We start from the raw sequence: 57,671 nt of genomic DNA, 5'->3' as shown, positions 1-57,671 counted from the left end.
CACCAAATCAATCTCCTCATCCTTGAGCTCTTTCCCCCAGTCGCTATTGGTATCAAGAGCTATATCAGCGCCCAGTGATTCAGATTGCTTACGTTTGTTTTCATTACGTGAAGTAACTATAACTTTAGCACCAACATTTTTGGCAAATTGGATTAAATAAGTGGCAACTCCACTTCCTGCCCCGGGTATAAACACTGTTTCTCCCCGTTTAATCTGACCCTTGGTAAACAATGCACGATAACCTGTCAAAGCAGACAACGCCAGCACTCCGGCTTCATCCCATGATAAATGCTTTGGTTTATGTTCCACCTGCTCAGCCGATATAACGATTTTTTCTGCGAACGTCCCATGGTCTGGCATTCCCAGGATATCAAAGCCTTCAGGAGGTGCATCGCTATTATCATACCAACGCAGCGCGGGATTTATGATAACCTCATCACCCTTAGAGAAATGGGATACTCCCTCTCCTGCCGATTCGATAACACCAGCGGCATCAGACCCAAGGATTAATGGCTCAGGATTTTCCCCTCGACGATTGGGAATATAAAGATCCCTGCGATTAAGGCCTGCAGACTTGATTGCGACTATCACCTCTCCTTTGCCTGCTTTAGGTTCCTCCATTTCTTTAATTTTGAGTTCAGTTCCTTCATGTACGAGTGCCTTCATCTGGTTCATCCTTCCGTAAAATAATCACTGAATTGTTTCAGCAGCCCTTTGCTAGTTATATCACTTGAAAATAACGGCACTTTAATAAGCTGCTGACCAGTAAAGTTCGAATTAATCATTTTGAGATATTGTTGTTCATGTTCTTTTCGCTGCCCTAGAAACTCCCCATCTGCTTCAGCTGGAAGAATTTTATTTATAATTAATGTTTTCACATGAAGATGGTATTTATCAAGTAATTCGATTGCTTTCTTCGTCTCCAGTATCGGCAGACGTTCTGGATTCATAACAAATATAAATCCTGTTATTCCTCCATCGAGCAGTACTTCTCTTGCCTTGGAAAAACGTTCCTGCCTTTTTTTGAGAACTTCGTAAATTGGATCTTCAATAGGTTCTCCATCATTTAACAGCTGGGTATAATTTTCATTTGTTTTTTGACGTTTCTGCAGCATTCCTTCTATCCAGACTCCCATCAGTTCAGGAAGTGAAAGGAGTCTAATAGTATGACCTGTCGGCGCTGTATCGAAAATCAGCCTGTCATACCGTTCGCTCTCCTCTAAAATAATAGAAATCAGTTTATCAAATAACGCTGCCTCATCTGCACCCGGTGAGGCTTTAGCGGTATCCAGCTGCCTGTGCACCTCCTCCACCATCCCGGAATGCACTACACCTTTTATGTTTTCCTTGACACCTTTAATATAATTTTCAGTTTCAATCTCCGGATCTATCTCTAGAGCAGAAAGATTATCTGCAACCCTTGTAATTCTGCCACCGATTGACTGATTGAAAATATCTCCTAAGTTGTGTGCAGGATCGGTGGAGATCAGAAGGGTATTATGCCCTTCGTCTGCAGCTTTCCATGCGATAGCGGCAGCCGAGGTGGATTTTCCGACACCACCCTTCCCACCGACAAATATAATTTTTTTCTCAAGAACCTGCATAGTAAGACTCCTCTTTTTTAATGTTTACCATCATAACTTCTTCTGCTTAACAGCAACGAATACCAGTCATTGGTGACTTGTCCATCCCCATCCGAAGATGCCAATCATGAAAACTTTCAATCATATACGGATACAGTTCAAGTGTGTAGTAATAAACTGGGTTGGGGATTCCAATCATCTCCGAGTAAAGCATGAGAAGAAAAAGATCATCCTGATCACGGAGTTCCCGGGCAATTTCCTGACGGTGCGGCATATTCAATACTTCTTCGTAAAATTTTATAAGCATCTTTAATTTGTCAATAAGTGGAATTGAAACCACCCCCATATTAAAATGAGAAAAGGGACCATGGTATATGATCCCTCTTTTCATCCTACTTGATATTTTCCTCCACATCAATTGGCTTGCTGTCATCACTTGTCAAAGCTTTTACTGCTGTTAGGATAATCCAGACCGCAAACACAAAAATGATTGCTCCAAACACAAACAACAGGGTACTAGAACTTGAACCGAACCATGACCATTCAAAGATTACCTGCTGGAACATTGCATATAGGGTCATGAACATCAGGAATATCATCGGCAGTAAGGTTATCAAATAGTTCCTTCCCTGCCGTTTAAGCCAGATGGAAATCAGCAATAAACTGATACCGGCCAACAACTGGTTTGATGTCCCAAACAGCGGCCATAACAGATAACCACCTGAACCGAATCCTTTTGGTCCCTGAGGCAGCAGTACAAGTGCAGCACTGGATACAACTGCAAGTGTAGTTGCCACATGAGTCTTGGATAAAGACGGCATATTGTACTCAATGCCAAGTTCAGCAATTATATAGCGCATGAGTCGTACGGAAGTATCCAGAGTAGTTGCAGCAAAACTCACTACGATAACGGATACAATTGTCGCTGCCACATCCGGCGGAATTGCAAGACCTGTTGCAAGTTGTGCTGCTCCATCAACGAACACACCCAGTCCTGCACTACCAGCAGCAGAAAAACTATTATATGTTGCCAGGAATGCCTCTTGGCTCGGGAAAAAGGTGATTACGGCAATAATCGCAATCAAAGCCAGTGCACCCTCACCAATTGCCCCGAGATATCCTACCATACGTGCATCCGTTTCCTTATTAAGCTGTTTAGAAGATGTCCCGGAAGAAACCAGGCCATGGAACCCGGAAATAGCACCACAGGCAATAGTTATAAACAGCAACGGGAACCAGGAAATGTCAGTGTCAACATTTGTAACTGGTGCGCTTATCGCCGGCGCAGAGAACAGTAGACCCAAATATAATATACCAAGGCCGACTACTAATTGATGCGAGTTGATAAAGTCACGCGGCTGTAATAACTTCCATACTGGAAGCGTGGATGCAATATAAACATATACCATCAAAATAATAATCCAGATGAAGAATGCAGTAGAAACAGCTCCAAGTCCGAACAGTCCTCCGCCACCTTCTCCACCCATATACTGAACAAGGTCAATTTGCATCCATTCTGTTCGGCTTGCAATTACAGCTGTTATATACATGACAGCCAAAGCGAGAATCGATGGTACTAGCATTTTCTGTTTACGTTTATACACTGCGTATCCAATCCAGATTGCTAGTGGTATCTGGATAAACACAGGTATAACACTTGCAGGGAAAGAAATAAACAAATTAGCAATTACCCAAGCAAACACAGCATTTACCATTAATACTAGAATAAGAATAATGAATAAGAACAATATTTTTGCCCGCTGTCCAATCAGTTTATTTGCAAGTGTTCCGACTGATTGTCCTTTGTTACGTACAGACAGCACCAATGTTCCAAAGTCATGGACTCCCGCGGCAAACACCGATCCTAAAATAACCCATAAAAATGCTGGAAGCCAGCCCCAATACACGGCTATTGCTGGACCTACAATCGGTGCCGCACCTGCCACTGAAGTGAAATGGTGCCCCCAGAGCACAAATTTGTTCGTCGGTACAAAGTCGACCCCATCTTCATATTTATGTGCAGGGGTAACATAATTGGGATCCAGCCGGAAAATCTTCTCCGCCACAAATTTGGAATAATAGCGGTAACCCAATGTAAAGACCAGTATACCGATGATTGCAACCCAAATACTGTTCACTTTCTCTACCTCCTCCTGTAATAGTAGTCTCTTTGTCCTGAGACCTGTCACTTACAATCTATGTGTAAGCGTTTGCTGATAGTACAACTTCATTTTAGTTGACCTTTATTAACAAATGCAAATATTTTAACTTTTTAAATACCGTTTTTTTCTACTGTTTTTAATCACTACAAAAAAATGCTCTGAAAACTGCAGCAGTAGTCTTCAGAACAATACATTAAATTCTTATTCTCTTCCCATCCCACGCAGAAAGTTTAGAAGCATGGTGATACTTCGGTTAATCTCAGGATCTTTGAGTGCTTTTAATAAATCCATATAAGAAGTTGATTCCTGTTCGGAACTCTCATCGGCCTTTTCGAGACCCCGGTTCAGCTTTTCAGAGAAATTCTGCAATTCATCCACGTTCAGTTCCCCGACAAGGATGAACATTTTTACCAGGTTCTCGACTGCTGCTGAGTATTGCGGTCTGTTTAACTGTTTGAAAACATTGGCCATTGCTTCATCTTTATGCTTAATAAGTGCATTGGTCATATCGAGGTACCCGCTGTCATTTAACATGGACAAAAAATCAATTCCTTTTAAAATTGCCTCTTTGTTCTCGCTGACTGCCTTGGTAACCTCGTCTAAATTATGCTCCCGCACTGTCTCTTCCGGTATCTTCATCCGCTTAATGTTTGAAATCTGATCAGCCATCACGCTTCACCTGACTTCCCGGGAAAGTATAGTCTTCTCGATCCCATTTCCGCTCCACATTCACACTGATTTGCGGTTGCGGGTTACCACGACGGAAGTTATTCCGCTTCAATGGGCTCTTACCTCTTTTCTCCAGGATATCCATTTTCACCGCGATTTCCTTATATGCAGGTGTATTGGAATCCTTGTCAACACTGTTATCGGTCAAGTAGTTTACAGCCGATTTCCCATTATCATTTAGTGGCATATACAGTTCCTTTCCGCGTACACGGTCTGTGATATGGACTACTCCTGTTGCCTCGCCTGCATCCGAAGTTAATCTGATTTTAGCGCCTTCTTCAATCCCCCGCTCTTTAGCAAGTTCGGGTGAAACCTCAATAAACGCATTCGGCATCTTGTGATTTATAGCTGGTGACTTGTAGGTCATATTACCTTCATGGAAATGCTCAAGTACCCGGCCATTATTTACATGCAGATCAAATTTTTCTGTCGTATCATACTCAAGTTCATAATCAAGCGGGAACAGTTTAGCCTTACCGTCATCAAATGGAAATTTATCTTTATAAAGTAATGGTGTGTCGGTACCATCCTCATCAACCGGCCATTGCAGGCTATCATAGTTCTCAAGCCTGTCATAACTTACGCCGGCAAATAATGGAGCAAGCGCAGAAGACTCATCCATGATATCGGAAGGGCTGTCATAATCCCATTCATACCCCAGTTTAGCTGCCAAATCAGTTATGATCTGCCAATCAGGACGAGAATCTCCAACAGGGTCAAGTGCTTTATACATACGCTGAATCCTGCGTTCTGTATTAGTGAATGTTCCTTCTTTCTCCAGACTCGGTGCTGCCGGCAATATAACATCCGCATACTTTGCGGTCTCCGTCAGGAACAGGTCCTGTACCACGAAAAAGTCCAGCTTTTTAAATGCATCTGTAACATAATTGATGTTAGCATCAACAATTCCGGTATCTTCACCAATTACATACAGTGATTTAAGATTTCCTTCATGGATTGCTTCAACCATCATATGGTTATCTTTTCCAGGTTCACTAGGAATTTCACAATCCCATGCCTCTTCATAACGTTTTCGGACGTCATCATCAGAAACCTTTTCATAACCCGGGAAAAAGTTCGGCATACTTCCATAGTCACTACAGCCTTGGACATTATTATGTCCTCTAAGCGGATAGGCTCCGGTGCCATTACGCATATAATTGCCGGTTACGAGCAACAAATTGGATATTGCTGTACTCGTGTCACTTCCAAGCTGGTGCTGTGTAACACCCATCGCCCAGCAGATAGCCAATTTATCAACACTCACGATTTGTTTGGCAATATCAATCAGGTTATCTTTTGAGAGACCTGTGATTTCCTCTGCATACTCCAATGTGAACTTATTCAGAGATTCTTTATATTCCTCAAAATCGTTGACCCACTTGTTAATAAATTCCTTGTTTTCCCATCCTTGGTCAATTATATATTTAGTAACAGCTGACAGCCAGACAAGGTCAGTTCCGCTTTTCGGCTGGAAAAAGCGGTCCGCCCGCTGTCCCATTTCATGCTTACGTAAATCAAATACATATAATTTCTGGCCAAACAATTTCTGTGACCGTTTGATCCGCGATGCGAGGACAGGATGTGACTCAGCGGTATTAGATCCGATCGTGATCACCATTTCCGCTTCGGCTATATCGTCGATTGAACCAGAGTCCCCTCCATGCCCTACTGTTCGGAATAATCCCTTTGTTGCAGGTGACTGACAATACCGTGAACAGTTATCCACGTTGTTCGTACCAAACACCTGACGGGACAGTTTCTGCATGAGGTAAGATTCCTCATTTGTTGCTTTGGATGATGCGATGAATCCCAGTGAATCCGCACCTTCTCTATCCTTAATTTCCGTGAATCGTTTAGCAACATAATTTAAGGCGTCATCCCACTCCACTTCCACAAAAGAATCGTCTTTACGGATAAGCGGTTTAGTTATGCGCTCTTCAGAATTTACGTAATCCCAGCCGAACTTCCCTTTTATACAGGTAGAAATACCGTTTGCTGGTGATTCCTGTTGCGGTTCAACTTTCAGTATTTTGCGGTCTTTGGTCCATACATCAAATGTACAACCAACGCCGCAGTATGTACAAACGGTCTTAGTCTTTTCAATTCTTTCTTCACGCATAGAGGCTTCGGTATCGGATACAGCGAATAACGGACCATAACCCGGTTCTGCTTTCTTGGTTAAATCAATCATCGAACGTAGGAGTCCTGGACTGTGATCGGTCATATATCCTGCTTCACCAACCATATCATTTTCCATTAGAGCATTACATGGACATACAGTCACACACTGTCCGCAGCTAACACAGGATGATTGATCAATTGGTACATCATTGTCCCAAACAACACGCGGCTGCTCACGTTCCCAATCAATTAATAGCGTTTCATTAACCTGGACATCCTGACAGACCTCCACACATCGTCCGCACAAAATGCATTGGTCCGGGTCATAACGATAAAACGGGCTTGAATCGTCCACATTATACGGCTTTTCCTGAAACGGCCGGGACTGATGTTCCAACCCGAATTCAGCAACCGTATTGTGAATTTCGCAATCGCCGTTATTGTAGTCACACACTGTACAATACAATTCATGCTTCTCCAGTATCCTGTCCAACGACTCTTTTTGTGCAGCATTTACTGTCTCCAGATTAGTGTTCACCTTCATACCTGGTCTGACGGAAGTTCCGCATGCCCGCACCATTTCCCCATTAACTTCCACTACGCAAGTATCACATGTCTGCACCGGTCCAAGCGATTCGTTGTAGCAAATCTGCGGGACATAATTGTCTGTTGTGTTGATTAAATCCAGTAGATTCTGATCAGGATCTGCCAAATATTCTTTCCCGTTAATCGTCACTACAGTATGTTGTTGTTCAAGCACTAAATCTCCTCCCTACTTTACTGAATAAATATCCTGCTCTGTCCCTCCATGGATTCGCTCCTGATGGGTATATACATTCAGACTGCTGCCACGGACAAAACCGACTGCAGTAATATTAAGGTCGTTGGCAAGTTTGAGTGCCAGGTCTGTTGGTGCCGACTTTGCCACTAGTATTCCTGCACCGATTTTGGAAACTTTTAAGATGACTTCGGATGAAATTCTTCCACTGAATAATATGCATTTGTCTTTCAATAGAATCCTGTTGAGGAGGATATGTCCGTACAGTTTATCGAGGGCGTTATGGCGGCCGATATCAATATAGGAGGTTAAAAATTCATCTTGGGATGCCAAGGCTGCCTGGTGAACACCCTCCGGTTCTGCCAAACACATCTGCATTATCATCAAATTCTTTCATCAATCGATAAATTCTGCTAGTGGACAGCTGAATTCCAGAATAGACGGTCTTAGCCGTCTTCACATCCTGTGTAAGGTAAAATTCTCGGCTTTTCCCGCAACAAGAACCAATCCACCGTTCAGTTCGTTCGGAAACTTCCACCTTAGTCGACAAATCAAGGTAGACAAATCCTTTTGCTTTATCAATTGTCAAACTTTTAACCTGATCTGGTGAACGGATAATCCCTTCCGAAGCAAGAAAACCATATGCCATTTCCGCGATACTCTCCAGCGTACAGACAATTGTTGCATACTGCTCGCCATTGATCATGATGGTAATTGCAGATTCTCTGGCAACCTCATCATCTTCCGTCATCTTTAAGTGATGATGATATTTTGCCGTTTGCCAAAATGACAAGCTGTCTCTTTTCATCGAAGTCCCCCTTTCCATAAATACTCATATTCTTTGTTTCCCGCTAACTAACTATTTAAAACATTGTATCTTTTACCGTATATTATAATTTTATTTTTAAAAAAAGAAGGTATTCCGTTTATTCTGCGGAATACCTTCTTTTACTATATTAGTAGAGTTTACCTTGTCTGTATAAGATGTCTGATATTTTCATTACTGCATGGATATAACAGTTCTGCCGTAATGGGAACGGATCCCCGAAAAATTGAGGCAGGATTGTATCAAAGGTGTACTTCATTTTGTCAAATAACCGCTTATAGATTTCCTCCTCGCTGTGGAACTGCGTCTCCCTTCCCTGCAGCCACTCAAAGTAGGAGACAATTACACCACCTGCGTTAGCAAGGATATCCGGAATGATAATGACACCTTTTTCACTAAGATACTTATCTGCATCACCAGTTACTGGCGCATTGGCACCCTCTACAATAATTTGTGCCTTGATTTCTTTCATGTTGTCTTTATGAAGCTGATCTTCAAGAGCCGCAAGGATAAGAACATCCACATCAAGTGTCAAGACATCGTCACGGTTTTTTATTTCTGCCTGTACTTCTGCTTGCTTTAATTGTTTTTCATCAGTTGGGAGATCACCATTATTTTTGGAAGTGTATTTAATCAGATTTGGAATATCCAGTCCGTCAGAATTATAAAGTGCTACATTCCGGTCACTGACTGCTACAACTTTATTATTCAAGTAATTACACTGATAAGCCTCCTGTGCAGCAACGGAACCTACATTACCAAATCCCTGGATTGCCATAGTAATCGTTTTGTCTTTATGGGCAAGTGCCGTCTTGGCAAAAATATTATCCAGATTAGAAAGCCACTTCCCTTGATCGTTCAGGAAGTTATGAAGCATATAACGGAATGTGAAATATACACCTTTACCTGTTGCTTCCCTACGGCCAAGTGACCCGCCATTCTCTACACTTTTACCAGTAAAGCTGCCACGGTATGGAACTCCTGGTCTGATACTCTTGTATTCTCCCATCATCCAGTCCATTTCGCGGGCGCTGGTTCCTACATCCGGCGCCGGGATATCTTTATCAGGGCCTAGGATTTCACTGAAATACTGCACATATTTTTTACACATCATGTAAAGCTCTTTAGAACTGTATTCCCGTGGATTAATCACAACCCCACCTTTTCCGCCGCCAAACGGCACTTCATGCAGCGCATTTTTCAGGGTCATGAGTGCTGCAAGATTCATAACTTCTTCTTCATTTACTGATTCGTGAAAACGGATACCACCTTTATACGGGCCAAGCACATTATTATGCTGTACCCGGAAGGCTGGTACACGGATTACTTTTCCATTATCGAGCGGGATCCGTAGAAAAGATTTATTTACATGATTTGGGGTCGAAAGAATGGATGCCAGTGAAGTGAACGCCTTTTTACGTTCATCTCCTGTACAATCAGGCATAAATGTTTCATCCTCCATTAACGCATCCAGAGAATCCTGAACTATTTGACCGGTACTCTTTGCCATAAACTAAAACCTCCATCTTCTGATATGTTTTCTGCTGAATTTATAAAAACTCTCTGCTAGTACCTATAACCGTTTTGGATAGAGGATTAACATTATTTCCGGGAAGCATTACAAGAAAATCACCGCAAACACGGTCGATATAATAAGCCCAATTATCACAGGTATAAAGTTTTTCCGAACCAATTCCATGACGGATACACCGCAGAATCCGGCAATCGCTATTACGGACGACCAGGCTACAATCGTTCCACCGCCGGTCCAGATAGAACCCATCTGTCCGATTGCTGCAAGTGTTCCCGCATCTATTGAGCCATTCTGTAAGGAAGCAGCAAGTGCACCAGTAAGTGGCAGTCCGGAGAACCCTGAGCCATCAAGCCCCGTGATAATCCCGATGATCAGCACACTGAACCCTGCAAGAAAGGCACTTTGCGGAAGAAACTCCTGAGTAGACTGTACAAGGTCAAACAATAATGCTGGTGAGTTTTCCCCAACGCCTAGGATACTCCCCGAAAAGTCAGAACTTCCAAGAAAAAAGAATCCAGCAATCGGGATAACCGGTCCCATGGCTTTAAACGCGAATACAAACCCATCGGTAATATGGTTGCTGATATAATCGAGCGCTTTTTCCCGTCCGAAGGCAACCGAAGATAATAACAGAAGAATTACTGCTACTCCACCAATAAATGCAGCTCCGTCACCACCTTCAAAACCGCTCATTCGCCCTGATAAAAGCTTGGTGTACATCATATATACCACGACAGCCAACAGTGAAATTGGTACTAATATGGCAAATACTTTGCTCCACAGCGGTAGATTAGTGCCAACCGATTTATTTTTTGACTGATCTGCCGCCTGCATAGCCTGTAGTTCAATTTCATTAAGTTCACTGTCCTTTGACCGGATGGACTTGCGGTAAAATAAATATGCTAGACCAATAGCAGTTACACCGGTTATAACTGAAAGAATCAGTGCCTTATCCGTAACCATGCCAACGTCAATTCCGGCTGATTTTGCCGATAGACTAGGTGCCACCTGAACAATATAATCAGATGACAGTGCCATACCCTGACCAGCCAACGCCACCGCTACTGCAGCTGTAAGCGCCGGCAGTCCAGACCTGATTGCTGCGGGGACCAAAAGAGCACATATTAATGGAACCGCGGGGGTAGGCCAGAAAAACAGTGAGATTACATACGTAACTGCCACCAGCACAAAGAACGAAACATGACCGTTGACCATAATTTTCTGGATTGGCTGAATCATTCTGCGGTCGGCTCCCAAGTCACGTAAGGAATGAAGTAATGCCATCATAAATGTGATAATCAAAAAGATACTGAATAATTCTTTTGCAGCTACGAGGTTAGCATTGAATATTGCAGTAAAACCGTCAATCAAGCTTCCCTTGAATACCCAAGCTATTACAAAAGTCCCGAGCAAGGATGGAAGCACAACCCCTTTTCTGAAAATCATAGTTAATATAATAATCAGTGTAAATAAACCATACAACCAGTGCGATACAGTAAGCTCCACTGTTTAACACTTCCTTTCCAGCGTGTGCTATAGCCTATGCACAGGGAAAAGAAGCGGTGCTATACTCCTATATCGCTTAAAATAATTTTTATCTTAGTTAGTTACTACCTGTATCCCGATTATCACTACATTCATTGCACAGCAGTTTACCATCTATTTGATCCCCGTCAAAAAAACCGTCTTTACAATAGATAGGCTTACCGCATGAACCGCATTCCCCGATAAGCTCCCTCACTTATAACCCTCCCCTTCTAAACATTCGAAATATTATAGTACTATTTTATCATATAAGTTGTCACTTAATCTTTGTGGCTTACCTAGCAATTGATATAAACTGCGACATAACAGCCGTACCTACCGCTACGTCAGAATCCTTCGCTTTCCGGGGGCACGGCCTCAGCCTCCTCGCGGAAAGAACGTCGCTGCGGGGTCTTCGGACTCGTGCTGTTCCCCCAGGAGTCTACGCATTCTGCCTGCGCTAATAGGCGTTTGGCGTTGATATAAGTATAAATCAATTTCAATCCAGCGACGGAAATACATGGAGACTCCAGCGGGAAAAGCAACAGCTGAAAATCCCGCAGGAAGTGGTCTTCTTCCGAGGAAGTTGAAGCGTTGCCCGCGGAAAGCGTAGTGTATTTCCGGAGCGAAGTCTCGCTGTTATGTCACAGTTTATATTAACTGCTCAATAAGGCTTCAATAAAACAGAAAAAAAAACAGCCCTCGTTATAAGCAGGGCTGTTCTCTGTGAGCGGAGTCCATATTCAATTATGCAGCCTGTAGTAACGTTCTTGGCTGTTTGTAAAATAACAGAAATACGAGTATTGCACTTAAAATAAATGAAGGCAACATATATGATCCGCTGTACAACAGTGAGTACAACCAAACCGGCTGTCCTTCAGGTGCATAGTGTCCGAAAAAGGCAATACCCGCAATAAAGTGCGCCAAAAATCTTAGCCCGGAACCAATGAATACACCCATTGTAATATAACTGAAACTTTGCAGCGGTTTACTATTCTTTATTGCTTTTTGAACTGGCTTAGCAAACACTCCAGCCGTACCTATAACAGTAAATGCTACGATATAGTCGAGGAATCCCTGGACAGGAGTTAAAATGATCGGTCCGGACATCACAACCTGCAACATTCCGAACAGAAAACCAGCTGTAAGTCCCCCTTTTAATCCCCAACGGAACGCAACAATAAATATGGGAATCATTGCAAAGGATACTGAACCACCTTGTGGCCAAATTGCAAACTTCAGAAATGGTATAATATCGAGCAATAGTGCCATAGCAGCAAAAATAGCCACCTCAATCAAAAATAACGTACGTTTGGAACGCATATAAACCTCTCCCCCTTTGCCGGCAGACCACCCTGCCGTGCGGAATTTTTTTGATCACAAAAAAAGCAATGCCAAGGGGAAGCTTCCTGATGGGGAAATCCGCTCACATTGCCTAAAAAAATCCATCAAAAAAGCCACCATCCCTACGTTAGTACTAACTAACAGGTTCAAAGGGTAAGAACAAATAACTATGTTCACTCTCAGCCAAATGGCTCCCCCTGTAGGCTTCTACTATTCTGCTTTTTTCGCTATACTAATTATAACGTACCATTCTGAATATAACAACAGTACTGAAGTTTATTTTACAGTGCCATAAATTCCTCTACATCCCGAACACAAAGCTGAATTGCATTCTCCCAGAATTCCGGTTGAGTCAAATCAACATTCAAATGTTTTTTCGCCAGACTCTCCACCGTCATACGGCCGGTGTCGCGGAGAAGTGCAATATAGTCATCCTCAAATCCTCCGCCCAATTCTTGTGCATGTGCATAGATACCAAGGCTGAATAAATATCCGAATGTATATGGAAAGTTATAAAACGGAACCCCGGTAATATGGAAATGCAATTTGGATGCCCAGAAATGCGGGTCATATTCATCAAGCGAATCACAGTAGGCTTCTTTCTGTGCTTCGACCATCAGTTCATTCATCCGGTCAACCGATACCATTCCCTGTTTCCGTTCCTCATAAAAGCGCTGTTCAAATATAAATCTTGCATGGATATTCATAAAAAATGCAACACTACGCTGGATCTTATCCTCAAGCAATGCCAGTTTTTCTTCTTTATTCTTTGCGTTTCTTACAGACGCATCCGCAACAATCATCTCAGCAAAGGTCGATGCTGTTTCTGCCACGTTCATCGCGTACCCCTGATTAAGTCCATTTAAATCATTCATTACATACTGGTGAAAACCATGTCCCAGTTCATGCGCGAGTGTTGCTATATTAGATGAGGTTCCTGAATAGGTCATGAAAATCCGAGTCTGTTCACTTTGAGGGAAACTTGTACAAAAACCACCTGGACGCTTTCCTGCCCGGTCTTCCGCCTCAATCCAGCGGTTTTCAAATGCAATGCGCGCAAAATCGGCCATTTTGGGACTGAATTCACCAAACTGATCAACGATAAAATTCGCCCCCTCTGTGTAACTTGAGGTTTTCACTGACTTGGATACAGGTGCCCCAATATCGTATATACTCAACTTTTCCAATCCCAGTAAATCCGCCTTTTTCTGCAAAAACTTAACAAAGTGATGCTTGTTTTTATTGATAGCTTCCCACATTGCATCAAGTGTCTCTTTTTTCATCCGGTTAATGGCCAGTGGTTCCTTTAATACATGCTGCCAGTTACGATGTTTATATTTCTGCAGTCTGAACCCTGCCAAGTGATTCAATGTCTGACCAAACAAATCAGCATTGCTGCCCCATGCTTGGTTTAATTGTTCGAACACATGCTTACGAACAGAGCGATCAGGGCTGCTCATTTTATTTGACGCTTGACCAACTGAATATGATTTCTGCTCGCCATTTTCATCGATTTCCACTTCCATATTCCCAACTATCGTGTCATACATCTGACTCCATCCATGATAGCCATCAACCGCCAGATCATTGATCAGCATCTCCTGTTCGGACGGCAAAAGTTCTTTTGCTTTTTCTCTATATTCATTAAGAACAAATTCCAATTCCTTTAAAGCAGGGTTTCGGAGAAGTTCTTTCCATGTCGAATCGTTAATTATGCTAATCTTTTGATCCAGTAGTGTTTTAACAGCATTCATTTCTGCTGATATTTCACTTCTTTTCCCAACAAGTAAGCTTGCTTCCTTATCTTTTACATCCTGGGCGCTAAGACAGCTGATAAATGCAGAAGCCTCCCGCATCTTTTTCCTTACATCCTCAAACTGTTCCACAATCGATACCAGCTTATCAGCATCAACTTTTCCTGTATCTGGCTGGAAACTTTCAATTAACTTTTTTAGACTCCTGGTTTCTTCCTGAACATTTACTAAATATGTACGAAATTCTTTTGAACCGCTTCCCCCTGGAAAAATAACTTCTAAATCCCATGTTGGATTATACGTGGACTTACTCATCCAATCTCCCCCTTAAACTTTTGGTTGGTATTTACTGAACTATTTATTTAGTATACCGAAATAGATTAATAATTTCAGCCGAAGTATATCAATTTTCTTAATCTTTTTGGAACTCGTCCAGGATTGACCCGGACGAGAAATAGTTATCTTCCTGTTATGGATGCACCTGTGTCCGGATGGCCGTATATTTGAACCCTGCCAAAATCTCTTGTTTCTATCAAATAGACATGGGGCTGTGTAGTGCCTTGAATCGCATATGCCAATCCACTGAACTTAGAAGGTGTTAAGAATCCTTTCTCGTTACCTTTCACCGGTACTGCACCAGGTGAATAAATCCGCCATGATTCTGCACTGGCCGGCAGGTTGATGTATCTCTGTTTTTGTCCAATCGCTCTATATGTTTGCGGGGGCTCGTACGGATGTTGGATAAACAAGCAGAAAGCCCGGACAACAGCCTCGGCGTATAACTGCCAATTTCCCCTTAGTTGGGCTATATCGTCCTGAACAGAGTCGGCAAACCCATATTCAACAATAATTGTGTTCACCCTACCGGTATTACGGTTCATAAAATAATAATCACGCCGGGCGTTTTTAGGAAGTGGTTTGGAAAAAACCCGGCGCACGTTTTGTCCAGAAGACTTTAATTCTTTTGCAACCTTTTCCGCCATTCGCCTGCTACTATAAATGGAGTGGATTACTTCAGCACCGTCTCCTCCCCCGGCATTAATATGATTGGAATGGCAATATTCTGCTCCGCTCTCTCGGACGACTTTTGCCCGTTCATATGGGGCTAGTGTAATGTCAGTGTTTCGGGTAAGGGCCACAGGGATTCCCAGCTCAAGATACCTGTTAAACTGATAAAGTGAGATAGAAAGATTCAAATCTTTCTCGGTCCAATAACGATTGGATCCACCACCCGGGTCTGTCCCTCCATGCCCAGGGTCAATTATCAGTTTTGGTTTCATTTACTGATTCCCCTTCTTTCTGCGACAATTTTACCTCTAGTAATGTTTCTCGCTGTCTTCTACCGCTTCGTGTAATATAGTTATTTTTATACCAGGCAACAATAGATGTGGTAAAGGTAAACAGATAGGATATAGATTCTTCTAGCATTTCACTGCTAATTGGCAGAGGTGACTTGCCAAACATGACAAGAAACTGGTTAACTAATGCAAGGAGCAATGCTCCTGTTCGTATAATGGTACCTTTGTCCACTTTTTCTCCCTCCTTTATTTGTTAATACTGTATTGTGTTCATTTGCTGGCAAATACGGCACGGCGGATTACAGAAGATGCAATTTAACTGTTCTACTCCAATAATCGCACCTCACAATAAAAAGGAGGCAAAAGAAAGAAATAAACTGATACTCATTCAAGTTGATCATCATCCCTTAAGCGTTGAGAGGTCGAAGGAAGCAGAATTTCCCTCCAAATGCCGCTCACCACTTAAACAGCAAATTTCTGTAATATACAAAAAAACTGTACAGCCTATTAAGCTATACAGCGGAATTAATCTACTTCTTCTCATGTATTGGTTCGCCTGATTTGATTGACTGGTTCAATGCCTGCAAAATATACCCTATCCCCTTATATCTTGTCAGCGGATATGTTCGAGGTAAATCGTCAATAAAGGTACCATTGATAACAGGCTTGTACTTTTTCCCGGTTAGAACTACAAGGTTATCGTACTGGTCCAGCCCCTTCTCTTTAATTTGTTCTCTGAGTTTGGCAAAAGAGATAATTTCATTACTTTTTTGTCCAAATGTCACATCATACTGCCCCTCAACCAAGTCGTCTTCCGATAAGAATCCATGTTTTGCGGACAGAATGACCCAGTCATCAGTATACTTCTCTGCGTATTTTCGGCATAAAGTATGCAGCGTTCCGGTGTACGCATTGCCTGCCGGAACAGGACCCAGATCCGGATATTTATCCCATATTTTTTTTCTTCCACATGGTATGATACTTAACTCTCTCATTTACATTACCTCTTATAGCAGTTTTCTCTAGTATACCATCAATGAGAGTTGATTGAGAGTTGATAGAGAGTTAACCTTTAGACTTTGAATAAAATTATCCTGAATTCAAACTTTCTCATTGACATTCGGTATTTATCAATATATACTAAGTTACATAAAGTAAGTAATGATATAATTTTTGGAGGGATTTACATGGCAAAGACAGTTTGGAATGTAGACGCAGTTCACAGTGAAGTTGGTTTTACAGTAAAACATATGATGATTTCAAAAGCGAAAGGAACTTTTGACAAATTCGATGCAGTAATCGAAGCAGATGTGGAAGATCTGACAGATTCAAAAGTTGAAGTTACAATTGATGCAGCAAGTATTAATACGCGTAATAAAGACCGCGATGACCATTTGCGTTCAGCAGATTTCTTTGATGTTGAAAATCACCCTAATATCACATTTGTGGCAACTGATATTAGTAAAGAATCTGCCAGCCAGTATAAAGTAACTGGTGACTTAACAGTCAAAGGCACAACTAAGCCTGTAACAGTGGATGTTGAGTATGTTGGTCAAAGCAAAGACCCTATGAGCGGTAACATAGTAGCCGGGTTCAACGGTGAAACTAAAATCAACCGCAAAGAATTTGGACTTACCTGGAATGCTGCAGTCGAAACCGGTGGCGTACTGGTTGGCGACGAAGTAAAAATACACTTTGAAATCGAAGCACACAAAGCTGAGTAATTAAATAAGATACCTGTTCTTAGAAAAACTCGATATTCGTATCGTTTATAACGAGTATCGAAGTTTTTCTTATACTATCTTCCGTAGAAACTTATGAATTCTGATAGTATAAATGAAAACTGTCGTCCCCAAGGGCGACAGTTTTTTTGTGCAGATGTCTCTTTAGTCTTTCATCTCTGGTTCTTGTTTCACACCTTCTTTATTGAGGTAAACACTACTAGATACCAAAAATTCGATAAAGGAGGAAATTTTGTGGAATTAAATGTTGCTCAGAAGCTAATAAAAGACCATCTCGTCTCCGGTGAGATGAAGCCTGGGGCTGAAATCGGCCTAAAAGTTGACCAGACCCTTACCCAGGATGCAACTGGTACAATGGTAATGCTCGAACTGGAAGCGATGGGACTGGATTATCCAAAGACGGAAGCATCTGCACAATATGTGGACCATAATCTCATTCAAGTGGATAGCAAAAATCCTGATGATCATTTATTTCTCGAAAGTGCTGCCCATAAATTCGGATTATACTACAGCAGGCCTGGTAACGGTGTAAGCCATCCAGTTCATATGCAACGGCTTGCGGCACCAGGGAAAACATTGCTAGGTTCCGATAGCCATACCTGTGCTAATGGATGCATGGGAATGCTGGCAATGGGTGCTGGTGGAATTGACGTGGCTATGGCCATTACGGGAGAGCCTGTTTACATTACGATGCCTGAAGTTATGGGGGTCAAGTTGACAGGAAACCTGCCGGACTGGGTGAGCGCTAAAGATGTGATCCTCGAAATGCTTCGCCGTTATGATGTAAAAGGCGGAGTTGGTAAAATTATAGAATACTACGGCCCTGGATTAGATAACCTGTCTGCAATGGATCGCCACGTGATTGCCAATATGGGAGCAGAGCTGGGTGCTACGGCAACCGTCTTTCCATCTGATGAAGAGGTAAAATCATTTCTCTCCCAGCAGAACCGTGAAGAGGATTGGGTTGAACTAAAAGCTGACGATGGGGCTACGTATGATATTAATGATGAGATTAATTTATCCGAACTTGAACCGCTTATCGCAAAACCTTCCAGTCCAGGCAATGTTGTTCCGGTGAGCGAAATTGCAGGAACTCCAATTTATCAGTCCTACATCGGTTCATCGGCAAATCCTGGTTACCGGGATTTCGCAATTGCTGCTGAAATTGTTAAAGGTCGCCGGATTGCACATGGTATGTCATTTGATATAAATCCTACATCCAGACAAATGCTAACAAACCTGGTTAAAGATATGCATATTGCAAGTCTGCTTCAGGCGGGTGCACGATTACATCAGGCAGGATGTAACGGATGTATCGGAATGGGACAAGCGCCCGCATCAGGTCGCAATAGTTTGCGTACCACACCACGAAACTTCCCGGGGAGGTCTGGAACCCGTGAAGACAGTGTTTACTTATGCAGTCCCGAAACAGCCGCTGCTTCCGCATTAAAAGGTGAAATAACCGATCCGAGAACACTCGAATTCCCATATCCAAAAGTAACTGGGCCGAGTGAACAGAATGTGGAGGATGACCTGCTGGAAAACCCTCTGCCACAAGAGGAAGCGCGCAATGTAGATCTTGTGAAGGGGCCAAACATCGTTTCTATTCCAGAGATGGATAAACTACCGGATACGCTTGAAATTCCAGTACTGTTAAAAGTCGGCGACAACATTTCCACCGATGAAATACTTGCGGGTGGGGCACGTGTCCTTCCATACCGAAGCAACCTTCCAGAAATAAGCAAGTTTACGTTTGAGGCAATTGACTCCACTTATGTAGATCGCGCCATCGACACGAAGAAACTTAGCGGCCATGCGATTGTAGGCGGCTATAACTATGGTCAAGGATCAAGTCGTGAGCATGCTGCACTTGCACCACGTTATCTGGGACTGCGTGTTGCTCTGGCAAAGGATTTCGCCCGCATTCACTGGCAAAACCTTGTTAACTTTGGAGTGATTCCGCTAACCTTCACCAACGAAAAGGATTACGAAGAGCTAGAAGATGGTGAAGTTCTGAAATTCACCGACCTGAGGGCTCAATTAAAAGAAGGAAACGAACTGACAATCGAACTTGCAGGATCTGGTGGCACGATTAATGCTGCCCATTCCCTGTCAAAACGCCAAAAAGAAATTATTCTTGAAGGCGGCCTAATTAACTGGATTAAAGATAAACAGCATAGCTAACTGATGGCCAACTTATCCACAAATAACCAATGTTTATGAAGCAAAACTTAATACTCGCTATTAAAAAAGTGTGAATCACAACCAGGATTCACACTTTTACTTTTACGCCCCTTTCTTCATAAGCCAAAGAAAGTATGGCGCTCCTATAATAGCAACCAATATTCCTGATGGAATCTCATTAGGTGCAAGAAGAGTACGACTGAATAAATCGGCTATCACCAATAGCGCCCCACCAATCATTATTGTAACTGGCAGCAGACGTTGATTGGAAGGACCCACGAGGAGCCGTGCCGCATGAGGTGCAATCAGTCCTACAAAGCCAATCGCTCCTACTGCTGCAACACTAAAAGCAGCAAGTAAAGTTGCTATCAGAGCAAGTTGGAAACGGGCAGACATTACATTTAACCCGAGTCCCTTCGCTGTGTCATCACCCAGAGATAATGTATCCAAAACACGGATTCGCAAGAGTAATAACGGGAACAAAATCACAACCGGCCAGATGAGGAAATTAAGAAGCTCCGACCAGCCCTTGGCATATGTAGTTCCCGAAAGCCATGTCAATGCAGAAGCGACACCCATGTCCGCCTGTACGACTAATATCTGAATGATTGCTGAGCCAAAAGCAGAGATACCTATACCAAGCAACGCAAGAATCGTCGGCTGAAACTGCGCACGAATTGCAAGCGCCATTACAGCTATGAAGAAAACAAACGAACCAATCATCGCACCAATCGGTATCCATATTGTAGAGACACCGAACACATACATTGTGAGAAGCGCCCCCACACCTGCACCGGAAGTTATTCCAATAACCGATGGGTCCGCAAGCGGGTTCCTCAGCACTCCTTGAAAAATCAATCCACTGACCGCAAGCACCATGCCACTGAATAATGCAACTAGGACACGGGGAAGTCGAAGATCCATAATCAGTCCAAGCATAAAATCATTCGATTCGCCGAAAAGTGTATTCCAGAGCAGCAGGGGTTCGAAGCCATAGTTTCCTGATGCAAGGCTTACAAATATTGTTACTGCAATTAACCCTGCAAGTGCCGGTATTGCAACTTTGGCAGACATATTAAGATTTGATTTACCAGCCATAACCGCAGCGTTTTCTGAGCCATAGCCCGATCGTTTCATACGTAAAACAAGGTAGATAAGCCAAGGAGCACCAATTAATGCTGTAATTGCACCCACAGGCAACTCTGCAAACGATGGATCAATAATCCGGGCCAATATATCTGCGAGCAGAAGCACATTTCCACCCCATATAAATGAAGCTATTACTAAGGGCAAATGTTTCCTGTAACCAATAAGTTTAATAATGTGCGGAGCAACAAGTCCTACGAATCCTATCGGGCCAACCACACTTACCGTCGTCGAAGTAAGAAGTACAGCAGCTGTAGTGGTAACAAATTTAACATTGCTTACCTTTTGTCCAAGTGCAGTGGCAACATCATCTCCTAGTGTTAAGGTATCAAGTCTTAAACTGAAGAAAAAAATAACCAAGCATCCCACAAGAACAAATGGCCAGGTAAACTGCACTCCGCTCCAATCATTTTGAATCAAGGTTCCGGAGCCCCATAGAAATAATCCAGCCGTTTCATTCTCATAAAAAATCTGCAGAACGCTTGTCAGCGAGGAAAATAAAAAGGTCATAATCATTCCAGCGAGCACCATTCGTACAGGTGTCGCATTGTTTCCTCCTGATAAAATAAAAACAAATAAAAAGGTAAAAAGCCCTCCTAAAAAAGCGATGAAAATACCGTTTCCCACAAGTGCAACCGGGAAAAATACTGTACAGAAAACAACTGCAAAATACGTACCGGAATGAATGCCAAGCGTACTTGCTGAGGAAAGCGGGTTTTTCGTTACTGTCTGCAAAACCACTCCAGCAACAGCAAGCGCGCCCCCTGCGATAATCCCCATAACCGCGCGGGGCATTCGTAGGGATCTGACCGTGTGATGCTGAAGATTGTCTTCCGGTGATAAAATAGCATCAATAATTGTCCCCATTGGAATGGATACACTACCCTGGTTAATATGTATAAACGTTAAGATGCATAAAAGCGCGGTTCCACCTCCAAAGGTGAGAACCGCAACTATTATATTCCGCATAGATTGACTCATCAGCAGATTACTCTTTTACCATTGCATCGACCAGCTGCTTTGCCAGAACTTCCGCTGATAACAAACCACCAAATGTCCAAGTATCCCCTGGAAGTTTGTGCGTGTTACCATTTTTGACAAAGCTTAGGTTCTCCCATACTGGGTTTCCTTTTAGCTGGTTCGCAAAAATGTTATCTTCTTCCTGTACTATATAGAGAAACTGAAGCTCTTTATCCTGGAAATTCTGAAGTGCTTCCACTGTTACCTGGCTGTATCCATATGTTTCTTTCTTGTCAGTCTGATAAGCATTTTCAAATCCCAGTTTCCCCATAACTTTGGCGACTATGGAATTATCGGTAAACAGCCGGATTGTTGGTACATTTTGAGCAGTAAATGCCTGTGTAGCAAGATAGTTTGCCCCCTCAAGCCCAGCATCAGCTACCCGCTGTTTCTGTTCCTCGATGTAATTCTCAAGGTCAGTAAGTGCTTGTTCAGCCTCATTTTCTTTATCAACGATTTTCGCCATTGTCTTGAATTCTTCAATCATATTCTGGTAATGATCCTGTACAGCCTCCTCGCCGTATGGAGCAAATGTTACCACAGGTGCAATATCCTTCAATTTGTCCAAATCTTGTTCATGTCGGAATTTAGTTGCGATAATCAGATCCGGATTCAATCTTGCAATCGCCTCAAGGTTAGGTTCCTGCCGTGTACCGACATCTTTTACACTGTCAGCGAATTCCTTATCAATATTAACCCACTGATGAAAACCATCGATATCTGCAACACCGGCTGGCTGAACACCGAGCGTTAGCAAATGCTCAGCATAAGACCATTCCAGAACTACAATCCGTTCAGGTGTACCTTTTAATGTTTGTTCGCCCAGTGCATCTTGAATAGTAATGGACCGTTCTTCACCGGATTCATTTGATTCCTTGTTACCTTCACTCCCAGTGTTCTCTTGTTCTTCACCACCGCAGGCAGCAAGTAATAATATGATTGAAATAAGTAAAAACGAAACAACAGCTTTTTTCATCTTCTTTCTCTCCTTTACGCTAGTTAATCCATTCAATGGATTGTTGAACAGGGGTCCTTCCCCTGTCTCTTGGGATTTTATTCGGATAGCCGATCTGGACCACAGCCACAAGCCGATGTTTTATAGGCGACAATCCTACATCACCGATAAACACTTCATCAAGCAAGGTAGGCTTTGCTGTCCACATGGTACCAATTCCTTCTGCCCAGGCTGCAAGCTGAAAATTTTGGATAAACGCACATACCGCCGCAAAATTTTCATCGTCCAGGTAGCCACCGTCATCTTCTTTGTTCATATAAAAAAGCACATGGTGTGGAACTGACCGGAAAAACCGGTCATATGACTGACGGGCCTTTGCAAGCTTCTCTTCGGATAGCGTTTTTAAAAGTCCTAGCCGTATGTAACTGTCCACTACCTTTTTACCGAATTCCGACCGTGCCTCATCCTCATATATTTTCATATTCCATGGTTCTTTCAGATGATGATTTGGTGCATAGGCTGCATGCTGAAATAATTCCAAAAGCTTTTCTCGGTTAACTTTTTCAGGCTTGTAATCCAGAATAGTTCGACGGCTGCGCATTATTTCATGAAGATTAATGATATCACCTGCCCGGCATAGTTAATTGATAAAGATTCTCATTATCATTCGCAATTACTATGCTACTGGCTAACCAGCTTAAAGTCAAGAGAAAGTTAGGCATTTGCCATTTTGACAAATCTTTCCTCAAAATACCGCTTCTTATTATCATTGTTAGTATGGTCAAAAAACGCTATGACATCACCCAGTGCATTCTCTAGAAGCTGACGATCTTTCATCTTTTCCAGACTATCTATGGCATTTTCGTAATTTTGACCGGCTTTTTGAAGATTTTTATTCTCATTCTCCATGTGTTCCAGACAATACGCATACTGCATATAAATCATACCCAGCTGACGATGTGAGGTATATGGCAGTTTTTTATGCGTTTTTATCGCCTGCTCATAAAATGGAACGGCCTCATCAAGCTTAGACTGATCAAAATAATAGAATGCCATCTCGGTCAGTGCCTCAGCGTGTGCAGTCGTATTTTCCAGTGTGGACCCATCCAGAAGTTCAAGGGACTCCTGCAGATACGGGAAAGCCTCTTCATTTTGGTTTTTACTTCCATATGTCTTAGCAATACTTACCAAACTCTTTATTTTAAGCTCCGGATTGTCATTTCCGGCCATCTCGATAACTCTACTGTGATAAGCAACAGACTCATCCGTGTTATTTTTCATTGAATAAAGCATACCGATTTTGAAATTTATGTACAGAATCATATACTTGTCTCTACTGTCATCAGCTTCAAAATACGCAAGTCCTTTTTTGTAATACTTAATGGAACGTATATACTTTTCAAGTTTCTCTTCAGATTCTGCGAGGACAAGATAACCGCGGGCAAGTTTAAACCTGTCTCGTCATCCTGTTCTTCCATGTGTTTCACGGCATCACTTAGAATTCGGCGTGCCAGTTTGTAATTACACATAAACGCAAGCTCTCCCAGAAGCATGAGGTCATTGGCTGAATTATTATAGAGTTGCTCAATCACTTCTGCTGCCTTCTTAAACTCCCTTAACTCGGTGTGACAAATTGCATCAATCATCTGGAGTTTTCGTTGGAGCTTACTGCCAATATCATTTTTTCTCGTAAGTCAGAAGTCTTGGATAGAACATTAAGATAATGACCTAATTTAAACTCCTCCAGTATATTCACAAGCTCGTCTTTATTTTTTTCCGGGATATCAGCATTAATAAATTCTTCTACATTCAATATTTCCATAAAAAAACCCCTCCTGGTTAAATTCTATCCAAATCCCGTGTTAAAATAAAGAAAAGGGGTGTGACTACATTGATTATTTATTATGATGGCTATTGTAAAATGTGTACCCGAACCTCCACAATATGGGAAAAGCTGGATTGGAATAACCGACTCGAATTCCAATCATTCCGCAGCCTTAACGAATATTCTGATGAAATGGAAGAAAGTCTGCATATCAGCCACAAAGGGAAATGGCAGAAAGGGTATACGGCAATTGTAGAAATATCCAAGCGACTTCCGCTAATGTGGGCATTTGTTCCTTTCTTGTACATCTTTAAATGGCTTGGTCTTGGTGACTTTATTTATAGAAAAATTGCCAAGAACCGAAAGTTGGTGCCGGTTAATCAATGCCAGGACGGTAGTTGCCAAATCGATTCATAGCGAATCAGAAGATAGAATTTTGATAACCATCTGCCCGTTTTTTGCAAATGCCCGAATTAGGATAGGCTGATTGTATTTATTTTTAAAAACGAAGTCAGGACCATACCAGCTTACAGTTGCATCGCGTCCTGGCGGTACATATGGGACACTCCTGCTGTGGGAATAACGCTCAACTATCTTAATCCCCCTTAATTCCACAGCATTAAACAACGTCGAGGAGACCTGACAAATACCGCCCCCATAGTCCTCTGATAGTTCCCCCCTTACAATCACAGGAGCTCGTTTATATCCCCTCTCCTTTGTCCGTTTGCCGACAACCTTGTTGAATGAAAAAGTTTCTCCAGGAAATACAACATGATTGTCGATTGCCTCTGCAGCAAGTGATATATTGTGGGTCCGCTCTTTATTACCTGATTTAAAATATGTAACATAGCTGCCAAGCTCTTTCTCCCGTATCTCAGAAATTAGTTCACTATCCACCCGGGGATAAATTTTCCGTTTAGGAACCTCTACCGCCCGATCTTCTCCATTGTAAAAATAATCGTAAAACTGCTTCTTGAATTTAAGTCTATCCAAAGTCAGACCCGGTTTTTCCTTGATAATTCGTCCATTGTCAGCAAGCCTAGCATTAATTGGGTCCTTATAAATCTTTTCAGTAAGTACTTCCATCTGTAACTCAAGTTTTTGGTTATTGATGAAAGGACTGTCAAGGTAACTCATCATAAAGTCTTCCTGTGACAATTTCTCGATAACCTCGTCTTCATCGGTTATAATAAATGGGTTTGCAGCAAGTAAAAAAGACAAGATAACGGTAATCATATAACCACCTCCTGTCTTTAGTATGAAATATTTAAATGAAATCATGTATTTATTAGAATGAATATAGAGCAAAAACAATAAGTGAGGCAACAATAGTTACCGTGTAAATAGCTATCTGAAGCGGTATGTTGGATTTCAGGGATGATTTTTCGTATTCGTAGGATCTTCGGAGCTGATCCTCTACTGTATCCCCCTCTTCTTCATACTTCTTCATTTTTTTCTCTTCCTGTTTAAATATAATCACAGTTCCAATCAACAAAGCTAAAAATAATACCACCAATAAAATTATAAGTTCAATTCCCACGGTAACTCCTCCTCCTCTACTATCATCCCCACTATATATCATTTTCACTATACATACAGTGATATCCATCACATCTTAGAAATTCCATTTGAACTACCCACCACTTATCTCCCTTGCGGTCTGATTGAAGTGGGGGGATTCCTAAGAACACCGGCGTAACCGCCAGTTATGGATTAGGCTATCCCCGCAGTCCCTGCGGTTAGAAGTTTTATCGCTTCGTTTTGAAGGTTTAATCCTGCGTTGACATCTCGTTGATGATGGGCCCCACATACACAGGTCCACTCACGCACACGCAGATCTTTAACATCTTTGTTTTGATGGCCACAACACGAACACAGCTGCGAACTTGGGAAGGTTTTACTCACTTCCACCACCGTCTTGCCGTACCATTCAGCTTTATATTTCAACATGACCTTGAATTGATACCAGGACACATCCGCAATGGATTGAGCGCTTTTCTTGTTTTTCATCATATTCGATACCTGCAGACGCTCGATTCCAATCACATCGTGGTTTTTGATGATATCGGTAGAGGTCTTATGCAAGAAATCTTCGCGTTTGTTGGCGATTTTTTCATGAATGCGGGCTATTTTGATTCGTTGCTTGTTCCAGTTGCTGGAACCAACTATACGTCTTGATAGCACTTGTTGAGCTTTTATCAGTTTTTGTTCCAGGGACTTGTAGTAACGATTGTTTTGGTATGTAGTTCCATCCGACAGCACAGCGAAGTCTTTCAATCCCAGGTCAACACCCGTATTGGAGTTGGTCGCTGGTAATGGTGCGACCTCCACTTCCGCAAGAACAGATACAAAATACTTTCCGCTCGGATTACGCCGGACGGTGGCATTAATGATTCGTCCTTCCACTTCACGACTCTTGGCAAAACGAATGAGACCAAGTTTAGGCAACTTTATGTGGTGATCAAAAACAGCGATATTCCCATTGGTTTGTTTGGTGGTATACGATTGGACCTTATTCTTTTTGCTTTTAAATTGAGGCGTTTTATTTTGTTTCCTGTAATACCGGTGATAAGCGTCAGCCAGATTCTCAATGGACTTTTGAAGGGAGATGCTATCCACTTCTTTTAAAAAGGGATAATGTTCTTTTAACTGGCGTACCGCCTTTACAGCATCATATTTATTAAAAAACCCACCTTTCCAGTTGTTGGAGGGAAGCTGGCCGTTTTGGACCATCTCTTCTGTTATGTACCAGTAGGCATCTTTTTGCTTTTGTTTTGCAAGGAAGAAATTGAATACAAATCTAGAGCAACCAATGGTCTTGTTGATTAGCTCGATTTGTCTTCGATTGGGATATATGCGAAATTTAAAAGCTTTTTGGACCAACATGAAATCACCCATTTCACAGGAACGTTTGTTCTTATTATACCATGGAAGTAGGTGTTTTGGCTATCGCCAACCGACATTCATCTCCCCCTTATCGCTGGGCTAATGCCCTTCGCGCAATTGAAGAGGAAGTCTTCTGTCGGAGAGCGATAAAAAACCACCCTGTCGTTAAACAGAGTGGCACTATTGTATTTACCTGAAATCCCGTGTATCTTCCAGACTGCGTGTCGCAACGGTATAACCGATAATCGCTGCGATAGCAATCAATAGCGTGTATAGTGTTCCATTTTTCATAAAAAATGTCCCTCCTGAAAGTTAATAAGAAAAGTACGCTCACCTTACAGGTTAAATCGCACGATGGCGATTCAGCCATATTTCATTTCTTAAAATAACTTTAATTTACCTTTTTTCAAGATCAACTGAGGTCCGCCCAGCATAAATAGATAACGGTTATCGATAACCTTTTTCATCGCTGTTGCAGATTTACCATATAATAAACGACCATCAAATACAGTTCCCATTGCATCTTTTTCACCAAGGGAAGCTACTGTACCTTTATCATCAAAGACGAACTTCTCAAGAGAATCGCCATAAATCAACGCCTTCAAGTTGGCGGAACAGGTGTCTGCCTGCTGGATTGCAGCCTGAGCAGTTGGTGGATATGGACGGTCTTCTTCCTCGTTCATAACCCATGCACAATCACCGATAATGAAGATATTCTCTTCACCTGGCGCGCGTAAATCTCCGTTTACAGTAACTTTTCCTTTGGTCAGTTCAAAACCTGATTTACCAAGTATGGAGTTACCTGTTACTCCACCTGTCCATACAATAGTTCCAGCCTTGATTTCTTCCTCTTCATCAATTACGAAGCTATTCTTTTTACATTCAGAGATTTTTGCACCTTCTCTGAATTCCACGCCACGTTCCTGCAATGATTTCTTGGCGTATTCCACTAAATCATCGTTGAAACCGCCCAGTACACGTGGGGCTGCTTCTACATTAACGATTCGTGCTTTGCTGCGGTCGATATCATATTTTTTACACAGTTTTGGAACCTGTTCAGCAAGTTCGCCAACGAATTCGATACCTGTGAATCCGCCACCACCAACAAGGATAGTCAGATCTTCATCTTTCTTCTTGTCAGAATTGCTGTACTTGGCAAACTGGTACTCGATGTGCTCGCGAATCATACGGCTTGAGTCAATATCTGTAATGGAGAATGCATTCTTCTCCATCCCCTTGATACCAAATGTATTTGTTTCAAAGCCAAGTGAAATAACGAGGTAATCGTATGTAATTTCACTGTTTTTTAATAAAACCCGGTTCTCATCTTTTTTCACTTCAACTACTTCATCATAGATCAAATTAACTCTGTTAGGGTTAATCACATCGCTGATCATAATGCGAGCCTGGTTTTGATTAATCGCACCTGCTGCAACTTCATGAAGCCATGTTGTCTGATAGTGATAGTTGTGCTTATTAACCAGTACCAGCTCTGCTTCTTCAGGACGTAATTTCTGCATCAAACGCTTTGTTGTCATCATGCCGGCATAACCTGCACCAAGAACGACTATTTTTGGTTTACTCATATAACTTCCACCTTCCTTAGATAGTAAAATAGCGAATTCATACGATTTTTCATATAAATTGCAGATTATATACTCTGTTCCATTTAATTCTATAATATCAAAGTTTTTATTAATAGGCTAACAATCACATGCATGGACCGCCTTTTTTTGTTAAAATTCCGGATTTAATTGCTAAAGCTTTTCTTATTTGCCTGGGAAACATAAAACTGACTATACTCTTAATGAGGTGAGAAAATGAAAAAGCTGACTATCAGACACAATGATTATGCAGTCAAAGAGTTATGTTCCCAAGACCCCCAAATGGATAAACTTATTAAGATTGTTGGCGATATTGAGGTAGAGATGCGCCCTGATTTATTTAAGTCGCTGGTTCGCTCCATTATAGGCCAGCAGATTTCCCTCCAGGCAGCCAATGCAATTTATGGCAGACTGGAATTACTTTTGGAAAATAACCCTGAACCCGAAAAAATTTCACAAATACCGGAGGAGCAGCTGCGTTCTGTGGGTCTTTCTGCACGTAAAGTTATTTACTTGCGGGATTTGGCTGAAAAAGTGCATTCAGGCGAAATTGATCTGAAAGAACTTCACCTGCTTGATAACCAAGAAATTATTAAAAAATTGACAAGTATAAAAGGGATTGGAAAATGGACGGCAGAAATGTTTCTGATATTCTCCCTCGGTCGAATGAATGTCCTTGCTGTTGATGATATCGCAATCCAGCGTGGTGCAAAGTGGCTTTATGAGGTGGACCAGTCCGAACGCCGGAAAATTCTTCTCGAAAAGCAACCGGTATGGTTCCCACATTTGACAATAGCTTCACTTTACTTATGGGAAACTGTTCATCTGGAGTTTGTCACGAATTTTAAATCGATAGATGAGATATGGAGGGAACGTTATTAATAAATCTGATGGTTTAAAAGTACTTTATGAGAGAATGATAATACGCCAGTACAATTTCATGAACGGCCTGACCATATATAGGCTTTTATTGATATAAGAGATATCACAATAAAATAACCGGAATGCCATCTCTAAGGCATTCCGGTTTTAATTATACAGGTCGAACTGTAATCTCGTTAACGTTGACATGGGCAGGCTGGGTTACTGCGTAAACAACTGCCTTGGCAATATCCTCTGCCTCCAGCTTCTTTCGGTCAGTTTTCACTCTACTGATAAGCTCCTGGTCGCTACCATGAAGCGCCAGGTCAGTGTCTACCGCTCCTGGTGAAATATTCGTCACACGCACACCGGTTCTAGCAAGTTCTTTTTCAATACCCATAGACAATGCACGTACCGCAAACTTGGTAGCACTGTATACCGCATTCACCTTGGAGACCTCGTGTCCCGCAACGGATGAGATATTAATAAGGTGGCCTGTAGACCGTTGAATCATTTTCGGCAGAACAGAATTCATCCCATATAGGACGCCTTTTATATTAACATCAATCATTTGGTCCCACTCTTCAACATGGCCCTTTTGAATAGTGGACAACAGCATAAGCCCTGCATTATTTATGAAAATATCGATGTCCCCAAATGCTTCTTCAGCCTGTTGTGCCAGTTTGTTTACTTGTTCCTGCTTTGATACATCAGTTTCCACAGCAACAGCTTTTCCTTTCCCACTCTTATTAATCTTATCAGTTAAGGACTCAAGCTTGTTCTTACGCCTAGCGGCAAGTATAACATTAGCACCTTCTTCAGCAAGTTGTTCAGCAATTGCAGCACCTATTCCGCTGCTTGCACCCGTAACGACAGCGTTTTTTCCATCTAAAATCCCCATTCAGATTCCTCCTTCACATATCTAGTCTACCAGCCTGAGTAATAGCAACAAAATATTTCCGTTTTTTAAGATGCCCATTTTTATGTTTAGTTGTATCTAGTACAAGTGCCTATTCATACGATACATTGACTATAGATATATAAGGGAGAATACAAATGGAACAAAATACATTGGCATGGCATGAAACCTTGGAGATCCATGAACTCACCGCATTTAAATCTATTGGGTTAATGAAAACAAAAATGGGATTAAGAAATATTGAAGACCCAGAGCTGCGGTACATTTATGAATGTACTATCAGAGAACTCGAAATGGATATAAAAGAGCTTCTTCAATTTTATCCTTATACTCCTAAACCAGGGGAGTCGGATGAATATCGCATAGATGACAGCTTCTACGCAGGGGACCTTTTGGCTTTTGCCAAAACCTCTGTCCGTAATTACGCAGTTGCCATCACCGAAACAGCCACCGATGCCTTGAGAGAAGTCCTTAGAAAACAATTAAATAATGCAATCACCTGCCACGAAAGAATTTATTATTACATGTACAAACATGGTTTATACCCTTCTTATGATTTACATCATTTACTCCAGAATGATATAAATCTTGCAACAAAAGCTTTATACATGTAAAAAAAAGGAGCCTCGTGCTCCTTCTTTTTTATGGCTTGAGAATGACTTTTATACAATTATCCTCTTTAGCGTTGAATTTCTGATAACCATTAACTGCCTCATCCAACTGCATTCGGTGAGTAATGATTTCGGTAGGATCGATTTCCCCCTTCACAATCTGTTCATACAATGGCTCCATATACGAGCGTGCATGTGCTTGACCAGTCCGCAGGGTAATATTCCTATTGAAAAATGGTCCAAGTGGAAACATATTGTACAACCCACCATAAACACCGGTCAGTTGAACCGTTCCACACTTCTTCACTGCTTTTGTAGCGATCTGAATAGGTCCAAGTGTACCTCCCTGAAGTTTCAGTTTCTGTTCGGCAAATTCCAGCGGGGATTTTTTACCGTCCATACCAACGCAGTCAATCACAACATCGGCACCTCCCTGTGTCCGCTCCTTCAGCTCCTCACCCATGTCCTTGAACTCTTCAAAATTATAGACCTCTGTACGGTTCATTTTTTTGGAATGCTGAAGACGAAACGGAATATAGTCCACCGCAATTACACGAGATGCCCCTTTTTGCCATGCGAATTTTTGAGCCATCAGTCCGATTGGTCCACAGCCAAGCACTATAACTGTATCGCCTTGTTTCACGCCCGCATTTTCCACACTCCAATACGCAGTAGGCAATACGTCCGACAAGAACAATAAGGAATCATCATCCATTTCACAGTCTTTCGGAATCAAAAACGGCGTATAGTTCCCATACGGAACCCGCAGATATTCTGCCTGTCCGCCTGGATAGTTCCCGAATTTCTCCGAATAACCAAAATACCCGCCGGAATCATAATGTGGATTAGCGTTATCACATTGACTTTCAAGATGGTTGGTGCAGTATGGGCAATGCCCACAGGCAACCGTGAATGGTATCACAACACGGTCACCCTTCTTGACTTTTGTTACATCTTTTCCAACCTCTTCGACAACCCCCATCGGCTCATGTCCGATAATATAACCAATCGGCAAAGGAAAGTTACCCTGGTATAGATGTAGATCCGACCCACAAATTGCTGTGGAGGTTACCTTAATAATCACGTCTTCCGGATCCTGAATTTGCGGGTAATCAACTTTCTCCACACTGACCGAATACTTTCCCTGGTATGTTACAGCTTTCATAAACAGCCACCTCAATTGAATATTTTCTATACTATAAGATGTCCATGTTTCTGCAACTTATGAAAACTATCGCCTCGTTCCGGTTTCGGTAATCTTGAATTTGATTTTTATTTTAACAGGCAAATCCCTGTACTGATCTTGGAACTTCTTGTTATTATAAGACCTCATCTGGGCCTTGACTTGTTCCTCAATCCCCAGCGGATCAATTTTCAGCTCCTTAAACCTCTTAATAAGTTTATTGGCATTCTTCTTAAAATTTTCCTCAAGATCTTTTTCAACTTTTTTCAAATCTTTCGTCAGGTTTTTGCCGGTATATTCACGAACAACCCCTGTAAAACGAATATCGAATGTTACTTGAGGATCCCCATTTAGCTTTTGGACTTTAATATCCCGTTTTGATTCAATATTATGAACGGAAATTCTGTATTCATCATTTTCGAAGTTATACTGTCCATCACCAATGTTTTCATAGAGCATCTTAAACCTGAATGCTTCCTCATACGGCAGTGTGTCAACAAGTTTATCATCCTGAAAAAAAGCCAGCGCTGTTAAACTTGGCTGTCCGTCCTCTAAACTTAACATTGGCAGGAAGGGATCAATTGTCTTTCCTTCCACCCCATGATTAAACTGTTTAAGGTTGGTAAGGGGGAGATTGCCATTACGAATGTTATGTTCGATAAGATCAGCTAAAAAAATTCCTGCTTCTTTTTGACTGCTGACATTAGTTAGAAGTTCATTTGAAGATCCCTTGGCGACTGCCAGAAATATTCGAGATCCTATACTCGGATCTCTTAACATATAATCGATCACTTTTTTCAGTCCATGCCTTGCGAATTCATCATTAAAGAATGCAACCTCGATTTTTCCATTATATAATTCCTCTGACGCCTGTGCATTAAGTTTTTCTCTGTTCTCATAGATGCTAGATGCCTGGCCAGTATAGATAAGGTTTTGCACTGTATTCTGCTGTTGATAAAATGGAGTTATGACAGTACCCTGAAGCATTTCTTCATCAATGTAATCATATCCAACTACCGTTACCATCTGAATTTGATCGATAACTTTCTTTGGCATATCAAAGTTGATAATCAAAGTGGAAATCATAAGCACTGCAAATACAATTATCTTAAGCGGCATTTTTTTTCACCTTTCTTCTTAATAAATATAAGAAAAAAAGCAACGGTATATATACAAACAAAAACACTATCCCAACTCTAGATATCATATCATTCAGAAGATTTACAGTTTCTCTGTCCTGTGCTGTCATACAGGCTCCAAACAGAATGATTAGTAAAAAGACACAAATTTTCTTATGTGAAATCCCCGTTGTTCTGTGTAATGTTCTGGCACTCGCCCAAGTATACAACACAACATTCGGAAGAATACTGAAAAACAACGTAGCAATCCCTATGTACTCAAAACGAGCAAGAAATGGAAGTTCAATAATCTTCCACATACCAAGAGTTGCCCAAATGATATGCTTCAACTCCTCCTGGCTGTAATAAAAAAAGGAGACAACACAAATTATTACATAAAGAATAGTTGTGTAAAGGTTCCCAAAGAGTGCATTACGACGTGAACGGCTGCTATCACTGATATATGGATAAAAAACAAGCAAAATGGAAACTCCTAGGAAGTTAATCACTGTCAGCCTTGAAGACTGCAGAATCTCCTTTATAGTGTGGTCAAAAACTGGCATTATATTTGCAATATGTCCAAAGTGAAAGGGGTAAAATAAAGTCAACATTAATAGAGATGGATACACCACCCCGAAAAAACTGACACCGGTTACCACCCTGAATTCCCCTGCGATAATATAATAGATAAGTGGCAGCAATAAAAATAAAATCGCCATCATATCAATATGCGGAAACATCCATACCTGGATAATCTCGAGATATGTGCTTAAAACCACGACCGACAAGATAAGCAAATAAAAAGCAAAAATCACCGACAAAAAATTCCCGGCCAACTTACCTATCGCATCCTGATGAATTGCAACTATATCACCTGTCTTATTCCATCCGAGCATCCTATACATAATCCAGATAATTATTGAAATGGCTGCACCGGCTACGAAAATGGAAATCCAGGCATCCTGTTCGGCATATTTGATGATAATACTCTGAAAACCGAGAACCCCCACCCCAACCTGGGATGCTGTAATCAAAAAGAATACCATTAACCCTGTCACTTTGTCTTTTTCCTGAATCATGAACGATCCCTCTACTTTTTGTCTTTTCCCATTTTCCGGTTAATCTTGGTGGGACGTACGGCATAGGGACGTTTCTGTTGCATACCAAACGGTAGCCGGATAAAGGAATCTTTGAGATCTTTATAACGGAATGGAAAAATTGGTTCCAGAAACGGCCTCCCCAATGATGTTAGCTTTAGCAAGTGCACCATAATATATGCAATACAGATAGCGATACCAAAGATTCCATATACGTGAGCAAATAAAAGGATTGGAAACCTGATCAGCCTTATGGTATTACCCATCTGATAAACAGGGGTAGTAAATGATCCTAAGGCGGCCAATGCTACCAAAATCAGAAGGACATTACTTGTTAGACCGGCTTCCACTGATGCAGTCCCGATCACAATACCGCCCACAATACCGATTGTCTGTCCGACCTTGGTGGGCAGACGTGCACCAGCCTCCCGCAGGAGTTCAATGGTTAGTTCCAAAATAATGGCTTCCAGAATCGGTGGAAAGGGCACCTGGGTCCGAGAACTTATAAGGGTCCCAAGGAGCGCTTTTGGTATCAGTTCGAAGTGATGTGTCAGAACGGCAACATACAGTGGCGTAATAAGAATGGAAAAGAACACCGCAAATAATCGGATCAGTCGAAACGCGGACGCAATTGTCCAGTTCAGGAAGTAATCCTCAAAAGCCGAAAAGAATTCAATCAATGTAGTTGGACCGATTAATACATGCGGGGAACCGTTAACAAAGACTGCTACCTTTCCTTCCACAAGAACTGCTGCAATTCGATCAGGTCTTTCTGTGTCTAGTAATTGCGGGAAAGGTGAATTCCGGTTATCAGCAATCGTCTGCTGTATATACGAACTATCAATCACCTGGTCAATCTGCAAATCTTGAATTCGCTGGGTTACAGTCTGGACATTCTCCTTGTCAGCCACCCCTTTAATATACATAACGGCAACTTCCGTTTTGGTAATTGACCCCACTTCCATTTTTTTAATCATGAGGTCAGGAATTTCCAAACGTTTACGGACAAGATTAATGTTAGTGTCTATATGTTCAACAAACGCTTCCTTTGGGCCGACTACACTGAATTCAACTTCAGGAATAGTAACCTGCCGTGTTTTTTCGAGTGGAATCGGCACCATTAAATATTGGGGACTGACCTTCTCCATGTATATAAACACATACCCCTGGATCAAATGATCTCCTACTAATTTGGAGTCTTCTATCATCCGGGAATTGGCTACCGGGATGATCCGCTTCAATTCTTCCAAATTCGTATAATTCTCTTGTTTTACATAGGGAAGAATCAGCTTTTGGAGCTTTTCCCGGCTCACCGCTGTTTTCATGTATCCTAGACAGACAGTATTGTTGTTGAGAGTCAGCTGATAATGTAGAAAGTCATCCTTTTTCTTCAGTGCTGTCAATGTCTTCTCAAAGTCACGCTGTATTCTTTTTTGTGAAGTTTTCTTTTCCATATAAACAGCCCTTTTGAATTATCCGTAATGTACGTCATTTTAGTATGAAAAAATAACTGGTTTATTATTCATAAGATGACCATACTAGTGCTTGGGTAATACAAACGTTACGGACTCACTGCCAATCACCCTATACTTCCCTTCGTTTCAACTAAAAAATGAGGCTTGGACATCACTAAAACTTGCTTTCGAGAGACGAACAAATTAGTTTGGGAATCTTGCAATGTTCCCCTTCTATAGTCAGATTTATTTCGAAGTGGATATAAAATGTGCCATAACAGCCGTACCTACCGCTTCGTCAGAACGCTTTTATAGTTCTGAGGATAAGAAATGAGCTATTCCTAATAAAGTACCTTAGAATTAAAAACTCGGACTCACTGACATACACATACGAATCTCAATAATAGCGAAGGAAATACACGAAGACTCCTGCGGGAAAGCGAAGACGTTGAGACCCCGCAGTGAGCGTTCTTTGCGAACGAGGAGGCTCAGCTCGAGCCCGCGGAAAGCGTAGTGTATTTCCGGAGCGAAGCTACGAGTTACTTCGCAGTTTATACTTTATACGAAGTTTTGCTAACATAAAATCCGAACTACCTGATAGTTCGGATTTTATATGACCTATAAATTTTCTGTTCCAGCCTCGTTCTGTTTGGGAATATAAAGTTATTATGCTTGCACGATTTCTCTTAAATTATTTAGTTCTCTACCGAGGTATTTCGCAACCTCCAGCATTCCATATTTTCCGCTAGCCGCCTCTGCATCACTGTTGTAATTGGTGTTCGTATTTATATCGTACGTATAAATCTCACCATTTTCATCCTGAATAAATTCAATACCTGCTATTTGTATATCGTTTGCTTCCAATACCTTTTCATATCTTTTAAGAATTGGATGATCAAAGCCTTCCCTGATCTGAAATTTCGCATTTTCGGATTCCTCTTCTCCCGCCGGACAATATAAGTCGTCAATTGAGCAAGCATCCGCAGGACATAATTCAAAACCCTCGGATGTGTCGACGCGTACTGCGTATACAAATTTGCCACCGACAAATTCGCAGCGGGTTATAAACGATTCTGGTGATTCAATATATTCCTGAATCAGCGTTACACCATCAACCGGCTCCTCAAACGTGTCACCTTCCACATATTCCCTAAGAGCATCAACTGTCTGGAAAAGCTGTACTCCAAGTCCCTTACCAGCTCGATTATGTTTGGTAATGAACTTTCTGCCACTGAATTCATCAGCAGCTTTTAACAAATCGTTTTTGCCGACCGCAGCAACCGTTTTTGGTGTTTTGACCCCGAATTTTTCGAGTTCCAAATACTGACGCACTTTACTTAATTCCAACTGAAGTGCACCACTGCCGTTTATAACAACTCGATTATGAAATTCCAACCATGCAAGTACCGCATTTGCTAACTCTGCCGAATACCGGTTTCCGCGTGTGTGGGATGACGCGCTCATCCGGTTATAGAAAATTCCCTCTGGAGGTTCTGCAGAAAGATCAACTTTCCCGTTTGTCAGAAGCCAGTCCTCATACGGAAGATCCAATTCTTCCAATCTATTAAAAAGATGCTCGGTCCACTCATTGTTTTCATGCAACACATATATTTTGCTCATATTATCATTTCCCTTCTTAGGAGTTAGTCAGTTCAGTTCGCAGCTCTTCAACCTTGGGCATAACCTGTTTGGCGAAACGTTCAAGTTCTTCCAGTTGTGGCGAACATTGCAATAACAACAGATCAACACCTGCTTGTTCATATTCTATTACTTTTTTGGCTATCTGTTCGGGAGTACCTACAAGATTGGGCCTGAGTCCCCTGTTGGATACAGAATAATCCTGTAGCTGAATCTGCTGTTCAAGCTGGGATTTGGAGGTGAAATCCTTAAAACCGGCATATCCACTTGTTTCCTTCACCGTAGTTATCCGTTCCAGCTCTTCCAGTGCCTCTTCCTCGGTATCTCTGCAGATAACATAGGCAGCCATTCCAAATGACTTGAGCGGCTCATCGGTAACCAGTTTTCTCCTTTTTTTCATATCTGAAATTTTATCCCGGACCTCGTTGACTGTTCCACCATGCATCACATACGCATCACACAGTGAGGTAATAACCCGCTTACCTTTTTCACTTTCCCCACCAGCATATAATACAGGGTTTGGACGTTGTACTGGTTTTGGCGCAAGCTGGGTATTTTCAATATCGTAGAACTTACCTTTGTAGGAGAATTTCTCTTCATTCCAGAGTCCCTTCAATATCTCCAAAAATTCGGTTGTCCGGTCATAACGTTCATCATGCTCTGTAAAGTCTCCACCATATTGCTTTGCCTCACCGGCCCACCAGCCTGACACAACATTAAGCGTAAATCGTCCGTTGCTTATATGGTCAATATTGGATGCCATTTTGGCGGTAACTGCAGGGTTATGGAAATTTGGCCGAACTGCCGTCATGATTTCAATTTTCTCAGTTACAGCTGCGAGGGCCGCTGCTGTAGACCATGCCTCCAGCGAGTCAGCATCCGTTCCTTTAATATCGTTTAAAAACAATTCTGCTATCAGGGTAGTATCATATCCCCATTTTTCGGCAGATTGGATCACTTCTTTTGCGTAATCATACGTTGGCGGCATTCCCTCATTCTCAACATTCCGTAACCATCCCCCGAAAATTGGCAGCCAGAATCCATATTTCATACGATTTCTTCCTCTCTCTGTAATAATAAATAAAAAAACCCTCTTCCTGAAAAAGAAAAGAGTTTTATACATCAAAATTTCTCTCTTCCTTATCTTTCAGGCACAATGCCTGCTGGAATTGGCACAGTATTCCTGGAAGGAACCTGTTGCCGAGGTTTCAAAGGGCCATCTCCCTCCACCTCTCTGGATAAGAACAGAAATAAACTATTCAGTTATTTAAAGTAATAATAGAGTAAAAAGTGGTAATTGTCAATCAAGCCTCACTTGGACTATTTCATTACCTGTTCATATGATTGAGCAATAATTTTCACTAGCTGATCCTCAATGGCTGGGCCATCGTCTTCATCAAGCAGATTATTCAGCATGATGGAAAAAATGACACGTTCCCCGTTTTCCGCTTTAACATATCCGGATAATGTACTTACACCGTAAATAGTTCCTGTTTTCGCATATACTTCCATCCCTTCCATACGGTGCCTTAATGTTCCTCCCACAAACCTGTCTTCCTTGCCTGCGATAGGTAAGGAGTTTTTATATGTTTCAAACCATTTTTCATTCTGAACTTTAAAAAGAAGATTGGAAATCTCGTTTGGCGGGAGAAGATTTATGTGAGATATCCCCGAACCATCTCTAATCATCAGAGTATCTGTATTCATGCCAAGTTTCTTCAACTGCTTTTCAACTACCTCGAGACCTTTTTCCCAGCTGCCCTCCCCATGGACAACCTTTCCCATTTCCTTGACCAGCACTTCAGCATGTGTGTTATTACTGAGTTTCATGAAGGGGATCATCAACTCCGATAATGGCATAGATTCATGGGTGAAAAGAACTTCTGATTTCTCAGGTGCAGTACCGGTTCTTACCTGACCTGTCCATGTTATTCCCTGCTCCTTTAATGCCTCGTCGAACAAATTCATTACATATCCGGTCGGTTCCCAGACAGCCATCCACTCTTTCACATGCGAAGCACCCGCTGGAATTGTTCCTTCAATTAGTATGGTATTTGTTCCATGCAGACGCCGCAGTTCTAAATCCTCCTCTGAACCTCCTGCAACAGTCTGCGCCTTATTTTTGATTTCAATATAATCTGTCTCAGGAGATATAGTTACAGTAGGCTCTTCTCCCTTTTCGGATGGTTTGACCTCTACAATAACCGTACCAGCATCATAATCCTTATTCGGTGAAACAGTAAGCGCCGATATTTGAGCACCGTAATACCAATGTTCGTCACTCCATATTAAATCGGGTGATAGTCGGATATCATCATACCAGGTATCGTCCCCAACAATATCTCCTTCAATTTTTGTGATTCCTTTTTCCTTAATTTTTGCGGCAAAATTTTCGAGGTCGGCGGGTAAAAGTGTTGGATCTCCTTTGCCTTTTATGTATAAGTCACCCTTTAGGTCGCCATTTTTCACTTTTCCATTTACAAGTATTTCAGTGGGAAATATATATTCCTCTCCAAGCGTTTCCAGAGCTGCCGCTGCAGTGAGAAGTTTCATATTTGATGCGGGACTTAACCGTACATCCCCTATATTTTCATAAAGTAACTTTCCATTATCCGCTGAACGGATACTGACTCCTGCGATTGCTCCACTCAGTTTCTGCTCATTTTTAATAAACTGATCCAGTCGTTCAGTCATTGTATTACGCTCCTCTGTTGTGTTAGCCGTTTTTCCCGGCTTGTTATCCAGGTCATTGCCTGCAATGAAGATAAATAAGAAAAGAAAAAGTAATCCAAAGCTATAATTCTTAATGGTCATTCTTAATCACCCCATTTTAGCCATGTTAATAAATTCTCCATTAATCGTTAAAAATCCTTTTCTTTTCCTAACAAAATTTAAGAGGAACACCTCTAGCCTTTCCAATCACAGTATTTCTTATAATCAGAAAAAGCACCGCATTCAAGCGATGCTCTTCCTTTTTTTGATAGATTAATAGGTTACTGCATCATAGGAGTTTATTAGACCGTCTTCAAAGTAATAGCCTGCACCGCTTAGGTAGTCAGCCGTATTTTCAATAGCACTACGAATTTCTGCATTGCTTCTTCCTTGACCTGCAAGTAGTCCGGCAAGACCTGCCACATGCGGTGACGCCATTGAGGTGCCTGACATGTAAACATAACCGTCACGCAGATACGTAGAGGCAATGTCCACACCTGGGGCCATTACGTCCACCCACGGACCGTAATTTGAGAAGCTTGCGATCTGGTTGTTACTGTCTACTGCACCAACAGCAATCACATTGTCATAGGAAGCCGGCTCAAATGTGGTGGATACACCGTCATTACCTGCGGCTGCCACAACTACTGAACCATTGTTCCATGCATAGTTTACTGCGTTTTCAAGTGTCTGCGTGTCACAGTCACAACCTAATGATAGATTAATAACCTCCGCTCCGTAATCAGCTGCATAAATGATCCCATCAGCGATGTCAGCAAGTGAACCACTGCCGCGTGCATCAAGGACACGTACTGCAAGGATGGAAGTGTTTGGTGCCATACCAGCAACACCTATCGCATTATTAGTTTCAGCAGCTGCAGTACCCGCTACGTGTGTACCATGTCCATTACGGTCCATTGGCTGGTAATCATTTTGTACAAAATCATACCCAAGAATTGTTTTATCATTCAAATCTTCATGTCTGTAATCCACACCGGTATCAAGTACAGCAATTTCCTGTCCGGAATTACCGCGTGCATAGTTCCATGCATCATCCGTATACGTGGTGAAAAGTCCATATTGATAGTTAGGATTCGCATATGTGTCATTTGGTGACCATGTTACACTCATTTTGTAGTTAGGCTCAGCATAGGCCACATTTGGATTTTTATTGAGTGCTTTTACAACCGCCTCGACATTTCCAACTTCTAATACCTTAAATGGAGATTTAACTGTATCAACATCTGGTTTTACTTTGGCATTCAATCCTTTTAGTACCTTCTGCTTTGATTTTTCTGAAGTCCCTTCTTTAAACTGTACGATGACTTCACCTTTGACAAAAGCACCCGCTTCAGCCGCTTTGTCCGAAGATGGTATTTTCTTAAGATCGTTTGCCTCAAACTCTGCTGCCAGCGTGCTGCTTCCGAAAGTCATAATCGATAAGAAGACCGCTGTAAACAACCCGCTGATAAATTTCTGTTTCATACACAATTCCTCCTTTTTAAGATTTAACTATATATTCTTAAAAAAGAGGATGAATTCCTGCCAAAACCGCTTGGGAAAGCAGTGCGGAATTCTGTCGATTAATTGGTGACTTTAGACTCAGAGTTTCCTTCAGCCAGGCAAGAAAGCCCTAATTAGGTTATTATTCGATTATATACTGGCTTTTCAGGCAGTATCAGGATATCTCACATCTAATCAAGTCCGCAAAATTCAAGCATTTTCTTAGCAGGATAATACGAAATAGTCAAATTTACCCACCCGTAAATGTCGCAATTTTCCCGCTTATGTCAAATGAAATCTTGTTGGGAAAGTCGCTATACGGATTACCTTCCATTCAACGTAATAAATACCTGAAAAATAAGCCAAGCTATTGGAAGAAAAGCTAAAAGGAAGTGGAGACAATCGATTTTTTCAGTAACCAGCATTCATTAACTGCCATTGAATGGGCACTGCGGGCAGTGATCGGCTTTATATTTCTTGTTATACTGGCCAAAATCATGGGTCAGCGTTCAATCTCCCAGTTACGATTTATGGATTTCATTGTAGCACTTATGATAGGCAATATTATCGCACATCCGTTATCAGATCCAGAACTGGGACTTAAAGGCTCCATGGTCACGATGGGGGTAATTGTGGCATTATACGTGGTAGGGATTTATATAAGTCTGAAATGGCTGCCTGTCCGTAAGTTTTTCAACCCTCCCCCGCTTCCGCTCATTGAATATGGAAAAATAAATTATAAGAATCTAAAAAAGGCAAAAATATCGGTTAACGTTCTACTATCTGAACTTAGGAAAAAGAAAACAGACGACATACAAAAAGTAGCTCTTGCCCTATGGGAGCACGGTGGCACGATTTCCATTTTCCTTTATCCTCAGTATGAACCCATTACACGGGAGACAGAGAATGCACCACTTAAACTTTTTTATCTTCCAAAAACAGTTATTGTTGAAGGAAGGATCGACCCAAAAGAACTGGAGCTTGTAGGAAAAGACGAATCCTGGCTGATACAAGAGCTTAAGACGAAGCATAATATAACGCCGGATAATGTCCTCCTGGCTACCCTAGGTGATAATCAGCAATTAAAAGTATATCCATTTAACTGAGCTGAAATCCCAACTCAATCATCTACCCGGAATGTATTAACGGGGCTCTTCCTGTCCAGCTTGGCATATGCCGATCTCCCAAGATAAAGGGGGATCTCAAGCTTATCGAAGTCGGGTAGTCCGTCATTCCCAAACAAAGAATCGTCCCTGTAAAACTGAGTAATACTACCAACAAACCAGTCATGATCACCGTATGAATTAATATCAACAGTTTCGCACTCGTAAGCTGCATAAGCTTCATGCAGGATTGGTGCGTTACTAGTAATGCCGTCATCATACTTCATTGAACCTTTAATAAATTTGTCTACATCTTCTCCACTGCGAGCTCCAGCTGCTTGAATGAAATCAGCCTTTTCATAAGGGAGAAAATTGACAGCGAAAGAACCCGCCTTCTTCACCAGTTCATATGTATACCGCTCTCTGCCTATCGCCACACCATACATAGGAGGCTCATATGAAATATAGGAATGCCACCCAGCAGCCATAATGTTACTTTTTCCATTAAATTTCGCAGTAATCAGCGCCACCATTCCCGGATAACTATGCATTACTGTTTTCTCTGTTGGTTTCCTCATCGAATTCTATTCTCCTCTTCTGTTAACTCTGTCAGAAATCAGTTTATCATAACGACTCTTTTTTCTACATAAAGTAAATCGTCACACATCCAAAATTCCCCTATATTAATTTAGGGGAATTGGATTGATGAAGCACATTATTGCTGCATCAGGTTAATTATTTTAGCATCTTGGAAATGGTGGAGGCGTCAATGTTTTTATTGTTTTTAGTCAACGTTTCAACAATCATGTCTTCTGTACGTTTGTTTACTTTTTTATTTGCCATCCGGGATACTTGTCTAACCAGTCGTCTGATGTTTTTCTCATTACTTAAATCAGTTCCATTAAGTGATTTAACCAGCTTTTGAATATCACTGCCCTTTACACCAGTTTTTCCTTCTACTTTCTTTATCATATCGTCCATCTTACCACCTCCTTCAGTAGACTGATGGTCGTATTATTTAAACAGAAAGAAAAAACCTGTACTGTTGTGTACAGCAAGGTTTTTAATTATCCCTTTGCATGGGGACTCTCCCCATGCAAAGGATTGGTCTTCAGCTTATCCTGTCTTAGTAGCCATAGTTGTCATGATAAGAGTTGCCGATAATGATCAACAGGATGAACAATACTACAAGCAATACAAAGCCGTTATTGCCCCAAACACCTGAGTAGCCCATTAATTGTCACCTCCTTGTTGAAATTACTTAAAACATTTGGCAATAGAAGTGCCTGTTACCTACCGTACACTGCTGCACCTTTTGTTAATTCAGGTCACGTTTCCTCCTACTGCCTTCCACCACCATTCATCTGTACTATTAACTTATGCCAAAACCTGGTGGTTGGTTGTGATACCTGCCCCTGTTTAATAAAAATGGGCGGAGGATTTTTACTTGTCTACACTGCCATACTTGGCATGGAAAGGAGGCCTGCACGATGAAGGAACAGGACTCCGCATTTATCTATTTGAAAGGAGGTTGTTTTGATACTTTTATTGGATTATCAGAATTTGAAGCTGTATTCCTGTGATATTAATCCCTTCCTATGATGGAATGCCGATACATAGGAAGGCAGATTTTTAATTTTGCTGATTAGTAGCCACCTCCATAGCCACCACCCATTGAATAGTTGTTACCAACGATGATCAGCAAGATGAATAATACTACCAGCAATACAAATCCATTGTTACCGAATGCTCCTGAATAGCCCATTAATTATCACCTCCTTCTAAAAAATCAACCGTCTATATTGATTTATAATGAAAGGGGGAAATTCAGATTAATCGTCTCCTCCCATTGAGTAACTGTTACCCACAATAATCAGGAGAATGAATAAAACAACCAGCAATATAAAGCCGTTGTTATTTCCATATCCACCGGCTCCATGTCCCCAAGATTTATACCAACCCATATCTCTGTTCACCACCTTTCATCTGTACTAATACCATATGTATTAAATTTTTTATCGAATGGTACATATGTCCCTGTACCTAAAAAAAAAGGCGAATATAATATTTCCATTTGTTAACTGCAGGATAAAAAGGAATATCTGAAGTAAAGTCGACTTTGGCCCGTGGAACACTTTATCTTAACGTTAGGGATAAAGAACAACAAAAAAGCCTCCAGTCCGGAGGCTTCCTGCAGGTGGAAATATAAGTGAGTATTACCCAGGAATATGTCGTTGCTGGATAATACAATATATGTCTTTTTGCGTTAAGTGACAGGGCGGAAGTCACGCTACTCGTAAAAGAAGCGATGCCCCTAGCTGCACAGATCTTCAATCAGTTTAATAATATAAACTTTCTTCGGAATATCAGTCAGGCTTTCAATCAGCGTAGTGAAAAGGTATGCCTGCTGACTGACGGTAAGGCTCAGGTTCGGTACCATATTATTTACTGTATTCGTGTTGTCGAAAACACCTCTTACCGCCTTAAAAAAAGATGTATCCTTGTCTTGATTGTTTAGGGGAACAATTATTTCATTATATAAAAGTGTAAGTGTTGTTGAATGCTCGGTTAGTGATTCGACAGGTCCAGGTAGAAAATCGAGGTTATAGCCCTTTTGCAGTTTCTTGATGATCTGATCCGGTTCGGGATTTTCCAGCATATTCAACTCCCCAATGGAAGGCTTAGGGTTATCCGGTTTATCCAAATAACCTGGCAGAAATATACTTATAAGCATAACCACCACACCTAATGTTACCACCAGGTCCTCAAACTCTTTCCGTGTATGTTCACATATATAGGGATGCTGAATTAATTGGTTTTTCGGTATTGTATTTGCAATAACTGTCCAGAACTTTCGAACAGTCGCCTGAACATCTGCGGCTATATTGTTAACTGCGGTCTGGAACGGTTCATTCCCTTGGATAATTTCCCACAATGTTTCCAAAACTTTCTCCTCAACTGCAAGCATTTGAAAAAAAACCGGCACATCATGTAACGCCAGTTCCCTCTGAATCGCTTCATATTTAATTTTTATTTCTTTTCCAGCTTCATCAGGTGGTATCTTTTTTTGCTGTTTCTTTTTATGTACATCTTTTTCGGTAATACCCACCCCAACAATACCACTTCCTTCAATTTCCCGGATAAGTACATCGTTAATAAATATTTTATGAATGCCCTTCTCGGTGTTTTCTTCCTCTTCGACCAACTGTCCAAGCTGCAGAATACCTTTTACCTTCTCTACATGAATTTTTTCAATGTGATATTCATATACTGGCAGGTTCATTATATATTGCTGGTACTGTAATAGTTGTTTTTTTAAATCTTCAATATGGTTATTGTTGTCATTTGTGTTTCCGTTTATAATCCCACCCCCTGTCTGAAATCACGGTTTTCTCCTGTGCGAATATACTAAAATACATATTCAAAAGGAGGATTTTCTATGTCCTTTCAAAAAATATACGGAGACAACTCGACTACAAATCATGAGCATATTACCCAGCAGAAAAACCCCGGCGAAATCCGTACCCCACGAATTGACGTTTTCGAGTCCGATTCCAACTATTACTTACGAATGAGTTTACCTGGAGTACGGAGCAATAATCTCCATGTCCAGTTTATAAAAGATGAGCTGTTGGAGATTAAGGGGCATGTCGCTCCGGAACCGCCCGAAACGATTAACCACCTGGTAACACAGGAAATTTTTGAAGGGCCATTCTACAGGTTAATCCGCTTTCCGGTAAAGGTGGTAACCGAGAGTATTCAGTTCGACTACGATGGAGGGATCATTGAAATTTACATTGATAAATCAATGGATGTAGGTGAAGAGTAAAAATGGAATCAATCGAACCTATTGGCATTACAATTATAGGTGGCATAAAAATCAACTCGGTTGAAAATACCTCCGTCACATCGGTTGGTGAAAATTCATTTCAGGCAATGAACAGTCTCTCAAAATCAAATATAATCACCGGACAGATAAACGGCGATTTCTGTTTTAATAACTTACAGCCTTTTGCGCCGGTTATTATTGATGCAGATGGATTTGATTCCACTTCACCAGCAATAACCCCAACAGGAATAGGAATTGAGGATTAGTATGTTGTGAACAAAAGCCCATTCCCACCTTATCATTATTACCTGTATCCTTCACACGGTTCAGATATTGAACAAAAGCGCAAGCGCCCTGCTTATCACCGTATGACCTGGACGGAGTCGTATGAGATAAAGGAAACATAATGAGCAAAGTGAATTGATGTTGACTTATCGTAAGAAGAGTCCGGAAGGGCACTAGGTGATGGGCGCTGTAGCTGGACGTGGCTCTTGCTGGCAAAGAGCTTTATAGAGCCAAGATTATATACTTTCTTACCTTGTAAAAAAAGGCTGGCTCACCTGGCCGCTTGTTGCGACCATAGATGATCCAGCCCTTTTACCGTTCATCAGGAGGTACCCATCCCCAAAGTGGAGGCGCGGGGAATTCTTCAAATGGCGTGGGTTCCGGTTGATAAAAATACTGTTGTTTACTAATTGAATCGAGCAAATCCGGGTCGTTCAAGGTCAGATGGTCAGGACTCATATTTATATCTGATCCATCCCCATAAACAGTTCCTATCCCGTTATTAGATTTAGACTGACTAGAAAAATCTGACTGCTCTCCCTTTCCAATAATAAACGATGAAGTACCTGAGATATTAAATACTTTTATATTTACTATGGTTATTTGCATATCTGCAATCACAAACTCCCCCTTTCTAAAAGTCAAACGGTACTTTTACACCCCGATGGATTTTATTAAAAATCAGCGTAACTATACCTGCTTCTGTATGGATGGAATAATTATCCGTCTCCACTTCGTATGGTAATTTAACATACCGCTCGATATGTGAATCAGTAAAATCACTTGCCAGCTGCCTTTTAGCTGTAGTTGGCTGTTCTGATTTCTGAGTCGCTTTTATTTTTAATTTTTTATCCGACAAAAAAGAAACTTTAATCCGTCTGGTATCTTTCACACCTGGAATGTATGCTTGAATAAATAGTTCCTCATCACTCTCCCAAAGTTCAATCGGAAATCCCTCCATTTTCTTTCTGCCCCGATTACTTATTCCTTGGATATTATTCCAAAACTCTTCATTCAGTACACTATTGTACTGTTCCATCATTTCTTTTATTTGATCAAGGTACTCTGCCGACAATGGATTGTGATTAATATTCCCCATTTCCCCAAATGGATTTTTACTTTTAAAAGGATCCATCGCTCTCCCCCTTTTGTATATCGATACGGATTTATTTTATTCAGTAATCCGCCTATCTGTTCATAGGCAAATAAAAAAGTGCCCATCCGACACTGGCCAACGAGCATAAGTTAATAGTGTAATCCAAGCAGAGGAGTGAAATAATGGATAAACGAAAAGACAAACAGTTAGACTTACCGTTCTTTGGATTATCTGACTATATTGACTCACTATTTGAAGCTTCTTTTGAGAAATTTGAGATGCTGCTGGAGGATAAAATCAAAATAGACACATATGAGACAGTAGACAAATTTATCATAGCCGTATTCTTATCTGGTACTAACCCTGATCAGGTCAACTTGGATGTTTCGGGGAACGAGCTTAAAATCTCGGTTAATGAGACTAAAATTTTTGAAGAAAAAAGAGACGAAGACAACTATTACAGCAAAGAAGAGTCGTATCACAGGACAGAACGGGTAATAGCACTTCCTTTCCTAATCCCTGAACAGCAAGTTAATGCCGAATTTACAGGTGAGACCCTAAAGATCACAATTCCTAAAAAAGACGTTGGAAAATAAATATAAAAGTTAAGCCGGCTACCGATAATTAGAGGGAAGCCGGCTGTTTATTATTTCTTGAATTTGTTTATTACAGGTCCGATTAAAGGGCCTACCTGACTGTACAGTTTCCCTACCTGTTGTGCAGTTACCGAAATTTTATCTATATCCACATTCCCCTCCGCATCACGGAACTGGGATAGCAATTTTTGTCCGGGTGGAGACGGGCGGCGCACTGGTCCTGGCATTGGTGGACGCATTCCTGCACGCGGTGGCGGTGGGAGCGGCCGTCTCGGTCTTCCAGGATACATACCTTACACCTCCTTCCACATATACTTTACTACTATCGTATTCAAGAAGGATTGCAGTGATAAGGTATTTGTCCTGACACTGTAATTGGACAGCTTAATGTTTTAATGAATATAAAACAAAAACTCCTGTATTGCACAGGAGTTTTGCATAAATAAATTAATTTTGGTCAGGAACTTTAGTGTGCATAGGCGGCATAATAAGCCAGCCTTTTTCCTTATTCAAACGTAAGGCTCTTGCACCCAGCTGCGCTTTGTTCATATGAAACTGACCAAACAGCATAGCCACATCCTCACGGGTGGACTGACTGATGATTGTACTACAGGCGATAAGTCCCTGTCCAATTGCGCCTGATAACATGGCACTAATTTCCTGATCGTTGAACTTTGCACCTACTGGTATCTCCTCCAGATTAGCAAGCGAGCGTTCGGGAGGTGAAGGAGGCAGAGCAACACCATTAATCTTTAGTAGCTCCTCAATCTCCTCAGACTCTTTTTTAATTCCCTGGACAGACTCCTCAAGTAGTTGCTTCAGTTCCTTATCACCAGTATGATTCATATACGTTTGAAACGCAGCGTAATTTCCCTTGGAGGCCAAAAGATACGACCACAAGCTGAACACTTCTCCATAATGGAGAGGCTGTTTTTTCGGATTACCCGATAATATGCCCATTTACTACACTCCTTTATGTTATGTGCAAGTATAGTTTTAACCTTTTTTTTTTATTTATACGGAGGAGTATCGAATAAAAAAACGGTACCTGCAAATAGATAAAGTAATCAAATTCATGTGAGAGGGTTATACATTATGGAACTTTCCGAACTTCTATTACGAGTAATTGTAGCTTTCGTAGTGCTCTTTACACTGGCCAGAATTATGGGCAGAAAAGAAATTAGTCAAATGACATTCTTTAATTTCGTTTCTTCGATCGCAATCGGAACAATCGCCGGAACGCTTGCAGTTAGCCAAAACCTAAGTATCCAAAATGGTCTACTGGCATTGGCCGGATGGGCTGTGTTTACACTTATTATGGGATTTATCGATATCAAATCTAAAGCCGCAAGGAAAGTGACTACAGGAAGTCCGCTTATCGTAATTAAAGACGGTAATATAATGGAAGACGCATTACGAAAAGCACGATTGAATATTGATGCATTAAATTCACTGCTCAGACAAAAAAATGCCTTTTCTGTAGCTGACGTTGAATACGCCATATTCGAAACAAGCGGCAAACTTTCGGTAATGAAAAAAGAAGCTAAGCAACCGGTTACAAAAGGTGATATGAATGCCTTAAGTGCAACTCCAAACGTATACCCGGTTGCAACCGAAGTAATCGCTGATGGTGTACCAAATAAGCAAAATCTTTCTAAGTTAAATTTGGATATGGAATGGTTGGACCAACAGTTGAAAAATGCTGGTGGAAAGGAGCTCTCCCAAGTTTTTTACGCTGAAGTACAACAAGATGGAACGCTACATATAGATAGTAAAGATGATTCCATGATTCATTAAGTTGCTGGGACATAACAAAAACTTTCCTTTCTATAGACGAACGGTTATAGGGGGAATTTTAGACTATTAACCTTCTATATTTGGAAATTATTTCAAAGTTGATAAAAACTGCGAAGTTATAAGCCCAATAATTCTAAGTGGACACAGAATACCCTATTTCCACTTAGGAGTTTATAGATTATACGAAGGCATCCTAACAAAAAAATCCGAACTATCTTACAGAATAATGTAGTAGATAGTTCGAATTATATAAATTATCACTTTCTTCCCAATCTCTTATTGCATCTGTTCGATGAAATTTTTAAGCACCTTTATAGTTTGAACACAATCAGCAAGATCTGACCACTCTTCCGGGTTATGACTAATACCATCTTTACTGCGAACGAACAGCATAGCAACAGGGATAATTTCACCAATTACCATTGCGTCATGGCCAGCCCCGCTTGGCAGCCGGTATGGTCTGATTCCTTCCTCCTGAAAAGCTTTTTCAAGGTTATCCTGGATTTCTTCTCTTATTGGGACCGGGGCAATACGAATTTTCTCCTGATGCTCAATTTCCACCCCGTGTTTTTTTGCAACGTTATGCGCCAACGTCAGGATTTCTCCAGCCAGCTGATCCCTGGTCTCTTTATGAATATCACGAATATCAGCAAACAATGTAACTTTCCCCGGTATAACGTTCACCCCATTGGGTTCGACCATTTGCCTGCCAACCGTCGCTACTGCTGATTCACTTATGTTCCCTGGCAGTTTGTTTGCTTCCAGGATGAACTCGCTAGCAGCTACAAGGGCATCTTTACGGTCATTCATCGGGGTATTACCGGCATGCCCCGCTTCACCGGTAAACGAAAATTCAATCCAGCAAGGTCCTGCAATGCCCGTTACAATCCCACATGGCAGATTTTCTTTCTCCAATCGCTTTCCTTGCTCGATATGAACCTCGATAAACATCTCAATCTCATTAGGATTTCTCCTGGATTCCTGGTACCCTTCAATATCAAGCCCAACTTCATTTAAAACTTTTTCAAAACTTAGTCCGTCCTTGTCCTTGAGCAACCGTTTTTCATTAATATCACCTTTACCTGTTATCGCTTCACTTCCATTAAATCCACCATTAAACCTGGCCCCTTCTTCATCAGAAAAAACCACAACTTCAAATGGCTTCTCTGGCCTGAAACCCGTCTGATTCCATGCTTCGACCACTTCAAGGGCAGACAAAACTCCAACAGGACCGTCAAAGTGTCCTCCATTAGGCACACTGTCTACATGTGATCCACACATAATTGCCGGAAGCTGATTATTCTTGCCCTCTAGCCGCCCAATTATATTGCCCGCACCGTCTTCCCGGACATTCAAACCTGCATTGCGCATCCAACCGCCAACAAGCTCCTTAGCATGTTTTTCTTCTTTTGAAAACCCTGGACGATTACTTCCATTACCAGGGGTAAGGCCAATTTTTGATAAGTCATCAAGCCGAGAAGCTAACCGCTCGCCTGAAATATCCTTACTTTCATCTTGTTCTGTATAATCATTCATAAGTTTATCTTTCAGGGAAAATTTCTGCATAAGACTTCCTCCTCGCATTTAATAGTAGAATCATAGCATGAATTTAGAAACGATACAGTTAAAAAGATTATACCCTTCTGTGTAAAATTTTCAGGAGAATATATAGTATAATTAACAGAACTATACATATCCATACAGACAACCGAGAAAATGGAAGTAGTATATACAAAGATGGTTTGATACTTGAAGAAATAGCAGCTAACTTTTCTGGAAGCAATTGGCTAGTTAAGTACAGGTTCAGGTTTTTATGCGGTATTATTCAAGGATTTTACCTTTAGCAACCCGATTATGCCGCTTACCGGATTATTTCTTATATATTATATCTTTTCCGAAAGTAAAAGAAAAAGAAAGACTGAAAGTTACCAGTAACAGAAAAGACGCCGTTTTATGGCGTCTTAGTTATTCCTAGTTTACTTTTCTGGGGCCTTCCCAGTACATTTCTCTAAGTCGGTATTTCTGCAGCTTTCCGGTAGCTGTTTTTGGAAGAGCATCAACAAATTCAATCGATTTTGGCGCCTTAAAATGAGCCATATGATCACGGCAGTAGTCTATCATTTCCTGTTCTGCTACGTTTGCCCCTGCCTGTGGCACAATAATTGCCTTTGGAACCTCGCCCCATTTTTCATCCGGAATCGCAATAACCGCAACTTCCATAACACCTGGATGCTTATATAGTACTCCTTCGACTTCTGTGGAGGATATGTTTTCTCCACCTGAGATAATCAGGTCCTTCGCCCGGTCACGTATCTCAATAAACCCGTCTGGATGAGTTACCGCAAGATCACCGGTAAAGAACCAGCCGTCCTTTATCGCTGCCGATGTCTTTTCAGCATCCTTATAATACCCCTTCATAACAACGTTTCCGCGAGTAATAATTTCTCCAAGTTCCTCTCCGTTCCAGGCTACCTCTTCTCCATCGGATCCAATAACTTTGGTCTCCCCGTTAAAAGCAAGTTCAATTCCTTGTCTCGCTTTAATGGTTGCCTGTTCTTCCGGCGATTTATCCTCAAATTCTTTTCTCCATTCACAATAAAGGATAAATGGTGAGGTTTCAGTCAATCCGTACACATGAATCATGTTAAGACCCAGTATTTCCTGCGCCCGGTTAATGAGTGCTGCCGCTGGTGGAGCACCCGCTGTAGCCATACGTGGACGAGTAGTTATATTCGTTTCTTTCGCTTTTGGATCATTTATCAGCATATTAACAACTGTCGGTGCACCGCATAGCAACGAAATATTCTGCTGTTCAAACAGATTAAGTATTTTGGGTGGATCAACTTTCCGCAGGCAGACATGTGTACCCCCAACTGCGGTGATCGCCCAGACACCGCCCCAGCCGTTAGCATGAAACATCGGCAGTGTGTGAAGGTAAACATCATCATGAGTGACACCGAGATGATACATGAAATTGGCAGCATTCATATAATTACCACGGTGCGTCAGCATTACGCCTTTTGGTTTTGAAGTTGTTCCACTCGTATAGTTTAGTGTCAGCAGCTGATTTTCATCAATTTCCACTTCTGGAAAGTGAGCATTCTGACCAACGTGGTCCAAGAAAGCTTCATAATCCACTCCTTTAAGCCTCGAATTGCAGCCTTCAACTGAAACAACGATAATCTGTTCAAGTGAGAGATTGGCCTCAATTTCTTCAATTGGCCCACTAAATTCCTCATCAACTATAAGCATCTTTGAGTCACTGTGTTTGATGATGTACTCCAAATCCGTACCGTTCAGCCGGTAATTAAGAGGAACCATCGCAGCACCAAGCTGACAGATCCCGTAAAAACTTTCAAGCATATAATGCGTATTAGGCAGCATGACAGCTACATGGTCACCTTCTCGAATTCCAGCATCATAGAGTGCAGTGGAAAGCCGGTCAGTACGCTCGCCAAACTCCCTGTACGTGAACACTTTTTCCTCATCTACTACTGCTTTTTTCTCCGGATAATATTTTACAGCTCTTCGCTTCCAATCCAACGGAGTAAGTGGAGAGAACATAAACAGACAGCTCCTTTCATATACTGATAACGCTTACACCAATGATAAGTTAATAGTTTTTAAGATACAAGTCAAAACAAAGGAAAATTTATAATTATGCGAAAACGAGTATTAATTGATTCCATTACCCAGCATCCCTGTCCATAAGTCGTTCAGACAGTGGTTCTAAAAACTTTTTGTAAGTAACAGCTATACTGTCTAACACTTGTGTTGGTATCCTTTTTGGAAAGAAAGGTTTATTATAAAACGAATAATAAACTCTTTTCAGGTCATTCCATTGCTGACAGCTTCTATTCTGCCGAAACCTCGCAACATCGATCAATCTGATATTGCCCTCGTTGGTGAGTATAATATTTCTCAAATGTATATCACTGGGGGTAAGCCCCTTTTCTTTTGCATAGGCCAATGCTCGATCAACTTCTTTGATGTGCATTTCGGAAATTCGCTCTCCGATTGTCAGACATTCAAAGAGCGTTCTGCCCTCAATATAGTCTATCAGCAGAAAATTGTCTCCGGCCTCATATAAGGTTGGATAATAAGGGTTCCCCTGCAAAACTCTGTATATCGCTGCTTCCTCCAGTGCTACCTCTTCAAATTCGGGGTAAAATAACTTAAGTGCTTTATTGGTGGATTTTATTCTGAATACTACTGCGCTCCGGCCAGCACCTATATATTCGAGATCCGGCCAGTCCTCAGTGGAAGGCATACTGTGCCCGGCTATAATTCCCTTCAGACTGCTGGCTATATCGACAGCTGATACCAATACGATGCACCCTCTTTTTCATTCTCCTTCTATTTATAGGAGTCTGTTATTTAATTATATTATCTATTATAGTATAAGAGAACGCATTTTCCCTGAAAATGGACTTCACTTTATAAAGAAGCTTCCCCCGTCAGCTATCTCCACACTTGAATATTCAGTAAGGTCGCGCATTAACTGAAAAAGTGCGTCGTCTTTCTGTTTGGCTTCAATCATACAATCAATTTGTGGCACACTCCCAATAATCTTGTTTAAAAATTCCATAAACATTCTGCTGTCAACATAATCCGCATGTGCACGGAATTTCTCATCTGACCGTGGACTGGATATATGCATTTTAACCGGCAACTCCGAAAAGTTCCATGTATGGGTAATCCTTTCCCAACTGTCAAACCAATCGGTTTCCGGGTTGAGGTTAGCCAAATGATGATGGTAATCAAATACCATCGGCACCTCCAGTTTTTCACAAAGATACAGAGTGTCCGCTAAATTGAAAGTTTTATCATCATTTTCAAGAATAATCATCTGTTGAAGGTCAGCAGGAATATATCCCCAATTATGTATAAACCGTTCAAGGGCCTTCTCTTTGTCACCGTACCCTCCTCCAACATGAAGAACACAACGGTGTCTTGGATTTATCCCCATTCCTTTTAAAAGCCTGTAATGCATCCTCAATGTCTTAATCGAATTTCTCAATACTTCCTCTTTTGGTGAATTTATAAGCACAAAGTGATCTGCATGAAAGTCTACCCTCATACTGGGATTGCTTTCGAAAAAATCTGCAAGCTGCTTCATCGGTTCCTGAAGTGCCTCCAGGTAATTCCATTTAGGAAGGTCCGGGTGGTTAGCTAGAGGGATGAGTTTTGATGAGATTCTGAAGAAATTTATATCACTTGCCAAATTATGCCTAAGTAACCGTAGACAATTGGAAAGATTAGAGGCAGCTATCTGTTCCAGTTTTCGGATGGCAGCATCTCTGTCGTCAAGCTTCGAAAAACGGCTGTACGTCATTGTTTGCGAAGGGGAAGAGTTTTTAAGATGGACACTCATTGCCGAATACCCTAGTCGTACGAAGGTCAATTGAAACACTCCCTAAGAATTATTAACAGAAATAATAAATGTGTAATTAGAATTACTATTTACCATACCAGCATTAGATATGTAAATAAAAGATTGTCCTGCAGTTGAACTTCATACGAAAATTAGAGGATGTATAAGAATCAGAAGTTAACGAAACAATATAAATGAAATAATCTCTCTCCGTAAAAACAAATGAAAGGAAGATATTTATTGGACCATATAAAGGTGCTTTTGATGAAGTTTGCAGCGATTACCATTACGTTATTCGCTATTTTTGGAGTATTTTATGAGGCAGATTTCGGCGAATTGTTTCTGATTAGTCTGCTTGTTACTGGAATATCGTATGTCTTGGGAGATATGTTTATACTGCGAAAATACGGAAATGTGACTGCTACTATTTCTGATTTTCCCTTGGCTTTCTTATCGATATGGATACTGGGAGGAATGTTCTTCGGTAACGAACTTCCAATTATAACCCTCTCCTTATTATCTGCATTTTTTATAACGTGCTGTGAGCCATTTGTCCATGGGTATGTAGCGAATCATTTTTCAGTGGAACGCCATGATTTACGAGGACAAAATCAGTTACAGACCGAATTTGGAGAAGAAATGGATGCAACAACTCTTCGGGACAAGGCCCATGACGAAGAGAAAAATAAAGAAGAGTAATACAAACAGCCTGCTATACGAAGTCACTACCCGTTTAGCAGGCTTTCCTGTATTATTGGATAAACCGGAAAATCAATGGAAAGCGATAATTCTCCCCATTATAGGATTTAATCAGCGCAATCAGAGTTAGGATGAATGCTGTAATTCCCACTATAAGTAACAAAACAAAACCAATCAGGACAAGAACTAAAATTCCACTTATGATGGTATACACGGTAAAAGCAATAAAGAAATTGAAATACTCTTTACCATGATAATCCACAAATTCCGAATCATCCCTCTTAAACAGCCAGATGATTAGTGGTCCTAATACTGGAAAGAAAAAACTTGTAAGATATATTAACATCGCAAATAAACGATCATCACTATTCGCCAAGATATCACCTCTTTACCGACTTTTTACTATCCTACTCTAAAAATATGATAAGCCAAGGAATTTAATTATACTCGATAACTATAATTATAAGACAAAAAGCCAGCTACGCGTTATAGCGTAACTGGCGTCTTTGTTTGCCTGGCGGCGTCCTACTCTTGCAGGGGCAAAGCCCCAACTACCATCGGCGCTGGAGAGCTTAACTTCTGTGTTCGGCATGGGAACAGGTGTGACCTCTCCGCTATTGCCACCAGACCTACAGGATGTAGGTCGTTCTGTGTTGTTCACAGGACGTGAGCGGTTTTAACAGAACATCCTTTGAAATGTTTGTACCCTGAAAACTAAATAAGAGCCTCGCATGACATCAGATAAAGATTTAGTTAAGTCCTCGATCTATTAGTATCC

At 41.3% G+C, this 57,671-nt stretch carries 61 protein-coding genes, 1 rRNA gene and 2 riboswitches (1 of these 64 running past the window's edge); of the genes, 11 read left to right on the top strand and 51 right to left on the bottom strand.

The features are described from left to right. From ACFO3D_RS01635 to ACFO3D_RS01560, 16 genes are all read right to left on the bottom strand, one after another. Positions 1-666, bottom strand: partial view of a zinc-binding dehydrogenase gene (locus ACFO3D_RS01635; RefSeq protein ID WP_390292845.1) — the 5' portion only. Its footprint begins 318 nt before the window's first position; the window shows 666 of its 984 coding nt (coding positions 1-666); the start codon lies at positions 664-666; its stop codon lies off the left edge, out of view. Between the two features lie 5 nt (positions 667-671). Beyond that, positions 672-1,604, bottom strand: coding sequence for an ArsA family ATPase (locus ACFO3D_RS01630; protein WP_390292843.1), 933 nt, complete (start codon positions 1,602-1,604; stop codon positions 672-674). Positions 1,605-1,650: 46 nt separating this feature from the next. Then, positions 1,651-1,929 (bottom strand): cory-CC-star protein, encoded by a 279-nt coding sequence (locus tag ACFO3D_RS01625; protein WP_390293397.1) that lies wholly within the window; start codon positions 1,927-1,929, stop codon positions 1,651-1,653. Between the two features lie 46 nt (positions 1,930-1,975). Further along, on the bottom strand, positions 1,976-3,721 hold the full coding sequence (locus ACFO3D_RS01620; protein WP_390292842.1) for a carbon starvation CstA family protein: 1,746 nt from the start codon (positions 3,719-3,721) through the stop codon (positions 1,976-1,978). 225 nt (positions 3,722-3,946) lie between these two features. Next, positions 3,947-4,414, bottom strand: coding sequence for a helical membrane plugin domain-containing protein (locus tag ACFO3D_RS01615; RefSeq protein WP_390292841.1), 468 nt, complete (start codon positions 4,412-4,414; stop codon positions 3,947-3,949). Next, positions 4,407-7,358, bottom strand: a complete 2,952-nt coding sequence (gene fdhF, locus ACFO3D_RS01610; RefSeq protein WP_390292840.1) for a formate dehydrogenase subunit alpha — start codon at positions 7,356-7,358, stop codon at positions 4,407-4,409. Before fdhF ends, ACFO3D_RS01615 begins: the two co-directional genes overlap by 8 nt. 12 nt (positions 7,359-7,370) lie before the next feature. Next, positions 7,371-7,742 carry a formate dehydrogenase accessory sulfurtransferase FdhD gene (locus tag ACFO3D_RS01605; protein WP_390292839.1) on the bottom strand — a complete coding sequence of 124 codons (372 nt, stop codon included), beginning with the start codon at positions 7,740-7,742 and terminating at the stop codon, positions 7,371-7,373. Further along, on the bottom strand, positions 7,693-8,184 hold the full coding sequence (locus ACFO3D_RS01600) for a formate dehydrogenase accessory sulfurtransferase FdhD (RefSeq protein ID WP_390292838.1): 492 nt from the start codon (positions 8,182-8,184) through the stop codon (positions 7,693-7,695). The genes ACFO3D_RS01605 and ACFO3D_RS01600 overlap by 50 nt, the downstream gene beginning before the upstream one ends. A gap of 148 nt (positions 8,185-8,332) precedes the next feature. Next, complete coding sequence (locus ACFO3D_RS01595; RefSeq protein WP_390292837.1) at positions 8,333-9,712, bottom strand: Glu/Leu/Phe/Val family dehydrogenase; 1,380 nt, start codon at positions 9,710-9,712, stop codon at positions 8,333-8,335. 108 nt (positions 9,713-9,820) lie between these two features. Then, positions 9,821-11,242 (bottom strand): hypothetical protein, encoded by a 1,422-nt coding sequence (locus ACFO3D_RS01590; protein WP_390292836.1) that lies wholly within the window; start codon positions 11,240-11,242, stop codon positions 9,821-9,823. Between the two features lie 97 nt (positions 11,243-11,339). Next, on the bottom strand, positions 11,340-11,477 hold the full coding sequence (locus ACFO3D_RS01585; protein WP_390292835.1) for a hypothetical protein: 138 nt from the start codon (positions 11,475-11,477) through the stop codon (positions 11,340-11,342). Positions 11,478-12,007: 530 nt separating this feature from the next. Next, a complete protein-coding gene (gene thiT, locus ACFO3D_RS01580; RefSeq protein WP_390292834.1) occupies positions 12,008-12,583 on the bottom strand; it encodes an energy-coupled thiamine transporter ThiT in 576 nt (191 codons plus the stop codon). Positions 12,584-12,706: 123 nt separating this feature from the next. Further along, a riboswitch (TPP riboswitch) is annotated at positions 12,707-12,812 on the bottom strand. 73 nt (positions 12,813-12,885) lie between these two features. Next, on the bottom strand, positions 12,886-14,673 hold the full coding sequence (locus ACFO3D_RS01575) for a M3 family oligoendopeptidase (RefSeq protein ID WP_390292833.1): 1,788 nt from the start codon (positions 14,671-14,673) through the stop codon (positions 12,886-12,888). A 143-nt stretch (positions 14,674-14,816) separates the two neighbouring features. After that, positions 14,817-15,638, bottom strand: coding sequence for an N-acetylmuramoyl-L-alanine amidase family protein (locus ACFO3D_RS01570; protein WP_390292832.1), 822 nt, complete (start codon positions 15,636-15,638; stop codon positions 14,817-14,819). Beyond that, positions 15,616-15,888 carry a phage holin gene (locus ACFO3D_RS01565; RefSeq protein ID WP_390292831.1) on the bottom strand — a complete coding sequence of 91 codons (273 nt, stop codon included), beginning with the start codon at positions 15,886-15,888 and terminating at the stop codon, positions 15,616-15,618. Before ACFO3D_RS01565 ends, ACFO3D_RS01570 begins: the two co-directional genes overlap by 23 nt. 298 nt (positions 15,889-16,186) lie before the next feature. Continuing rightward, a complete protein-coding gene (locus ACFO3D_RS01560; protein WP_390292830.1) occupies positions 16,187-16,651 on the bottom strand; it encodes a DUF6884 domain-containing protein in 465 nt (154 codons plus the stop codon). 192 nt (positions 16,652-16,843) lie between these two features. Here ACFO3D_RS01560 and ACFO3D_RS01555 point away from each other — a divergent pair, with 192 nt between their 5' ends. Both ACFO3D_RS01555 and ACFO3D_RS01550 read left to right on the top strand, forming a co-directional pair. Continuing rightward, on the top strand, positions 16,844-17,380 hold the full coding sequence (locus ACFO3D_RS01555) for a YceI family protein (RefSeq protein ID WP_390292829.1): 537 nt from the start codon (positions 16,844-16,846) through the stop codon (positions 17,378-17,380). A gap of 252 nt (positions 17,381-17,632) precedes the next feature. After that, positions 17,633-19,582, top strand: coding sequence for an aconitate hydratase (locus ACFO3D_RS01550; RefSeq protein WP_390292828.1), 1,950 nt, complete (start codon positions 17,633-17,635; stop codon positions 19,580-19,582). Between the two features lie 102 nt (positions 19,583-19,684). Here the strand turns inward: ACFO3D_RS01550 and ACFO3D_RS01545 are convergent, their stop codons facing one another. The 6 genes from ACFO3D_RS01545 to ACFO3D_RS01520 form a co-directional block, all read right to left on the bottom strand. Continuing rightward, positions 19,685-21,709 (bottom strand): iron ABC transporter permease, encoded by a 2,025-nt coding sequence (locus tag ACFO3D_RS01545; RefSeq protein WP_390292827.1) that lies wholly within the window; start codon positions 21,707-21,709, stop codon positions 19,685-19,687. Between the two features lie 7 nt (positions 21,710-21,716). Continuing rightward, positions 21,717-22,724, bottom strand: a complete 1,008-nt coding sequence (locus tag ACFO3D_RS01540) for an ABC transporter substrate-binding protein (protein WP_390292826.1) — start codon at positions 22,722-22,724, stop codon at positions 21,717-21,719. Positions 22,725-22,743: 19 nt separating this feature from the next. Then, the gene (locus ACFO3D_RS01535) at positions 22,744-23,304 is read right to left on the bottom strand and encodes a nitroreductase family protein (protein ID WP_390292825.1); all 561 of its coding nucleotides are present in this window, start codon (positions 23,302-23,304) and stop codon (positions 22,744-22,746) included. A 113-nt stretch (positions 23,305-23,417) separates the two neighbouring features. Then, positions 23,418-24,026 (bottom strand): tetratricopeptide repeat protein, encoded by a 609-nt coding sequence (locus tag ACFO3D_RS01530; protein ID WP_390292824.1) that lies wholly within the window; start codon positions 24,024-24,026, stop codon positions 23,418-23,420. After that, positions 24,023-24,349 carry a hypothetical protein gene (locus ACFO3D_RS01525; RefSeq protein ID WP_390292823.1) on the bottom strand — a complete coding sequence of 109 codons (327 nt, stop codon included), beginning with the start codon at positions 24,347-24,349 and terminating at the stop codon, positions 24,023-24,025. The genes ACFO3D_RS01530 and ACFO3D_RS01525 overlap by 4 nt, the downstream gene beginning before the upstream one ends. After that, positions 24,346-24,525: a hypothetical protein gene (locus tag ACFO3D_RS01520; protein WP_390292822.1), complete on the bottom strand. Its 180-nt coding sequence runs from the start codon at positions 24,523-24,525 to the stop codon at positions 24,346-24,348. The genes ACFO3D_RS01525 and ACFO3D_RS01520 overlap by 4 nt, the downstream gene beginning before the upstream one ends. A gap of 69 nt (positions 24,526-24,594) precedes the next feature. On the opposite strand from ACFO3D_RS01520, the gene ACFO3D_RS01515 reads away from it, so the two are divergent. Then, positions 24,595-24,945: a thiol-disulfide oxidoreductase DCC family protein gene (locus ACFO3D_RS01515; RefSeq protein ID WP_390292821.1), complete on the top strand. Its 351-nt coding sequence runs from the start codon at positions 24,595-24,597 to the stop codon at positions 24,943-24,945. On the opposite strand, the gene ACFO3D_RS01510 is transcribed toward ACFO3D_RS01515, so the two are convergent. The 4 genes from ACFO3D_RS01510 to ACFO3D_RS01495 all read right to left on the bottom strand — a co-directional run bounded on the left by ACFO3D_RS01510 (position 24,940) and on the right by ACFO3D_RS01495 (position 29,000). Next, positions 24,940-25,764 (bottom strand): VanW family protein, encoded by an 825-nt coding sequence (locus ACFO3D_RS01510; protein WP_390292820.1) that lies wholly within the window; start codon positions 25,762-25,764, stop codon positions 24,940-24,942. The two genes, ACFO3D_RS01515 and ACFO3D_RS01510, sit on opposite strands and share 6 nt — an antisense overlap. Positions 25,765-25,816: 52 nt before the next feature. Then, positions 25,817-26,068, bottom strand: coding sequence for a hypothetical protein (locus ACFO3D_RS01505; RefSeq protein ID WP_390292819.1), 252 nt, complete (start codon positions 26,066-26,068; stop codon positions 25,817-25,819). A gap of 173 nt (positions 26,069-26,241) precedes the next feature. Next, on the bottom strand, positions 26,242-27,414 hold the full coding sequence (gene tnpB, locus ACFO3D_RS01500) for an IS200/IS605 family element RNA-guided endonuclease TnpB (protein WP_390292817.1): 1,173 nt from the start codon (positions 27,412-27,414) through the stop codon (positions 26,242-26,244). 380 nt (positions 27,415-27,794) lie between these two features. After that, a complete protein-coding gene (locus ACFO3D_RS01495; protein WP_390292816.1) occupies positions 27,795-29,000 on the bottom strand; it encodes an NAD(P)/FAD-dependent oxidoreductase in 1,206 nt (401 codons plus the stop codon). 234 nt (positions 29,001-29,234) lie between these two features. Here ACFO3D_RS01495 and ACFO3D_RS01490 point away from each other — a divergent pair, with 234 nt between their 5' ends. Continuing rightward, complete coding sequence (locus ACFO3D_RS01490; protein WP_390292815.1) at positions 29,235-29,900, top strand: DNA-3-methyladenine glycosylase family protein; 666 nt, start codon at positions 29,235-29,237, stop codon at positions 29,898-29,900. A 151-nt stretch (positions 29,901-30,051) separates the two neighbouring features. Here the strand turns inward: ACFO3D_RS01490 and ACFO3D_RS01485 are convergent, their stop codons facing one another. Next, the gene (locus ACFO3D_RS01485; protein ID WP_390292814.1) at positions 30,052-30,780 is read right to left on the bottom strand and encodes an SDR family oxidoreductase; all 729 of its coding nucleotides are present in this window, start codon (positions 30,778-30,780) and stop codon (positions 30,052-30,054) included. 155 nt (positions 30,781-30,935) lie between these two features. On the opposite strand from ACFO3D_RS01485, the gene ACFO3D_RS01480 reads away from it, so the two are divergent. Next, on the top strand, positions 30,936-31,412 hold the full coding sequence (locus tag ACFO3D_RS01480; RefSeq protein WP_390292813.1) for a spore coat protein: 477 nt from the start codon (positions 30,936-30,938) through the stop codon (positions 31,410-31,412). A gap of 28 nt (positions 31,413-31,440) precedes the next feature. Here ACFO3D_RS01480 and ACFO3D_RS01475 read toward each other — a convergent pair whose 3' ends face one another. From ACFO3D_RS01475 to ACFO3D_RS01440, 8 genes are all read right to left on the bottom strand, one after another. Beyond that, positions 31,441-32,574, bottom strand: coding sequence for a zinc-dependent alcohol dehydrogenase (locus ACFO3D_RS01475; protein ID WP_390292812.1), 1,134 nt, complete (start codon positions 32,572-32,574; stop codon positions 31,441-31,443). Between the two features lie 66 nt (positions 32,575-32,640). Continuing rightward, positions 32,641-33,711, bottom strand: a complete 1,071-nt coding sequence (locus ACFO3D_RS01470; protein ID WP_390292811.1) for a Ger(x)C family spore germination protein — start codon at positions 33,709-33,711, stop codon at positions 32,641-32,643. After that, a complete protein-coding gene (locus ACFO3D_RS01465; protein ID WP_390292810.1) occupies positions 33,701-34,789 on the bottom strand; it encodes a GerAB/ArcD/ProY family transporter in 1,089 nt (362 codons plus the stop codon). The genes ACFO3D_RS01470 and ACFO3D_RS01465 overlap by 11 nt, the downstream gene beginning before the upstream one ends. 11 nt (positions 34,790-34,800) lie before the next feature. After that, the gene (locus ACFO3D_RS01460; RefSeq protein ID WP_390292809.1) at positions 34,801-36,261 is read right to left on the bottom strand and encodes a spore germination protein; all 1,461 of its coding nucleotides are present in this window, start codon (positions 36,259-36,261) and stop codon (positions 34,801-34,803) included. Positions 36,262-36,927: 666 nt separating this feature from the next. Continuing rightward, the gene (locus ACFO3D_RS01455; protein ID WP_390292808.1) at positions 36,928-37,881 is read right to left on the bottom strand and encodes an ATP-grasp domain-containing protein; all 954 of its coding nucleotides are present in this window, start codon (positions 37,879-37,881) and stop codon (positions 36,928-36,930) included. A 16-nt stretch (positions 37,882-37,897) separates the two neighbouring features. Next, a complete protein-coding gene (locus ACFO3D_RS01450) occupies positions 37,898-38,950 on the bottom strand; it encodes an LLM class flavin-dependent oxidoreductase (RefSeq protein WP_390292807.1) in 1,053 nt (350 codons plus the stop codon). An 86-nt stretch (positions 38,951-39,036) separates the two neighbouring features. Further along, positions 39,037-39,144, bottom strand: a riboswitch (SAM riboswitch). A gap of 75 nt (positions 39,145-39,219) precedes the next feature. Next, complete coding sequence (gene dacB / locus ACFO3D_RS01445) at positions 39,220-40,713, bottom strand: D-alanyl-D-alanine carboxypeptidase/D-alanyl-D-alanine endopeptidase (RefSeq protein WP_390292806.1); 1,494 nt, start codon at positions 40,711-40,713, stop codon at positions 39,220-39,222. 171 nt (positions 40,714-40,884) lie between these two features. Next, on the bottom strand, positions 40,885-42,096 hold the full coding sequence (locus ACFO3D_RS01440; RefSeq protein ID WP_390292805.1) for a S8 family peptidase: 1,212 nt from the start codon (positions 42,094-42,096) through the stop codon (positions 40,885-40,887). A gap of 419 nt (positions 42,097-42,515) precedes the next feature. On the opposite strand from ACFO3D_RS01440, the gene ACFO3D_RS01435 reads away from it, so the two are divergent. Beyond that, a complete protein-coding gene (locus ACFO3D_RS01435) occupies positions 42,516-43,220 on the top strand; it encodes a DUF421 domain-containing protein (protein WP_417891801.1) in 705 nt (234 codons plus the stop codon). A 14-nt stretch (positions 43,221-43,234) separates the two neighbouring features. Here ACFO3D_RS01435 and ACFO3D_RS01430 read toward each other — a convergent pair whose 3' ends face one another. The 6 genes from ACFO3D_RS01430 to ACFO3D_RS01405 all read right to left on the bottom strand — a co-directional run bounded on the left by ACFO3D_RS01430 (position 43,235) and on the right by ACFO3D_RS01405 (position 46,500). Continuing rightward, entirely contained in the window at positions 43,235-43,795 is a 561-nt protein-coding gene (locus ACFO3D_RS01430) for a flavin reductase family protein (RefSeq protein ID WP_390292802.1), read from the bottom strand. A gap of 157 nt (positions 43,796-43,952) precedes the next feature. Further along, positions 43,953-44,198 carry a stage VI sporulation protein F gene (locus ACFO3D_RS01425; RefSeq protein WP_390292800.1) on the bottom strand — a complete coding sequence of 82 codons (246 nt, stop codon included), beginning with the start codon at positions 44,196-44,198 and terminating at the stop codon, positions 43,953-43,955. A 145-nt stretch (positions 44,199-44,343) separates the two neighbouring features. Next, entirely contained in the window at positions 44,344-44,451 is a 108-nt protein-coding gene (locus ACFO3D_RS01420; RefSeq protein ID WP_390292799.1) for a YjcZ family sporulation protein, read from the bottom strand. A 411-nt stretch (positions 44,452-44,862) separates the two neighbouring features. Continuing rightward, positions 44,863-44,982, bottom strand: a complete 120-nt coding sequence (locus ACFO3D_RS01415; protein WP_390292798.1) for a YjcZ family sporulation protein — start codon at positions 44,980-44,982, stop codon at positions 44,863-44,865. A gap of 67 nt (positions 44,983-45,049) precedes the next feature. Continuing rightward, a complete protein-coding gene (locus ACFO3D_RS01410; protein WP_390292797.1) occupies positions 45,050-45,181 on the bottom strand; it encodes a YjcZ family sporulation protein in 132 nt (43 codons plus the stop codon). A gap of 350 nt (positions 45,182-45,531) precedes the next feature. Further along, positions 45,532-46,500: a hypothetical protein gene (locus ACFO3D_RS01405; RefSeq protein ID WP_390292796.1), complete on the bottom strand. Its 969-nt coding sequence runs from the start codon at positions 46,498-46,500 to the stop codon at positions 45,532-45,534. Positions 46,501-46,656: 156 nt separating this feature from the next. On the opposite strand from ACFO3D_RS01405, the gene ACFO3D_RS01400 reads away from it, so the two are divergent. Continuing rightward, positions 46,657-47,046: an Hsp20/alpha crystallin family protein gene (locus ACFO3D_RS01400; RefSeq protein ID WP_390292795.1), complete on the top strand. Its 390-nt coding sequence runs from the start codon at positions 46,657-46,659 to the stop codon at positions 47,044-47,046. 2 nt (positions 47,047-47,048) lie between these two features. Continuing rightward, the gene (locus ACFO3D_RS01395; RefSeq protein WP_390292794.1) at positions 47,049-47,312 is read left to right on the top strand and encodes a hypothetical protein; all 264 of its coding nucleotides are present in this window, start codon (positions 47,049-47,051) and stop codon (positions 47,310-47,312) included. A gap of 331 nt (positions 47,313-47,643) precedes the next feature. Here ACFO3D_RS01395 and ACFO3D_RS01390 read toward each other — a convergent pair whose 3' ends face one another. After that, on the bottom strand, positions 47,644-47,952 hold the full coding sequence (locus tag ACFO3D_RS01390; RefSeq protein ID WP_390292793.1) for a spore germination protein: 309 nt from the start codon (positions 47,950-47,952) through the stop codon (positions 47,644-47,646). A 13-nt stretch (positions 47,953-47,965) separates the two neighbouring features. Continuing rightward, the gene (locus ACFO3D_RS01385) at positions 47,966-48,466 is read right to left on the bottom strand and encodes an Hsp20/alpha crystallin family protein (protein WP_390292792.1); all 501 of its coding nucleotides are present in this window, start codon (positions 48,464-48,466) and stop codon (positions 47,966-47,968) included. Between the two features lie 143 nt (positions 48,467-48,609). Here ACFO3D_RS01385 and ACFO3D_RS01380 point away from each other — a divergent pair, with 143 nt between their 5' ends. Then, positions 48,610-49,023, top strand: coding sequence for an Hsp20/alpha crystallin family protein (locus ACFO3D_RS01380; protein WP_390292791.1), 414 nt, complete (start codon positions 48,610-48,612; stop codon positions 49,021-49,023). Between the two features lie 50 nt (positions 49,024-49,073). On the opposite strand, the gene ACFO3D_RS01375 is transcribed toward ACFO3D_RS01380, so the two are convergent. Both ACFO3D_RS01375 and ACFO3D_RS01370 read right to left on the bottom strand, forming a co-directional pair. Continuing rightward, positions 49,074-49,313 (bottom strand): YppG family protein, encoded by a 240-nt coding sequence (locus ACFO3D_RS01375; RefSeq protein ID WP_390292790.1) that lies wholly within the window; start codon positions 49,311-49,313, stop codon positions 49,074-49,076. 157 nt (positions 49,314-49,470) lie between these two features. Continuing rightward, a complete protein-coding gene (locus ACFO3D_RS01370; protein WP_390292789.1) occupies positions 49,471-49,983 on the bottom strand; it encodes a DUF3231 family protein in 513 nt (170 codons plus the stop codon). Between the two features lie 135 nt (positions 49,984-50,118). On the opposite strand from ACFO3D_RS01370, the gene ACFO3D_RS01365 reads away from it, so the two are divergent. Beyond that, positions 50,119-50,820 (top strand): DUF421 domain-containing protein, encoded by a 702-nt coding sequence (locus tag ACFO3D_RS01365; RefSeq protein WP_390292788.1) that lies wholly within the window; start codon positions 50,119-50,121, stop codon positions 50,818-50,820. Between the two features lie 276 nt (positions 50,821-51,096). On the opposite strand, the gene ACFO3D_RS01360 is transcribed toward ACFO3D_RS01365, so the two are convergent. The 4 genes from ACFO3D_RS01360 to uvsE all read right to left on the bottom strand — a co-directional run bounded on the left by ACFO3D_RS01360 (position 51,097) and on the right by uvsE (position 56,194). After that, positions 51,097-52,386 carry a Zn-dependent hydrolase gene (locus ACFO3D_RS01360; protein ID WP_390292787.1) on the bottom strand — a complete coding sequence of 430 codons (1,290 nt, stop codon included), beginning with the start codon at positions 52,384-52,386 and terminating at the stop codon, positions 51,097-51,099. A gap of 405 nt (positions 52,387-52,791) precedes the next feature. Further along, positions 52,792-54,384, bottom strand: coding sequence for a long-chain-fatty-acid--CoA ligase (locus ACFO3D_RS01355; protein ID WP_390292786.1), 1,593 nt, complete (start codon positions 54,382-54,384; stop codon positions 52,792-52,794). Positions 54,385-54,508: 124 nt separating this feature from the next. Further along, positions 54,509-55,147 (bottom strand): protein kinase family protein, encoded by a 639-nt coding sequence (locus ACFO3D_RS01350; protein ID WP_390292785.1) that lies wholly within the window; start codon positions 55,145-55,147, stop codon positions 54,509-54,511. Between the two features lie 105 nt (positions 55,148-55,252). Then, positions 55,253-56,194 (bottom strand): UV DNA damage repair endonuclease UvsE, encoded by a 942-nt coding sequence (uvsE, locus tag ACFO3D_RS01345; RefSeq protein ID WP_390293396.1) that lies wholly within the window; start codon positions 56,192-56,194, stop codon positions 55,253-55,255. A gap of 240 nt (positions 56,195-56,434) precedes the next feature. Here uvsE and ACFO3D_RS01340 point away from each other — a divergent pair, with 240 nt between their 5' ends. Beyond that, entirely contained in the window at positions 56,435-56,893 is a 459-nt protein-coding gene (locus ACFO3D_RS01340) for a YndM family protein (RefSeq protein ID WP_390292784.1), read from the top strand. Positions 56,894-56,945: 52 nt separating this feature from the next. On the opposite strand, the gene ACFO3D_RS01335 is transcribed toward ACFO3D_RS01340, so the two are convergent. Both ACFO3D_RS01335 and rrf read right to left on the bottom strand, forming a co-directional pair. Beyond that, positions 56,946-57,269 carry a DUF4870 domain-containing protein gene (locus ACFO3D_RS01335; RefSeq protein WP_390292782.1) on the bottom strand — a complete coding sequence of 108 codons (324 nt, stop codon included), beginning with the start codon at positions 57,267-57,269 and terminating at the stop codon, positions 56,946-56,948. Between the two features lie 136 nt (positions 57,270-57,405). Then, a 5S ribosomal RNA gene (gene rrf, locus ACFO3D_RS01330) occupies positions 57,406-57,521 on the bottom strand. Positions 57,522-57,671 lie beyond the last annotated feature (150 nt).

It is taken from the genome of Virgibacillus kekensis (assembly GCF_042654125.1).
In the GTDB taxonomy this organism is placed as follows: Bacteria; Bacillota; Bacilli; order Bacillales; family Amphibacillaceae; genus Lentibacillus; species Lentibacillus kekensis.
Note: the sequence above shows the minus strand (reverse complement) of the source record. Positions and strands in the feature narration are given on the sequence as shown.

What these genes read in the sequence shown, in the direction of transcription:
- ACFO3D_RS01455 (WP_390292808.1), bottom strand. Translation starts at nt 37,881, where the DNA reads ATGAGCAAAATATATGTGTTGCATGAAAACAATGAGTGGACCGAGCAT.
- ACFO3D_RS01490 (WP_390292815.1), top strand. Translation starts at nt 29,235, where the DNA reads ATGAAAAAGCTGACTATCAGACACAATGATTATGCAGTCAAAGAGTTA.
- ACFO3D_RS01370 (WP_390292789.1), bottom strand. Translation starts at nt 49,983, where the DNA reads ATGGGCATATTATCGGGTAATCCGAAAAAACAGCCTCTCCATTATGGA.
- ACFO3D_RS01385 (WP_390292792.1), bottom strand. Translation starts at nt 48,466, where the DNA reads ATGGATCCTTTTAAAAGTAAAAATCCATTTGGGGAAATGGGGAATATT.
- ACFO3D_RS01615 (WP_390292841.1), bottom strand. Translation starts at nt 4,414, where the DNA reads ATGGCTGATCAGATTTCAAACATTAAGCGGATGAAGATACCGGAAGAG.
- ACFO3D_RS01535 (WP_390292825.1), bottom strand. Translation starts at nt 23,304, where the DNA reads ATGCGCAGCCGTCGAACTATTCTGGATTACAAGCCTGAAAAAGTTAAC.
- ACFO3D_RS01410 (WP_390292797.1), bottom strand. Translation starts at nt 45,181, where the DNA reads ATGGGTTGGTATAAATCTTGGGGACATGGAGCCGGTGGATATGGAAAT.
- ACFO3D_RS01485 (WP_390292814.1), bottom strand. Translation starts at nt 30,780, where the DNA reads ATGGGGATTTTAGATGGAAAAAACGCTGTCGTTACGGGTGCAAGCAGC.
- uvsE (WP_390293396.1), bottom strand. Translation starts at nt 56,194, where the DNA reads ATGAGTGTCCATCTTAAAAACTCTTCCCCTTCGCAAACAATGACGTAC.
- ACFO3D_RS01570 (WP_390292832.1), bottom strand. Translation starts at nt 15,638, where the DNA reads ATGAAACCAAAACTGATAATTGACCCTGGGCATGGAGGGACAGACCCG.
- ACFO3D_RS01420 (WP_390292799.1), bottom strand. Translation starts at nt 44,451, where the DNA reads ATGGGCTACTCAGGTGTTTGGGGCAATAACGGCTTTGTATTGCTTGTA.
- ACFO3D_RS01450 (WP_390292807.1), bottom strand. Translation starts at nt 38,950, where the DNA reads ATGAAATATGGATTCTGGCTGCCAATTTTCGGGGGATGGTTACGGAAT.
- tnpB (WP_390292817.1), bottom strand. Translation starts at nt 27,414, where the DNA reads ATGTTGGTCCAAAAAGCTTTTAAATTTCGCATATATCCCAATCGAAGA.
- ACFO3D_RS01480 (WP_390292813.1), top strand. Translation starts at nt 30,936, where the DNA reads ATGGAACAAAATACATTGGCATGGCATGAAACCTTGGAGATCCATGAA.
- ACFO3D_RS01425 (WP_390292800.1), bottom strand. Translation starts at nt 44,198, where the DNA reads ATGGACGATATGATAAAGAAAGTAGAAGGAAAAACTGGTGTAAAGGGC.
- ACFO3D_RS01630 (WP_390292843.1), bottom strand. Translation starts at nt 1,604, where the DNA reads ATGCAGGTTCTTGAGAAAAAAATTATATTTGTCGGTGGGAAGGGTGGT.
- ACFO3D_RS01625 (WP_390293397.1), bottom strand. Translation starts at nt 1,929, where the DNA reads ATGGGGGTGGTTTCAATTCCACTTATTGACAAATTAAAGATGCTTATA.
- ACFO3D_RS01440 (WP_390292805.1), bottom strand. Translation starts at nt 42,096, where the DNA reads ATGAAACAGAAATTTATCAGCGGGTTGTTTACAGCGGTCTTCTTATCG.
- ACFO3D_RS01600 (WP_390292838.1), bottom strand. Translation starts at nt 8,184, where the DNA reads ATGAAAAGAGACAGCTTGTCATTTTGGCAAACGGCAAAATATCATCAT.
- ACFO3D_RS01560 (WP_390292830.1), bottom strand. Translation starts at nt 16,651, where the DNA reads ATGAGAGAGTTAAGTATCATACCATGTGGAAGAAAAAAAATATGGGAT.
- ACFO3D_RS01520 (WP_390292822.1), bottom strand. Translation starts at nt 24,525, where the DNA reads ATGGAAATATTGAATGTAGAAGAATTTATTAATGCTGATATCCCGGAA.
- ACFO3D_RS01430 (WP_390292802.1), bottom strand. Translation starts at nt 43,795, where the DNA reads ATGAGGAAACCAACAGAGAAAACAGTAATGCATAGTTATCCGGGAATG.
- ACFO3D_RS01525 (WP_390292823.1), bottom strand. Translation starts at nt 24,349, where the DNA reads ATGATTGATGCAATTTGTCACACCGAGTTAAGGGAGTTTAAGAAGGCA.
- ACFO3D_RS01380 (WP_390292791.1), top strand. Translation starts at nt 48,610, where the DNA reads ATGGATAAACGAAAAGACAAACAGTTAGACTTACCGTTCTTTGGATTA.
- ACFO3D_RS01475 (WP_390292812.1), bottom strand. Translation starts at nt 32,574, where the DNA reads ATGAAAGCTGTAACATACCAGGGAAAGTATTCGGTCAGTGTGGAGAAA.
- ACFO3D_RS01400 (WP_390292795.1), top strand. Translation starts at nt 46,657, where the DNA reads ATGTCCTTTCAAAAAATATACGGAGACAACTCGACTACAAATCATGAG.
- ACFO3D_RS01405 (WP_390292796.1), bottom strand. Translation starts at nt 46,500, where the DNA reads ATGAACCTGCCAGTATATGAATATCACATTGAAAAAATTCATGTAGAG.
- ACFO3D_RS01555 (WP_390292829.1), top strand. Translation starts at nt 16,844, where the DNA reads ATGGCAAAGACAGTTTGGAATGTAGACGCAGTTCACAGTGAAGTTGGT.
- ACFO3D_RS01365 (WP_390292788.1), top strand. Translation starts at nt 50,119, where the DNA reads ATGGAACTTTCCGAACTTCTATTACGAGTAATTGTAGCTTTCGTAGTG.
- ACFO3D_RS01510 (WP_390292820.1), bottom strand. Translation starts at nt 25,764, where the DNA reads ATGATTACCGTTATCTTGTCTTTTTTACTTGCTGCAAACCCATTTATT.
- ACFO3D_RS01530 (WP_390292824.1), bottom strand. Translation starts at nt 24,026, where the DNA reads ATGATTCTGTACATAAATTTCAAAATCGGTATGCTTTATTCAATGAAA.
- ACFO3D_RS01360 (WP_390292787.1), bottom strand. Translation starts at nt 52,386, where the DNA reads ATGCAGAAATTTTCCCTGAAAGATAAACTTATGAATGATTATACAGAA.
- ACFO3D_RS01355 (WP_390292786.1), bottom strand. Translation starts at nt 54,384, where the DNA reads ATGTTCTCTCCACTTACTCCGTTGGATTGGAAGCGAAGAGCTGTAAAA.
- ACFO3D_RS01545 (WP_390292827.1), bottom strand. Translation starts at nt 21,709, where the DNA reads ATGAGTCAATCTATGCGGAATATAATAGTTGCGGTTCTCACCTTTGGA.
- ACFO3D_RS01595 (WP_390292837.1), bottom strand. Translation starts at nt 9,712, where the DNA reads ATGGCAAAGAGTACCGGTCAAATAGTTCAGGATTCTCTGGATGCGTTA.
- ACFO3D_RS01415 (WP_390292798.1), bottom strand. Translation starts at nt 44,982, where the DNA reads ATGGGCTATTCAGGAGCATTCGGTAACAATGGATTTGTATTGCTGGTA.
- ACFO3D_RS01395 (WP_390292794.1), top strand. Translation starts at nt 47,049, where the DNA reads ATGGAATCAATCGAACCTATTGGCATTACAATTATAGGTGGCATAAAA.
- dacB (WP_390292806.1), bottom strand. Translation starts at nt 40,713, where the DNA reads ATGACCATTAAGAATTATAGCTTTGGATTACTTTTTCTTTTCTTATTT.
- ACFO3D_RS01495 (WP_390292816.1), bottom strand. Translation starts at nt 29,000, where the DNA reads ATGAGTAAACCAAAAATAGTCGTTCTTGGTGCAGGTTATGCCGGCATG.
- ACFO3D_RS01575 (WP_390292833.1), bottom strand. Translation starts at nt 14,673, where the DNA reads ATGAGTAAGTCCACGTATAATCCAACATGGGATTTAGAAGTTATTTTT.
- ACFO3D_RS01540 (WP_390292826.1), bottom strand. Translation starts at nt 22,724, where the DNA reads ATGAAAAAAGCTGTTGTTTCGTTTTTACTTATTTCAATCATATTATTA.
- ACFO3D_RS01460 (WP_390292809.1), bottom strand. Translation starts at nt 36,261, where the DNA reads ATGGAAAAGAAAACTTCACAAAAAAGAATACAGCGTGACTTTGAGAAG.
- ACFO3D_RS01375 (WP_390292790.1), bottom strand. Translation starts at nt 49,313, where the DNA reads ATGTATCCTGGAAGACCGAGACGGCCGCTCCCACCGCCACCGCGTGCA.
- ACFO3D_RS01470 (WP_390292811.1), bottom strand. Translation starts at nt 33,711, where the DNA reads ATGCCGCTTAAGATAATTGTATTTGCAGTGCTTATGATTTCCACTTTG.
- thiT (WP_390292834.1), bottom strand. Translation starts at nt 12,583, where the DNA reads ATGCGTTCCAAACGTACGTTATTTTTGATTGAGGTGGCTATTTTTGCT.
- ACFO3D_RS01465 (WP_390292810.1), bottom strand. Translation starts at nt 34,789, where the DNA reads ATGATTCAGGAAAAAGACAAAGTGACAGGGTTAATGGTATTCTTTTTG.